Annotated in this window: 59 protein-coding genes, 2 pseudogenes and 1 riboswitch (2 of these 62 only partly in view); of the genes and pseudogenes, 42 read left to right on the top strand and 19 right to left on the bottom strand. The window is 71.7% G+C overall.

What is annotated here, in order from left to right:
• From CLT71_RS09210 to nusB, 5 genes are all read left to right on the top strand, one after another.
• Window positions 1–841, top strand: the 3' portion of a protein-coding gene (locus CLT71_RS09210) for a helix-turn-helix transcriptional regulator (protein ID WP_101366741.1). The gene continues 146 nt to the left of window position 1, outside the view; only the last 841 of its 987 coding nucleotides appear in the window; its start codon lies beyond the left edge, outside the window; its stop codon occupies window positions 839–841.
• A gap of 11 nt (window positions 842–852) precedes the next feature.
• Window positions 853–1,929 carry a 3-dehydroquinate synthase gene (gene aroB, locus CLT71_RS09205; protein WP_101366740.1) on the top strand — a complete coding sequence of 359 codons (1,077 nt, stop codon included), beginning with the start codon at window positions 853–855 and terminating at the stop codon, window positions 1,927–1,929.
• Window positions 1,926–2,369 (top strand): type II 3-dehydroquinate dehydratase, encoded by a 444-nt coding sequence (gene aroQ, locus CLT71_RS09200; RefSeq protein WP_101366739.1) that lies wholly within the window; start codon window positions 1,926–1,928, stop codon window positions 2,367–2,369. Before aroB ends, aroQ begins: the two co-directional genes overlap by 4 nt.
• 100 nt (window positions 2,370–2,469) lie before the next feature.
• On the top strand, window positions 2,470–3,027 hold the full coding sequence (gene efp, locus CLT71_RS09195) for an elongation factor P (protein ID WP_101366738.1): 558 nt from the start codon (window positions 2,470–2,472) through the stop codon (window positions 3,025–3,027).
• A gap of 23 nt (window positions 3,028–3,050) precedes the next feature.
• Window positions 3,051–3,461 carry a transcription antitermination factor NusB gene (gene nusB / locus CLT71_RS09190; protein ID WP_199187882.1) on the top strand — a complete coding sequence of 137 codons (411 nt, stop codon included), beginning with the start codon at window positions 3,051–3,053 and terminating at the stop codon, window positions 3,459–3,461.
• A 482-nt stretch (window positions 3,462–3,943) separates the two neighbouring features.
• On the opposite strand, the gene bldD is transcribed toward nusB, so the two are convergent.
• Window positions 3,944–4,432, bottom strand: coding sequence for a transcriptional regulator BldD (gene bldD / locus CLT71_RS09185; RefSeq protein ID WP_101366736.1), 489 nt, complete (start codon window positions 4,430–4,432; stop codon window positions 3,944–3,946).
• A gap of 284 nt (window positions 4,433–4,716) precedes the next feature.
• Between bldD and pyrR the strand changes: the two genes are divergently transcribed.
• The 25 genes from pyrR (at window position 4,717) to ribH (ending at window position 33,852) form a co-directional block, all read left to right on the top strand.
• Window positions 4,717–5,298, top strand: a complete 582-nt coding sequence (pyrR, locus tag CLT71_RS09180; protein WP_101366735.1) for a bifunctional pyr operon transcriptional regulator/uracil phosphoribosyltransferase PyrR — start codon at window positions 4,717–4,719, stop codon at window positions 5,296–5,298.
• A complete protein-coding gene (locus CLT71_RS09175) occupies window positions 5,298–6,221 on the top strand; it encodes an aspartate carbamoyltransferase catalytic subunit (RefSeq protein ID WP_101366734.1) in 924 nt (307 codons plus the stop codon). The genes pyrR and CLT71_RS09175 overlap by 1 nt, the downstream gene beginning before the upstream one ends.
• Window positions 6,221–7,582, top strand: coding sequence for a dihydroorotase (locus CLT71_RS09170; protein WP_101366733.1), 1,362 nt, complete (start codon window positions 6,221–6,223; stop codon window positions 7,580–7,582). The genes CLT71_RS09175 and CLT71_RS09170 overlap by 1 nt, the downstream gene beginning before the upstream one ends.
• 52 nt (window positions 7,583–7,634) lie before the next feature.
• Window positions 7,635–8,789 (top strand): glutamine-hydrolyzing carbamoyl-phosphate synthase small subunit, encoded by a 1,155-nt coding sequence (gene carA, locus CLT71_RS09165; RefSeq protein ID WP_101366732.1) that lies wholly within the window; start codon window positions 7,635–7,637, stop codon window positions 8,787–8,789.
• Window positions 8,789–12,157, top strand: a complete 3,369-nt coding sequence (gene carB, locus CLT71_RS09160; RefSeq protein ID WP_101366731.1) for a carbamoyl-phosphate synthase large subunit — start codon at window positions 8,789–8,791, stop codon at window positions 12,155–12,157. Before carA ends, carB begins: the two co-directional genes overlap by 1 nt.
• A complete protein-coding gene (locus CLT71_RS09155; protein WP_101366730.1) occupies window positions 12,154–13,218 on the top strand; it encodes a quinone-dependent dihydroorotate dehydrogenase in 1,065 nt (354 codons plus the stop codon). Before carB ends, CLT71_RS09155 begins: the two co-directional genes overlap by 4 nt.
• A gap of 40 nt (window positions 13,219–13,258) precedes the next feature.
• The gene (locus tag CLT71_RS09150) at window positions 13,259–14,533 is read left to right on the top strand and encodes an adenosylmethionine--8-amino-7-oxononanoate transaminase (RefSeq protein ID WP_101366729.1); all 1,275 of its coding nucleotides are present in this window, start codon (window positions 13,259–13,261) and stop codon (window positions 14,531–14,533) included.
• Between the two features lie 120 nt (window positions 14,534–14,653).
• Window positions 14,654–15,496 (top strand): orotidine-5'-phosphate decarboxylase, encoded by an 843-nt coding sequence (pyrF, locus tag CLT71_RS09145; protein WP_101366728.1) that lies wholly within the window; start codon window positions 14,654–14,656, stop codon window positions 15,494–15,496.
• Window positions 15,497–15,667: 171 nt separating this feature from the next.
• The gene (gene mihF / locus CLT71_RS09140; RefSeq protein ID WP_101366727.1) at window positions 15,668–15,985 is read left to right on the top strand and encodes an integration host factor, actinobacterial type; all 318 of its coding nucleotides are present in this window, start codon (window positions 15,668–15,670) and stop codon (window positions 15,983–15,985) included.
• A gap of 26 nt (window positions 15,986–16,011) precedes the next feature.
• Entirely contained in the window at window positions 16,012–16,524 is a 513-nt protein-coding gene (locus tag CLT71_RS09135; protein WP_101366726.1) for a nucleoside/nucleotide kinase family protein, read from the top strand.
• Window positions 16,525–16,687: 163 nt separating this feature from the next.
• On the top strand, window positions 16,688–16,951 hold the full coding sequence (rpoZ, locus tag CLT71_RS09130) for a DNA-directed RNA polymerase subunit omega (protein ID WP_101366725.1): 264 nt from the start codon (window positions 16,688–16,690) through the stop codon (window positions 16,949–16,951).
• 19 nt (window positions 16,952–16,970) lie between these two features.
• Window positions 16,971–18,176, top strand: coding sequence for a bifunctional phosphopantothenoylcysteine decarboxylase/phosphopantothenate--cysteine ligase CoaBC (coaBC, locus tag CLT71_RS09125; protein WP_101366724.1), 1,206 nt, complete (start codon window positions 16,971–16,973; stop codon window positions 18,174–18,176).
• A gap of 90 nt (window positions 18,177–18,266) precedes the next feature.
• Window positions 18,267–19,460 carry a methionine adenosyltransferase gene (gene metK / locus CLT71_RS09120; protein WP_101366723.1) on the top strand — a complete coding sequence of 398 codons (1,194 nt, stop codon included), beginning with the start codon at window positions 18,267–18,269 and terminating at the stop codon, window positions 19,458–19,460.
• Complete coding sequence (locus CLT71_RS09115; RefSeq protein ID WP_101371281.1) at window positions 19,457–21,439, top strand: primosomal protein N'; 1,983 nt, start codon at window positions 19,457–19,459, stop codon at window positions 21,437–21,439. The genes metK and CLT71_RS09115 overlap by 4 nt, the downstream gene beginning before the upstream one ends.
• Window positions 21,440–21,679: 240 nt before the next feature.
• Window positions 21,680–22,663: an AAA family ATPase gene (locus tag CLT71_RS09110; RefSeq protein ID WP_101366722.1), complete on the top strand. Its 984-nt coding sequence runs from the start codon at window positions 21,680–21,682 to the stop codon at window positions 22,661–22,663.
• Between the two features lie 206 nt (window positions 22,664–22,869).
• A complete protein-coding gene (def, locus tag CLT71_RS09105; protein WP_101366721.1) occupies window positions 22,870–23,490 on the top strand; it encodes a peptide deformylase in 621 nt (206 codons plus the stop codon).
• Window positions 23,491–23,498: 8 nt separating this feature from the next.
• The gene (gene fmt / locus CLT71_RS09100) at window positions 23,499–24,425 is read left to right on the top strand and encodes a methionyl-tRNA formyltransferase (RefSeq protein WP_101371280.1); all 927 of its coding nucleotides are present in this window, start codon (window positions 23,499–23,501) and stop codon (window positions 24,423–24,425) included.
• On the top strand, window positions 24,422–25,960 hold the full coding sequence (locus CLT71_RS09095; RefSeq protein ID WP_101366720.1) for a transcription antitermination factor NusB: 1,539 nt from the start codon (window positions 24,422–24,424) through the stop codon (window positions 25,958–25,960). Before fmt ends, CLT71_RS09095 begins: the two co-directional genes overlap by 4 nt.
• Window positions 25,961–26,060: 100 nt before the next feature.
• Window positions 26,061–28,181 (top strand): xanthine dehydrogenase family protein molybdopterin-binding subunit, encoded by a 2,121-nt coding sequence (locus CLT71_RS09090; RefSeq protein ID WP_199187559.1) that lies wholly within the window; start codon window positions 26,061–26,063, stop codon window positions 28,179–28,181.
• Window positions 28,182–28,219: 38 nt separating this feature from the next.
• Window positions 28,220–28,900, top strand: coding sequence for a ribulose-phosphate 3-epimerase (gene rpe, locus CLT71_RS09085; RefSeq protein ID WP_101366719.1), 681 nt, complete (start codon window positions 28,220–28,222; stop codon window positions 28,898–28,900).
• Window positions 28,897–29,904, top strand: a complete 1,008-nt coding sequence (locus CLT71_RS09080) for a response regulator (protein WP_101366718.1) — start codon at window positions 28,897–28,899, stop codon at window positions 29,902–29,904. Before rpe ends, CLT71_RS09080 begins: the two co-directional genes overlap by 4 nt.
• An 81-nt stretch (window positions 29,905–29,985) precedes the next feature.
• A riboswitch (FMN riboswitch) is annotated at window positions 29,986–30,158 on the top strand.
• Between the two features lie 169 nt (window positions 30,159–30,327).
• Window positions 30,328–31,389 carry a bifunctional diaminohydroxyphosphoribosylaminopyrimidine deaminase/5-amino-6-(5-phosphoribosylamino)uracil reductase RibD gene (gene ribD, locus CLT71_RS09075; RefSeq protein WP_101366717.1) on the top strand — a complete coding sequence of 354 codons (1,062 nt, stop codon included), beginning with the start codon at window positions 30,328–30,330 and terminating at the stop codon, window positions 31,387–31,389.
• 2 nt (window positions 31,390–31,391) lie between these two features.
• Complete coding sequence (locus CLT71_RS09070; RefSeq protein WP_101366716.1) at window positions 31,392–32,102, top strand: riboflavin synthase; 711 nt, start codon at window positions 31,392–31,394, stop codon at window positions 32,100–32,102.
• Complete coding sequence (locus CLT71_RS09065; protein ID WP_101366715.1) at window positions 32,099–33,370, top strand: bifunctional 3,4-dihydroxy-2-butanone-4-phosphate synthase/GTP cyclohydrolase II; 1,272 nt, start codon at window positions 32,099–32,101, stop codon at window positions 33,368–33,370. The genes CLT71_RS09070 and CLT71_RS09065 overlap by 4 nt, the downstream gene beginning before the upstream one ends.
• Window positions 33,371–33,372: 2 nt before the next feature.
• Window positions 33,373–33,852 carry a 6,7-dimethyl-8-ribityllumazine synthase gene (gene ribH, locus CLT71_RS09060; RefSeq protein WP_101366714.1) on the top strand — a complete coding sequence of 160 codons (480 nt, stop codon included), beginning with the start codon at window positions 33,373–33,375 and terminating at the stop codon, window positions 33,850–33,852.
• A 415-nt stretch (window positions 33,853–34,267) separates the two neighbouring features.
• On the opposite strand, the gene CLT71_RS09055 is transcribed toward ribH, so the two are convergent.
• From CLT71_RS09055 to CLT71_RS09045, 3 genes are read right to left on the bottom strand one after another with little or no spacing between them, the layout of a single operon-like run.
• Window positions 34,268–35,026 carry an amino acid ABC transporter ATP-binding protein gene (locus tag CLT71_RS09055; protein WP_486483156.1) on the bottom strand — a complete coding sequence of 253 codons (759 nt, stop codon included), beginning with the start codon at window positions 35,024–35,026 and terminating at the stop codon, window positions 34,268–34,270.
• Entirely contained in the window at window positions 35,023–35,862 is an 840-nt protein-coding gene (locus tag CLT71_RS09050) for an amino acid ABC transporter permease (RefSeq protein ID WP_101371277.1), read from the bottom strand. Before CLT71_RS09050 ends, CLT71_RS09055 begins: the two co-directional genes overlap by 4 nt.
• Window positions 35,863–35,864: 2 nt before the next feature.
• Window positions 35,865–36,722, bottom strand: coding sequence for an ABC transporter substrate-binding protein (locus CLT71_RS09045; RefSeq protein WP_101371276.1), 858 nt, complete (start codon window positions 36,720–36,722; stop codon window positions 35,865–35,867).
• Between the two features lie 187 nt (window positions 36,723–36,909).
• Between CLT71_RS09045 and CLT71_RS09040 the strand changes: the two genes are divergently transcribed.
• The 4 genes from CLT71_RS09040 (at window position 36,910) to hisG (ending at window position 39,912) form a co-directional block, all read left to right on the top strand.
• Window positions 36,910–37,431 (top strand): SigE family RNA polymerase sigma factor, encoded by a 522-nt coding sequence (locus CLT71_RS09040; protein WP_101371275.1) that lies wholly within the window; start codon window positions 36,910–36,912, stop codon window positions 37,429–37,431.
• Window positions 37,428–38,573, top strand: a complete 1,146-nt coding sequence (locus CLT71_RS09035) for a GerMN domain-containing protein (protein WP_101366713.1) — start codon at window positions 37,428–37,430, stop codon at window positions 38,571–38,573. The genes CLT71_RS09040 and CLT71_RS09035 overlap by 4 nt, the downstream gene beginning before the upstream one ends.
• Before the next feature lie 148 nt (window positions 38,574–38,721).
• Entirely contained in the window at window positions 38,722–38,985 is a 264-nt protein-coding gene (locus CLT71_RS09030; RefSeq protein ID WP_101366712.1) for a phosphoribosyl-ATP diphosphatase, read from the top strand.
• Window positions 38,986–39,066: 81 nt separating this feature from the next.
• A complete protein-coding gene (gene hisG / locus CLT71_RS09025) occupies window positions 39,067–39,912 on the top strand; it encodes an ATP phosphoribosyltransferase (RefSeq protein WP_101366711.1) in 846 nt (281 codons plus the stop codon).
• Window positions 39,913–40,220: 308 nt separating this feature from the next.
• On the opposite strand, the gene CLT71_RS09020 is transcribed toward hisG, so the two are convergent.
• The gene (locus CLT71_RS09020) at window positions 40,221–41,792 is read right to left on the bottom strand and encodes a helix-turn-helix domain-containing protein (protein ID WP_101366710.1); all 1,572 of its coding nucleotides are present in this window, start codon (window positions 41,790–41,792) and stop codon (window positions 40,221–40,223) included.
• Window positions 41,793–41,940: 148 nt separating this feature from the next.
• Between CLT71_RS09020 and CLT71_RS09015 the strand changes: the two genes are divergently transcribed.
• Window positions 41,941–42,342: a VOC family protein gene (locus CLT71_RS09015; RefSeq protein ID WP_101366709.1), complete on the top strand. Its 402-nt coding sequence runs from the start codon at window positions 41,941–41,943 to the stop codon at window positions 42,340–42,342.
• Here CLT71_RS09015 and CLT71_RS09010 read toward each other — a convergent pair.
• A complete protein-coding gene (locus tag CLT71_RS09010) occupies window positions 42,339–42,818 on the bottom strand; it encodes a TM2 domain-containing protein (RefSeq protein ID WP_101366708.1) in 480 nt (159 codons plus the stop codon). The two genes, CLT71_RS09015 and CLT71_RS09010, sit on opposite strands and share 4 nt — an antisense overlap.
• Before the next feature lie 410 nt (window positions 42,819–43,228).
• Here CLT71_RS09010 and CLT71_RS09005 point away from each other — a divergent pair, with 410 nt between their 5' ends.
• Window positions 43,229–43,963 (top strand): class I SAM-dependent methyltransferase, encoded by a 735-nt coding sequence (locus CLT71_RS09005; protein WP_101366707.1) that lies wholly within the window; start codon window positions 43,229–43,231, stop codon window positions 43,961–43,963.
• Window positions 43,964–44,577: 614 nt separating this feature from the next.
• On the opposite strand, the gene CLT71_RS09000 is transcribed toward CLT71_RS09005, so the two are convergent.
• From CLT71_RS09000 to CLT71_RS08980, 5 genes and pseudogenes are all read right to left on the bottom strand, one after another.
• Window positions 44,578–44,919, bottom strand: coding sequence for a cupin domain-containing protein (locus CLT71_RS09000; RefSeq protein ID WP_101366706.1), 342 nt, complete (start codon window positions 44,917–44,919; stop codon window positions 44,578–44,580).
• A gap of 26 nt (window positions 44,920–44,945) precedes the next feature.
• On the bottom strand, window positions 44,946–45,380 hold the full coding sequence (locus tag CLT71_RS08995) for a hypothetical protein (protein ID WP_101366705.1): 435 nt from the start codon (window positions 45,378–45,380) through the stop codon (window positions 44,946–44,948).
• The gene (locus tag CLT71_RS08990; RefSeq protein WP_101366704.1) at window positions 45,377–46,120 is read right to left on the bottom strand and encodes a helix-turn-helix domain-containing protein; all 744 of its coding nucleotides are present in this window, start codon (window positions 46,118–46,120) and stop codon (window positions 45,377–45,379) included. The genes CLT71_RS08995 and CLT71_RS08990 overlap by 4 nt, the downstream gene beginning before the upstream one ends.
• Window positions 46,121–46,173: 53 nt before the next feature.
• Window positions 46,174–46,272 (bottom strand): annotated as a pseudogene (locus tag CLT71_RS08985) (ferredoxin family protein); the annotation flags it as partial.
• A 301-nt stretch (window positions 46,273–46,573) separates the two neighbouring features.
• Window positions 46,574–47,569, bottom strand: coding sequence for an aldo/keto reductase (locus CLT71_RS08980; RefSeq protein WP_486483155.1), 996 nt, complete (start codon window positions 47,567–47,569; stop codon window positions 46,574–46,576).
• A 57-nt stretch (window positions 47,570–47,626) separates the two neighbouring features.
• On the opposite strand from CLT71_RS08980, the gene CLT71_RS08975 reads away from it, so the two are divergent.
• Window positions 47,627–47,989 (top strand): MerR family transcriptional regulator, encoded by a 363-nt coding sequence (locus tag CLT71_RS08975; RefSeq protein WP_101366702.1) that lies wholly within the window; start codon window positions 47,627–47,629, stop codon window positions 47,987–47,989.
• Between the two features lie 52 nt (window positions 47,990–48,041).
• Here CLT71_RS08975 and CLT71_RS08970 read toward each other — a convergent pair whose 3' ends face one another.
• The 3 genes from CLT71_RS08970 to CLT71_RS08960 form a co-directional block, all read right to left on the bottom strand.
• Entirely contained in the window at window positions 48,042–48,407 is a 366-nt protein-coding gene (locus CLT71_RS08970; RefSeq protein WP_101366701.1) for a GntR family transcriptional regulator, read from the bottom strand.
• Window positions 48,404–49,198 carry a hypothetical protein gene (locus CLT71_RS08965; protein WP_101366700.1) on the bottom strand — a complete coding sequence of 265 codons (795 nt, stop codon included), beginning with the start codon at window positions 49,196–49,198 and terminating at the stop codon, window positions 48,404–48,406. Before CLT71_RS08965 ends, CLT71_RS08970 begins: the two co-directional genes overlap by 4 nt.
• 222 nt (window positions 49,199–49,420) lie before the next feature.
• A complete protein-coding gene (locus CLT71_RS08960) occupies window positions 49,421–49,657 on the bottom strand; it encodes a GntR family transcriptional regulator (RefSeq protein ID WP_101366699.1) in 237 nt (78 codons plus the stop codon).
• Window positions 49,658–50,229: 572 nt separating this feature from the next.
• Between CLT71_RS08960 and CLT71_RS08955 the strand changes: the two genes are divergently transcribed.
• Window positions 50,230–50,772, top strand: coding sequence for a hypothetical protein (locus tag CLT71_RS08955; RefSeq protein WP_143743419.1), 543 nt, complete (start codon window positions 50,230–50,232; stop codon window positions 50,770–50,772).
• 188 nt (window positions 50,773–50,960) lie between these two features.
• Window positions 50,961–51,242 carry a DivIVA domain-containing protein gene (locus tag CLT71_RS37415; RefSeq protein ID WP_199187558.1) on the top strand — a complete coding sequence of 94 codons (282 nt, stop codon included), beginning with the start codon at window positions 50,961–50,963 and terminating at the stop codon, window positions 51,240–51,242.
• Between the two features lie 7 nt (window positions 51,243–51,249).
• Here the strand turns inward: CLT71_RS37415 and CLT71_RS08945 are convergent, their stop codons facing one another.
• Genes CLT71_RS08945 through CLT71_RS08935 form a run of 3 tightly spaced genes read right to left on the bottom strand, consistent with a single transcriptional unit; the run spans window position 51,250 to window position 52,319 of the window.
• Window positions 51,250–51,531 (bottom strand): hypothetical protein, encoded by a 282-nt coding sequence (locus CLT71_RS08945; protein WP_101366697.1) that lies wholly within the window; start codon window positions 51,529–51,531, stop codon window positions 51,250–51,252.
• A complete protein-coding gene (locus CLT71_RS08940; RefSeq protein WP_101366696.1) occupies window positions 51,528–51,869 on the bottom strand; it encodes a hypothetical protein in 342 nt (113 codons plus the stop codon). The genes CLT71_RS08945 and CLT71_RS08940 overlap by 4 nt, the downstream gene beginning before the upstream one ends.
• Window positions 51,870–51,878: 9 nt before the next feature.
• On the bottom strand, window positions 51,879–52,319 hold the full coding sequence (locus tag CLT71_RS08935) for a hypothetical protein (RefSeq protein ID WP_143743418.1): 441 nt from the start codon (window positions 52,317–52,319) through the stop codon (window positions 51,879–51,881).
• Between the two features lie 42 nt (window positions 52,320–52,361).
• Here CLT71_RS08935 and CLT71_RS08930 point away from each other — a divergent pair, with 42 nt between their 5' ends.
• On the top strand, window positions 52,362–52,916 hold the full coding sequence (locus tag CLT71_RS08930) for a hypothetical protein (protein ID WP_486483154.1): 555 nt from the start codon (window positions 52,362–52,364) through the stop codon (window positions 52,914–52,916).
• 657 nt (window positions 52,917–53,573) lie between these two features.
• Here CLT71_RS08930 and CLT71_RS37895 read toward each other — a convergent pair.
• Window positions 53,574–53,787, bottom strand: a pseudogene (locus CLT71_RS37895) (transposase); the annotation flags it as partial.
• A 156-nt stretch (window positions 53,788–53,943) separates the two neighbouring features.
• Here CLT71_RS37895 and CLT71_RS08915 point away from each other — a divergent pair.
• Window positions 53,944–54,375 (top strand): DUF4259 domain-containing protein, encoded by a 432-nt coding sequence (locus CLT71_RS08915; RefSeq protein ID WP_101366694.1) that lies wholly within the window; start codon window positions 53,944–53,946, stop codon window positions 54,373–54,375.
• A 166-nt stretch (window positions 54,376–54,541) separates the two neighbouring features.
• Here the strand turns inward: CLT71_RS08915 and eno are convergent, their stop codons facing one another.
• Window positions 54,542–55,849, bottom strand: coding sequence for a phosphopyruvate hydratase (eno, locus tag CLT71_RS08910; RefSeq protein WP_101366693.1), 1,308 nt, complete (start codon window positions 55,847–55,849; stop codon window positions 54,542–54,544).
• A 149-nt stretch (window positions 55,850–55,998) separates the two neighbouring features.
• Here eno and CLT71_RS08905 point away from each other — a divergent pair, with 149 nt between their 5' ends.
• Window positions 55,999–56,201, top strand: the start of a protein-coding gene (locus CLT71_RS08905) for a MarR family transcriptional regulator (protein WP_101366692.1). 220 nt of this gene lie beyond the right edge of the window; the window shows 203 of its 423 coding nt (coding positions 1–203); its start codon is at window positions 55,999–56,001; its stop codon lies beyond the right edge, outside the window.

Genomic DNA, 56,201 nt, shown 5'->3' with positions numbered 1-56,201 from the left:
CCCGGTGACCGCCGCCCGGGGCCGGTACGGCGGCTACCGGCTCCAGCCCGGTTACCGGCTGCCGCCACTGATGCTCACCGACGACGAGGCGGTGGCGGTACTGCTCGGACTGGTCGCCGCCGAACAGCTCGGACTCGGTACCGCCGCGCCCGCGAACGGGCTCGCCCAGGCGAAGATCCGCCGGGTGCTGCCCGGACCGATCGCCGACCGGCTCGACGCGGTGACCCGCAGCCTCGGGTTCAGCCTCCGACGGCCGGCCGCCGCGCCCCGCCCGGCCACCGCGACCCTGCTGGCGCTCGGCGCGGCGACCCGCTCCCGGCACCGGGTCACCATCGGCTACCGCTCCTGGCGCGACGAGCCGTCGGTGCGCGACCTCGACCCGTACGGGCTGGTCTTCCACGCCGGTCGCTGGTACGTCACCGGCCACGATCACCGGCGCGACGAGATCCGCACCTTCCGGCTCGACCGGATCGCCTCGGTCTCCACCGGCACCGGGACCTTCACTGTGCCGGAGGGCTTCGATCCGGTCGGGCACGTCGCCCGGTCACTGGCCGCCGTGCCGTACCGCTGGGAGGTCGAGGTGCTGCTGGAGACCGATCTGGAACAGGCCCGGCGCCGGGTGCCGCCCAGCGCGGCCGAGCTGACCGCCACCGCCGACGGCATCCTGTTGCGGGCCCGGGTCGAGGACCTGACCGGGATGGCCCAGCTCCTCGCCGGGCTGGGCTGGCCGTTCACAGTGCTCCGCCCGGACGAGCTGCGTACCGCCGTCAGCGGCTACGCGGGCACGCTCGCCGGGTACGCGGCTCGCCGGCCACCACTGGCCGGGGACCCGATCCTCTAGGCTCTGACCCGATGGACGAGCTGACCCGAATTCCGGTCGGCGGTGACCGGCCGTACGACGTCCTCGTCGGCCGGGACCTGCTGGCCGCGCTGCCGCCCCTGCTGGATCGCGCCGAGCGCGTCGCCGTGCTGCACGCTCCGCCGCTGAAGGCGCAGGCCGACGAGCTTGCCGAGCGGCTCCGCGCCGCCGGGGCCGAGCCGCTGACCGTGCCGGTGCCGGACGCCGAGGCGGGCAAGGACATCGAGGTCGCCGCGGGCTGCTGGGCGCGGCTGGGCGCGGCGGGCTTCACCCGTACCGATGCGGTGGTCGGGGTCGGCGGCGGCGCCGTCACCGACCTGGCCGGCTTCGTCGCCGCCTGCTGGCTGCGCGGCGTGCGCTGGGTGCCGGTGTCGACCTCGCTGCTTGGCATGGTCGACGCGGCGGTGGGCGGCAAGACCGGAATCAACACCGCCGCCGGCAAGAACCTGGTCGGTGCCTTCCACCCGCCGGTCGGGGTGCTCTGCGACCTGGCGATGCTGGACTCGCTGCCGGCGGTCGACCTCGCCGCCGGGCTGGCCGAGGTGGTGAAGTGCGGCTTCATCGCCGATCCGGCCATCCTCGAACTGATCGAGTCCGACCCGACCGCCGCGACGGACCCGACCGGGCAACTGGTCCGCGAGCTGGTCGAGCGGGCGATCCGGGTCAAGGCGGACGTGGTCTCCGGCGACCTGCGGGAGGCGGGCCGGCGGGAGATCCTCAACTACGGCCACACCCTCGGGCACGCGATCGAGAAGGCCGAGGGCTACCGCTGGCGGCACGGGCACGCGATCTCCGTCGGCCTGGTCTACGCCGCCGGGCTCGCCTGGCGGGCCGGCCGGCTCGACGAACCGACCGCTGCCCGGCACCGGACGGTGCTCACCGCGCTCGGGCTGCCGACGAGCTATCGGGCCGACGCCTGGCCGGAGCTGCTGGCCGCGATGCGGGTGGACAAGAAGGCCCGGGGCAGCCGGCTGCGGTTCGTGGTGCTGGACGGGTTGGCCGAGCCCGGCATCCTGGAGGGTCCCGACGACGAGCTGCTCTTCGACGCGTACGCCGAGGTGGCCGGATGAGGGTTCACGTGCTCAACGGCCCCAACCTGGGGCGGCTCGGCATCCGGCAGCCCGAGGTGTACGGCGCCACCAGCTACGCCGACCTGGTGGCGAGCTGCGAGGCGACCGGCAGGGAACTGGGGCTGGACGTGCGGGTCCGGCAGACCGACGCCGAGGCGGAGTTGCTCGGCTGGCTGCACGAGGCGGCCGACGAGGAGGCGGCGGTGGTACTCAACCCGGCCGCCTGGTCGCACTACTCCTACGCGGTCCGGGACGCCTGCGCGATGTTGCGGGGCCCGCTGGTCGAGGTGCACATCTCCAACATCCACGCCCGGGAGGAGTTCCGGCACCACTCGGTGGTCTCGGCCGTGGCGACGGGGGTGATCTGCGGCCTCGGCGTCGACGGCTACCGGCTCGCCCTGCTCCACCTGGCCGCGCTGCGGGACCGGTCCGGCGGCTGACCGGCCGTCCCAGGGATCGAAACGGGCTGGTCCTGATCAACTGGACGCCCCTAGTAGACTTGCCGGGTCTGTCCGCCCGAATTAAAGATCAAGGCAGGAAATGGCCACCACCAACGACCTGAAGAACGGTCTGGTCCTCAACCTCGACGGCGAACTCTGGGCTGTCGTGGAGTTCCAGCACGTCAAGCCCGGCAAGGGCGGTGCCTTTGTCCGCACCACGCTCAAGAACGTGCTCTCCGGCAAGGTGGTCGACAAGACGTTCAACGCGGGTACCAAGGTCGAGACGGCCACCGTCGACAAGCGCACCATGCAGTACCTCTACGCCGACGGCGAGGACTACGTCTTCATGGATCTGGAGACGTACGACCAGATTCCGGTGCCCGGCGGCACGGTCGGCGAGGCGGCGAACTACCTGCTGCCCGAGGCGGAGGCGATCGTCGCCACCCACGAGGGTGTACCGCTCTACGTCGAGCTGCCGACCAGCGTCGTACTCGAGATCACCTACACCGAGCCCGGGTTGCAGGGCGACCGCTCCACCGGCGGCAACAAGCCGGCGACGGTCGAGACCGGCGCCACCGTCCAGGTGCCGCTCTTCATCACCACCGGCGAGAAGATCAAGGTCGACACCCGCGACGGCCGCTATCTCGGCCGAGCCTGATGGCGGAGGGCCCCAAGCAGCAGATGCCCGCCCGCCGCAAGGCACGCAAGCGGGCCCTTGACGTCCTCTACGAGGCGGACCTGCGGACCAAACCCGCCGCCGAGGTGCTGGTCGGCTATCTGCGCCGGCTGGAGCAGCCGCGTCCGGAGCACCTGGACTACGCGATCGGCCTGATCGAGGGCGTGGCGGAGCACCAGGCCCGGATCGACGAGCTGCTCGGCAGCTACGCCGAGGGCTGGACACTGGACCGGATGCCGGTGGTCGACCGCAACCTCGCCCGGATCGCCGTCTACGAGCTGCTCTATCTCGACGAGATCGACGACGCGGTGGCGATCAGCGAGGCGGTCGAGTTGGCCCGGCAGATGTCGACCGACGACTCGCCCCGGTTCCTCAACGGCCTCCTGGGCCGGATCGCCGAGTACGCGACGCGCTGAGCCCGTCGGTCGGGCCGGCGCCGTCGCGGTGCCGGCTGTTGGCTGGCGGGCAGCGGCCGGCTGCCGGGCAGTGTCTCTGCGCGAGACTGTAGAGCTGCCCCGTTTGTGCGCCCACCGGAGCCTGCTGTCGCCCCGGGGCGATCTCGTCCGAGAAGGTCGGTTTCCGGAGCGGCGCCGATGCGCATTGTGACCGGCAACTCGGCGGCGGGGCTCGACCGGAAAGCGGCTCCTGGCTGCCTGCGCCCGTCGAACCAGGAAAATTCCGGTGTCGGAGGCCTTCCGGCGTTCCGGCTTGGAGGTCTTCCGGGGCGGGAGGCCCTCCGGCAGGTCTTCCGCGGCGGGAGCACAGGCGGGGCAGCTCGACAGTCTCGCAAACCGGCTCGTCCTGGTCGGCTGCCGTGCTGCGGTGACCGGCGGCCCGGGTTCAGAAACGGCTCGCGGGGCCCGCGCCCGGTGGGCACGGACCCCGCGAGTCGGGGGGATCAGGACGCGAAGAGCGCCCGGGGGTCGGCGACGAGCACACCGTGCTCGGTGAGCCGCTCGATCAGCCCGGAGGGGGAGGAGTCGTAGACGATCGCGAGCGCCCGCAGGTCGTCCGCACGAATCGACAGCACCCGTCCGTTGTAGTCACCGCGCTGCTGCTGGATGGCTCGGGCATAGCGGGCGACGTAGGCGAGGTCCTCGGAGGCCTCGTCGTACAGCCGCTCGAGGTCGAGCACGATCTTGTTCGTCGGCTCGTGACGGACGCCACTGCCGTCCGGCAGTAGTTCCGAGACGGGCACCCGGTAGAAGTCCGCGAGTTCGGCGAGACGGGAGACCGTCACCGCCCGGTCGCCCCGCTCGTACGAGCCGACCACGACGGCTTTCCACCGTCCGTTTGACTTCTCCTCCACCCCCTGCAGGGACAGTCCCTGCTGCTGACGGATAGAGCGCAGGCGCGCGCCCAACGACTTGGCGTATTCAGAGGGCATTCGGCACTCCCAGTGCTGGTCGGGGATCTCCCCAGCGATCGCTACGGAGCGTGACGGTACGGGGATTACGACACGTGGTCAAGTGCTAGTTACCTACCTATTACAAAGATCGTGTTCGGCCGGGCGGTTTGGACTCGCTGATCCGACGGTCAGCGGGCCGCCAGAGCTGGCCCCGTGGCCAGTGGTAACGTGGCTAGAGCCCCGGCCCGGGCCCTCGTCAGGCAAGCGCCGGAATCCGACGTCCTTTAACGACCCGTCCCGTGAGGCGGGGAAGGGGGTCCGCCGTGGCGTACCCGCAGGCTGCTCAGCCGCAGCCGGTCTCACCACCGTCCGTGAAGGTCATCCTGACCAGTGCCGAACTGGCCCGGGTGGTGGACCGAATCGCACACCAGATCCTGGAGAAGACCCAGGGCGCGGCCGGTACCGTGCTGCTCGGTATCCCCACCCGGGGCGCTCCGCTGGCCCGCCGGCTGGCGGCCCGGATCAACGCCTTCGAAGACATCGACGTACCGGTCGGTGTGCTGGATATCACTCTCTACCGTGACGATCTCCGTCGACACGCGGTACGCGCGATCGGCCCCACCCAGGTTCCTCCGGAGGGCATCGACGGCAAGCGGGTGATCCTGGTCGACGACGTTCTCTTCTCCGGCCGAACCGTCCGGGCCGCCCTCGACGCGCTGAGTGACCTCGGCCGGCCGAGTTCGGTACAGCTCGCCGTGCTTGTCGACCGGGGCCACCGGGAGCTGCCGATCCGGGCCGACTACGTGGGCAAGAACATTCCGACGGCGCTCGCCGAGAGCGTCAAGGTGACTCTCGCGGAGACTGACGGCGCCGACGAGGTCAAGCTGATCGGAGGGGCGGCATAGTGCTCAAGCACCTACTTTCCGGAGCGGATCTCGACGCGGCCACCGCGACGCTGATCCTGGACACCGCGGCCGAGATGGCAACGGTGGCCGGCCGCGAGGTGAAGAAGCTGCCCGCGCTGCGTGGTCGTACCGTGGTCAACCTCTTCTACGAGGACTCCACCCGGACCCGGATCTCCTTCGAGGCGGCGGCGAAGCGGCTCTCCGCCGACGTGATCAACTTCTCGGCCAAGGGCTCCAGCGTCTCAAAGGGCGAGAGCCTGAAGGACACCGCGCTGACCCTCCAGGCGATGGGGGCCGACGCGGTGGTGATCCGGCACCCCGCCTCCGGCGCGCCGCACCGGCTCGCCAACTGGGTCGAGGGCTCGGTGCTCAACGCCGGGGACGGCACCCACGAGCACCCGACCCAGGCACTGCTGGACGCGTACACGATGCGGTCCCGGCTGGGACGGATCGCCGGGCTCTCGGTCGCGGTAGTCGGTGACGTGCTGCACAGCCGGGTCGCCCGCTCCAACGTGCTGCTGCTGGCCACCCTGGGCGCCAAGGTGACCCTGGTCGGCCCGCCGACGCTGATCCCGGTCGACATCGGTACCGCGCTCGCGCCCGGTACCGAGGTCTCCTACGACCTCGACGCGGTGCTGCCCACCTCGGACGTGGTGATGATGCTGCGGGTGCAGCGGGAGCGGATGGCCGACTCGTTCTTCCCGTCCGCCCGGGAGTACGCCCGGCGGTACGGGCTCGACGGGCCCCGGATGGCCCGGCTGCCGGACCACGCCATCGTGATGCACCCGGGTCCGATGAACCGCGGGATGGAGATCGCGCCCGAGGTGGCCGACTCGTCCCGCTCCACGATCGTCGAACAGGTCACCAACGGCGTCTCCGTCCGGATGGCCGTCCTGTACCTGCTGCTGGGGGGAATGAAGTGATGACCGAGTACACCGCCGGAGGTGATCCGGGAGCCGCGTACCTGATCCGGGGCGTGCGGGTGGTCGGCGCCGAGCCGACCGACCTGCTGCTCACCGGCGGCGTGGTGGCCGAGACGGGCCGGGGCCTGGCCGCCCGTGGGGCGCGGGTGGTCGACGGCGACGGGCTGGTCGCGCTGCCCGGCCTGGTCGACCTGCACACGCACCTGCGCGAACCGGGCCGGGAGGACGCCGAGACCGTCGAGTCCGGTTCGCGGGCGGCGGCGCTGGGCGGCTACACCGCCGTCTGCGCGATGGCGAACACCTCGCCGGTCGCCGACACCGCCGGCGTGGTCGAGCAGGTCTGGCGGCTCGGCCGCGAGGCCGGACTGGTCGACGTGCAGCCGATCGGCGCCGTCACCGTCGGGCTGGCCGGCGAGCACCTGGCCGAGCTGGGCGCGATGGCCGACTCCGCAGCCCGGGTGCGGATCTTCTCCGACGACGGGCACTGCGTCGCCGACCCCCGGCTGATGCGCCGGGCACTGGAGTACGTCAAGGCGTTCGACGGGGTGATCGCGCAGCACGCCGAGGAGCCCCGGCTGACCGAGGGCGCCCAGATGCACGAGGGCGAGGTCTCCACCCGGCTCGGCCTGACCGGCTGGCCGGCGGTCGCCGAGGAGGCGATCATCGCCCGGGACGTGCTGCTTGCCGAACACGTCGGCAGCCGGCTGCACGTCTGCCACCTCTCCACCGCGGGCAGCGTCGAGGTGCTCCGGCACGCCAAGAAGCGCGGGGTACGGGTCACCGCCGAGGTCACCCCGCACCACCTGTTCTTCACCGACGAGGTCGTGAGCGGGAGGAGTGAGCTTGCGAGCCCCGCACTCGCGAACAGTGGAAGGACAGGGGCCAGCTACGACCCGGTGTTCAAGGTCAACCCGCCGCTGCGTACCGCCGCCGACGTCACCGCGCTGCGCGAGGCGCTGGTCGAGGGGATCGTCGACATCGTCGCCACCGACCACGCCCCGCACGCGCTGGAGGACAAGGAGTGCGAGTGGGCGTACGCCCGGCCGGGGATGCTCGGGCTGGAGACGGCGCTCTCGGTGCTGCTCGACGTACTCGGCGAACGGTGGGACCTGATCGCCGAGCGGATGTCCCGGACCCCGGCCCGGATCGCCGGGCTGACCGAGCACGGCCGTGACCCGGCACCCGGGGTACCGGCCAACCTGACCCTGGTGGATCCGGCGGCCCGCCGCACCATCGACCCGGGCGAGCAGGCCAGCCGCAGCCGCAACACCCCGTACGCCGGGCTCACCCTGCCGGGCCGGATCGTCGCGACCTTCCTGCGCGGCGAGCCGACGGTACTGGACGGAAAGGCCGTGCGGTGATCCGAGCGAGGAGTGAGCTGGCGAGCCCCGCAGTCCGGATCGGAGGTCGGGCATGAGCAACCGGAGAAGATCCGCGATCCTGGTCCTGGAGGACGGCCGGACCTTCCGGGGCGAGGCGTACGGCAGCGTGGGGGAGACCTTCGGCGAGGCCGTCTTCAACACCGGGATGACCGGCTACCAGGAGACGCTCACCGACCCGTCGTACCACCGCCAGGTGGTGGTGCAGACCGCGCCGCACATCGGCAACACCGGGGTGAACCCCGAGGACGACGAGTCGGGCCGGATCTGGGTGGCCGGGTACGTCGTCCGGGACCCGGCCCGGATCGGCTCCAACTGGCGGGCCACCGGCGCGCTGGAGGACCGGCTCGCCACCGAGGGCGTGGTCGGGATCGCCGGGGTGGACACCCGGGCGCTCACCCGGCACCTGCGGGAGCGCGGCGCGATGCGGGTCGGGGTCTCCAGCCTGACCGAGGACCCGAAGGAACTGCTGGCCCGGGTCCGCGAGGCGCCCCGGATGGAGGGGGCCGACCTCTCCGCCCAGGTGACCACGGCCCGGCCGTACGTCGTGCCGGCCGAGGGGGAGCACCGGTTCACCGTCGCCGCCCTCGACCTGGGGATCAAGCGGAACGTGCCGCGCCGGCTCGCCGCGCGCGGGGTCACCACGCACGTGCTGCCGGCCTCGTCCAGCATCGAGGACCTGCTGGCCACCGGTGCCGACGCGGTCTTCTTCTCGCCCGGTCCGGGCGACCCGGCCACCGCCGACCATCCGGCCGGGCTGGCCCGTGAGGTGATGCGCCGGCAGATCCCGCTCTTCGGCATCTGCTTCGGCAGCCAGATCCTCGGCCGGGCGCTCGGCTTCGGCACCTACAAGCTGGGATACGGGCACCGGGGCATCAACCAGCCGGTGCTGGACCAGTCCACCGGCAAGGTCGAGGTGACCAGCCACAACCACGGGTTCGCGGTCGACGCGCCGCTGAACCAGGTGATCGACACCGACTTCGGCGGGGTCGAGGTCAGCCATGTCTGCCTGAACGACAACGTGGTCGAGGGGCTGCGGGCCAGGGACGTGCCCGCGTTCACCGTGCAGTACCACCCGGAGGCGGCGGCCGGCCCGCACGACGCGGACTACCTCTTCGACCGCTTCGCGGAACTTGTGGAGCGAAAAGGCAAGAGCGGCGCCGAGCTCATCGAGAAGAAGGGCTCCTGATGCCCAGGCGGACAGACCTCAAGCACGTAATGGTGATCGGCTCCGGGCCGATCGTGATCGGCCAGGCCTGCGAGTTCGACTACTCCGGTACCCAGGCCTGCCGGGTGCTGCGCGCGGAGGGGCTGCGGGTCAGCCTGGTCAACTCCAACCCGGCGACCATCATGACCGACCCGGAGTTCGCCGACGCCACCTACGTCGAGCCGATCACCCCGGAGTTCGTCGAGCTGGTCATCGCCAAGGAACGCCCGGACGCCCTGCTGCCCACCCTGGGCGGCCAGACCGCGCTGAACACCGCAGTGGCGCTGCACGAGTCCGGGGTACTCGCCAAGTACGGCGTCGAGCTGATCGGCGCCGACATCGACGCGATCCGGCGCGGCGAGGACCGGCAGCTCTTCAAGGAGATCGTCGCCAAGGCCGGCGGCGAGACCCCGCGCAGCCGGGTCTGCCACTCGATGGAGGAGGTCCGGGCCACAGTCGGTGAACTGGGCCTGCCGGTGGTGATCCGGCCGTCGTTCACGATGGGCGGCCTCGGCTCCGGGATGGCGCACACCGACGAGGACCTGGAGCGGATCGCCGGGGCGGGACTCGCCGAAAGCCCTGTGCACGAGGTACTCATCGAGGAGAGCGTGCTCGGCTGGAAGGAGTACGAACTCGAACTGATGCGGGACCGCAACGACAACGTCGTGGTGGTCTGCTCGATCGAGAACGTCGACCCGATGGGTGTGCACACCGGGGACAGCGTCACCGTCGCACCGGCGATGACCCTGACCGACCGCGAGTACCAGCGGCTGCGTGACCTCGGCATCGCGGTGCTCCGCGAGGTCGGGGTGGACACCGGCGGCTGCAACATCCAGTTCGCGGTCAACCCGCGCGACGGCCGGCTGGTCGTGATCGAGATGAACCCGCGGGTCTCCCGCTCGTCGGCGCTGGCCTCGAAGGCGACCGGTTTCCCGATCGCCAAGATCGCCGCGAAGCTGGCCGTCGGCTACACCCTGGACGAGATCCCGAACGACATCACCCTGAAGACCCCTGCCGCCTTCGAGCCGGCCCTCGACTACGTGGTGGTGAAGATCCCCCGGTTCGCCTTCGAGAAGTTCCCGGCCGCCGACCGCGAACTCACCACCACCATGAAGTCGGTGGGCGAGGCGATGAGCCTGGGCCGGAACTTCCCCGAGGCGCTGAACAAGGCGATGCGCTCGATGGAGACGAAGGAGGCCGGCTTCTGGACCGTGCCGGACCCGGAGGGCGCGACCCTGGAGTCGACGCTCGCGGCGCTGCGGATGCCGCACGACGGGCGGCTCTACACCGTCGAGCGGGCGCTTCGGCTCGGCGCCTCGGTGGCGCAGGTGTCGGAGGCGTCCGGCGGGATCGACCCGTGGTTCCTGGACCAGATCGCCGGGCTCGTCGAGCTGCGCGCCGAGATCGTCGGTGCCGCCGTACTCGACGAGGAGCTGTTGCGCCGGGCCAAGCGGGCCGGCATCTCCGACCGGCAGCTCGCCGCGCTCCGCCCGGAGCTGGCCGCCGAGGACGGGGTACGCACCCTCCGGCACCGGCTCGGGGTACGCCCGGTCTACAAGACCGTCGACACCTGCGCCGCCGAGTTCGCCGCCGGTACCCCGTACCACTACAGCAGTTACGAGGAAGAGACCGAGGTGACCGGATCGGACCGGCCCAAGGTGCTGATCCTCGGCTCCGGGCCGAACCGGATCGGCCAGGGCATCGAGTTCGACTACTCCTGCGTGCACGCGGTCATGGCGCTGCGCAGCGCGCCGCTGGGTTCGGCCGCTGCGTCAGGTTCCGGCGCCGAGGGCGCGGGCTACGAGACGGTGATGGTCAACTGCAACCCGGAGACGGTCTCCACCGACTACGACACCGCCGACCGGCTCTACTTCGAGCCGCTGACCTTCGAGGACGTGCTGGAGGTCTGGCACTCCGAGGACACCTCCGGTAAGGCGGCCGGCGGGCCGGGTGTGGTCGGCGTGATCGTGCAGCTCGGCGGGCAGACCCCGCTGGGCCTGGCGCAGCGGCTCAAGGACGCGGGCGTGCCGATCGTCGGTACCAGCCCGGAGTCGATCCACCTGGCCGAGGAGCGGGGCGCGTTCGGTGCGCTGCTGGACCGGGCCGGGTTGCGGTCGCCGGCACACGGCACCGCCACCGCGTACGACGAGGCGCACGCGATCGCCGCCGAGATCGGCTATCCGGTGCTGGTCCGGCCCTCGTACGTGCTCGGCGGGCGGGGCATGGAGATCGTCTACGACGACGAGACGCTGCGCGGGTACATCGCCCGGGCCACCGACATCTCGCCGGACCATCCGGTGCTGGTGGACCGCTTCCTCGACGACGCGATCGAGATCGACGTGGACGCGCTCTGCGACGCCGACGGCGAGGTCTACGTCGGCGGGGTGATGGAGCACATCGAGGAGGCCGGGATCCACTCCGGCGACTCGTCCTGCGCACTGCCGCCGATCACGCTGGCCAGCTCGCACCTGGCGGCGGTACGCCACTACACCGTGCAGATCGCCCGGGGGATCGGGGTACGCGGCCTGCTCAACGTGCAGTACGCGCTGAAGGACGACACCCTCTACGTGCTGGAGGCGAACCCCCGGGCGTCCCGTACCGTGCCGTTCGTCTCCAAGGCCACGGCGGTGCCGCTGGCCAAGGCGGCGGCCCGGATCATGCTCGGCGCCACGATCGCCGAACTGCGCGCCGAGCGGCTGCTCCCGCCGACCGGCGACGGCACCACCACCCCGGCCGACGCGCCGGTGGCGGTGAAGGAGGCGGTGCTGCCGTTCAAGCGGTTCCGCACCCCGACCGGCAAGGGCATCGACTCGCTGCTCGGCCCGGAGATGAAGTCCACTGGCGAGGTGATGGGCATCGACACCGCCTTCGGGCACGCCTTCGCCAAGTCGCAGGCGGCGGCGTACGGCTCGCTGCCGGTCCGGGGCAGGGTCTTCGTCTCGGTGGCCAACCGGGACAAGCGCGGCATGATCTTCCCGGTCAAGCGCCTCGCCGACCTCGGCTTCGAGATCGTCGCCACCACCGGCACCGGTGAGGTGCTGCGCCGGCACGGCATCTCCTGCACGCTGATCCGCAAGCACTACGAGGAGGGCGCCGACTCGCCGGACGCGGTCTCGCTGATCGCGGCCGGCGAGGTGGACCTGGTGATCAACACGCCGCAGGGTTCCGGGGCGAGCGCCCGCTCCGACGGGTACGAGATCCGCAGTGCGGCGGTCGGCGCGGACACCCCGTGCATCACCACGGTGCCCGGCGCGGCGGCGGCGGTGATGGGGATCGAGGCGTTGATCCGCGGCGACATGTCGGTCCGGCCGTTGCAGGAGCTGCACGCGGCGCTGCGGGCCGGCGAGTGAGCGCGTCGACGACGACGGAACCGGGCCGGGGTACGGCGGGCGGGGGAGCGGTCTTCGACCGGGTCGTCCGGCCGGCGCTGTTCCGGCTCGGCGGCGGTGACGCCGAGACCGCGCACGAGTGGACGCTGCGCCGGCTGGCCAGGCTGTCCCGCAGCCCGGCCGCGCTGGCCCTGCTGCGGGCCCGGTACGCCGTCTCCGCCCCGCGCACCGTCTTCGGGATCGACTTCCCCAACCCGGTCGGGTTGGCCGCCGGGATGGACAAGGACGGTGCCGCGCTGCCGGCCTGGCCGGCGCTCGGCTTCGGCTTCGTCGAGGTCGGCACCGTCACCGCGCACCCGCAGCCGGGCAACCCCCGGCCGAGGCTGTTCCGGCTGCCGGAGAGCGCGGCGGTGATCAACCGGATGGGCTTCAACAACGCCGGTGCCGGGGCGCTGGCCGCCCGGCTGGCCGCGCTGCGCCGGCCGTTGGGTGTGCCGCTCGGCATCTCGCTCGGCAAGTCCAAGGTCACCCCGTTGGACGACGCCGTCGCCGACTACCTCGCCTCCTACCGGGCGCTGGCGCCGTACGGCGACTACTTCGCGGTCAACGTCTCCTCGCCGAACACCCCGGGACTGCGGGCGTTGCAGGACCGGGCGCACCTCGACACGCTGCTGACCGCGCTGGTCGGGGAGAAGCCGATCCTGGTCAAGTTCGCCCCGGACCTGACCGAGCCGGCCATCGCCGACCTGCTGGCGGTCTGCCTGGACCGGGGCGCCGCCGGGGTGATCGCCACCAACACCACGCTGGGCCGGGACGGGATCGCCCCGGCCGACGCGCACCGGGCCGGCGAGGCGGGCGGGCTCTCCGGGCGGCCGCTGACCGCGCGTACCCGGAAGGTGGTCTCCTTCGTGCACCGCGAGACCGGCGGCGCGCTGCCGGTGGTCGGGGTGGGCGGCATCCTCGACCCGGCGGACGGCACCGCGCTGCTGGACGCCGGAGCCAGCCTGGTGCAGCTCTACACCGGCTTCGTCTACGGCGGGCCGGGACTGGTCCGCGCGGTGGCCCGGGCGAGCCGGCGGTGAACACCGGGGAGGTCGCCACAGCCGGAGCGGGGGAGCGGCGGTGACCCCGGAGGAGATCCTCGCGGCCGACCGGGCACACGTCTGGCACCCGTACGCCCCGATGCCGGCCAGCACCGACCCCTTCGTGGTCTCCGGCGCCGAGGGGGTACGGCTGCACCTGGCCGACGGCCGGGAACTGGTCGACGGCATGTCGTCGTGGTGGGCGGCGATCCACGGGTACCGGCATCCGGTGCTGGACGCCGCCGTCACCGACCAGCTCGGCCGGATGAGCCACGTGATGTTCGGCGGGTTGACCCACGAGCCCGCCGTCCGGTTGGCCGGCACCCTCGTCGAGATCACCCCACCCGGCCTGGAACACGTCTTCCTCTGCGACTCCGGCTCGGTCTCGGTCGAGGTGGCCGTCAAGATGGCGTTGCAGTACCAGCGCGGCCGGGGGCGGCCCCAGCGGCACCGGCTGGCCACCTGGCGGGGCGGATACCACGGGGACACCTTCCATCCGATGAGCGTCTGCGACCCGGTCGGCGGGATGCACTCGCTCTGGACCGGCGTACTGCCCCGGCAGGTCTTCGCCGACGTGCCGCCGGCCGGCTTCGCCACCCCGATCGACCCGGCGTACGCGAGCGCGCTCGCCGACGCGCTGCACAGGCATGCCGGCGAACTCGCGGCGGTGATCGTCGAGCCGGTGGTGCAGGGGGCCGGGGGGATGCGCTTCCACAACCCGCACTATCTCCGGCTGCTCCGCGAGGTCTGCACCGAGCACGACATCGTGCTGATCTTCGACGAGATCGCCACCGGCTTCGGCCGGACCGGCGCGCTCTTCGCGGCGGAGCACGCGGGGGTGACCCCGGACGTGATGTGTCTGGGCAAGGCGCTCACCGGCGGCTACCTGAGCCTGGCCGCCACGCTCTGCACCCCGGGGGTCGCCGAGGGCATCTCCGGCACCGGAGTGTTGGCGCACGGCCCGACCTTCATGGGGAACCCGCTTGCCTGTGCGGTCGCAAACGCCTCTGTCGGGCTCCTGGAGGCCGGAAACTGGGCGGCGGACGTCGAGAGGATCTCCGCCGGGCTGTCGGCCGGCCTGGCGCCGTTACGGGGCGCCGCAGGGGTGGCCGACGTCCGGGTGCTGGGCGCGATCGGGGTGGTGCAACTCGACCACGACGTGAAGATGTCGGCGGCGACCGAGGCCGCGGCGGCGTACGGGGTGTGGCTGCGCCCGTTCCGGGACCTGATCTACACGATGCCGCCGTACGTCACCGGGGAGGACGACCTGGCCCTGATCTGTGCGGCGATCGGGGCGGCCGCCGAGGCCGGCTGACCCGACGGGGTCGACCCCGGATCCGCCACCCGGTCCGGGCGGATGCGGCCGGAACAGAACGTGACGGTTAGTCCCGGCGACATGACAGATGGTCACGTCGCCGACGGAGAGGAGAGGCGAATGGAGACCTTCGGCAGCCGGCTGCACCGGGCGATGGCGGAGCGCGGGCCGCTCTGCGTCGGCATCGACCCCCATCCGGCCCTGCTGTCTCGGTGGGGGCTCAGCGACGACGTCGACGGGCTCGCCCGGTTCGGCGGGACGGTGGTCGAGGCGCTCGGCGACCGGGTCGCTGTCGTCAAGCCGCAGTCGGCGTTTTTCGAGCGGTTCGGGTCGCGCGGGGTCGGCGTACTTGAGTCAATTATCCGACAGTTGCGGGGCGCCGGCGCGCTCGTTCTGCTTGACGTCAAGCGCGGCGACATCGGCTCCACGGTCGCCGCGTACGCCGACGCGTACCTGGATCCATCCAGCCCGATGTATGTCGACGCGATCACCGCGAGCCCCTTCCTGGGGGTCGGCTCGCTCGCCCCGATGTTCGACACGGCGCGCAAGTACGGCGGCGGCGTCTTCGTGCTGGCGCTCACCTCCAACCCCGAGGGCGCCAGCGTGCAGCGGGCCGTCGGTGCGGACGGGCGCACGGTCGCCCAAACGATCATTGAAGAGATTTCGCAGCTCAACGCGGGTGCGGAACCGCTGGGCAGCTTCGGGCTGGTGGTCGGCGCCACCATCGGCGAGACCGGGCACGACCTCTCCGGGGTGGGCGGACCACTGCTCGCCCCGGGGCTCGGCGCGCAGGGCGGGCGCGCCGACGACCTGCGTACGGTCTTCGGGAACGGGCTGTCGTCGGTGCTCCCGTCGTACTCCCGGGAGGTGCTCGGGGCGGGTCCCGACCCCGCCGCGTTGCGGGCCGCCGCGGAGCGGGCGCTCGCCGATTGCCGGGCCGCGCTGGCCGGCGGCAGTCAGTGATCTCGCGGTTACGCTGACATGATCATGGCGTGCCCACGTTGCCGAAACCTCCGCAGGCCGCTAGTTTTCCCCGCGCTGGGAACCACATACCCCTTTGGTTCCCAGGCACACCACGTTTCACAGATGCGACGGCGCGTCCCGCCCGTCGCGATAGGGACCTGAGGAGAACTGGTGCCGCTCCCCCAACTGAGCCCCGAACAGCGCGCAGCCGCGCTGGAGAAGGCCGCGGAGATCCGCAAGGCTCGGGCGAAGCTCAAGGAAGAGCTCAAGCAGGGCAAGACCAACCTCGCCGCCGTCCTCGACCGTGCGGAGTCGGACGACGTCGTCGGCAAGCTGAAGGTATCGGCCGTACTTCAGGCCATGCCTGGAATCGGCAAGATCCGGGCCACCCAGATCATGGAGAAGCTCAAGATCGCCGACAGCCGTCGCCTCCGTGGCCTCGGTGAGCAGCAGCGCAAGGCACTGCTTGGAGAATTCTCGGCGAACTAGTTCCACCCGCCGTGTAGAAACAAGCAGTGAGTACGCATGACGATGTCCGCCCAGCGGCTCGTCTCACGGTCCTTGCCGGTCCCTCCGGGGCCGGCAAGGACAGCGTGACCCGACTTGTCCGGGCCCGGTCGCCCCGGTTGTGGCTGCCGGTTCCGGTGACCACCCGCCCCCGTCGGCGGTACGAGGCCGACGGCGTGCACTACCGCTTCCTGGACCGGGCCGAATTCGGCCGGCTCCTCGACGGCGGACAGTTGCTGGAGTGGTCGGAAATTGGCGTCCACCTGTACGGGACGCCCCGCGAACCGGTGCTGATCCGGTTGTCGGCCGGCCAACCGGTGTTGCTCCCGATCGATCTGCGCGGCGCACACCAGGTGCGGTCGGCGATGCCGCAGGCCCGGCTGGTCTACCTGGCCCCGAGCCGGTCCGACGCCGACGCGGCGGGCCGAGAATTCGACGCGACGGTCGTCAACGACGTGCTCGGGCGCGCTGCGGACGAACTGGTAAGCTTGCTCGGTTCGTCCTTTCTGACGCCGACCTGAGGCACGCCGACGCGGGCAACCCATCCGGGCCAACCACCCATCTGGGCCACCACGGCGAGCGCTGCCGGCGAGGTCGCCGCGGATGCGAGGCGGACGCAGACCTGAGCCAACTCCGACCTGACCGCCGCGCCCGGCGGTCGAGAAGACACCGAGGTTTATCCCCGTGGGATCCATCGCCAGTCCCGAAGGCATCACCAACCCGCCGATCGACGAGCTGCTCGAGAAGACCACCTCGAAGTACGCTCTGGTGATCTTCGCCGCCAAGCGCGCCCGTCAGGTGAACGCCTACTACAGCCAGCTCGGCGAGGGCCTGCTGGAATACGTCGGCCCGCTGGTCGAGACCACCCCGCAGGAGAAGCCGCTCTCGATCGCGATGCGGGAGATCAACGCCGGTCTGCTCACCGCTGAGCCGACCGACCAGCCGTAGGGTCGTCCGGGCGTCGGCGATGACCGCGGTCGTACTCGGTGTGGGTGGTGGCATCGCCGCCTACAAGGCATGTGAGCTGCTCCGGCTCTTCACGGAGTCGGGGCACCGGGTCCGGGTCGTGCCGACCGCCTCCGCGCTGCGCTTCGTCGGCGCGCCGACCTGGGAGGCGTTGAGCGGCCAGCCGGTCGCCGACGAGGTCTGGGCCGACGTGCACGAGGTGCCGCACGTCCGCCTCGGTCAGACCGCCGATCTGGTCGTCGTCGCCCCGGCAACCGCCGACCTGCTGGCCAGGGCCGCGCACGGGCTCGCCGACGACCTGCTCACCAACACCCTGCTGACCGCCCGCTGCCCGGTGGTGCTCGCCCCGGCGATGCACACCGAGATGTGGGAGCACCCGGCCACCGTGGAGAACGTCGCCACGCTGCGCCGTCGGGGTGTGCTGGTGATCGAGCCGGCCAGTGGCCGGCTGACCGGGGTCGACACCGGCAAGGGCCGGCTGCCCGAGCCGGCCGAGATCTTCGCGGTGGCCCGCCGGGTGCTCGCCCGGGGCGTCGCCGAACCCCGGGACCTGGTCGGCCGCCGGGTGGTGGTCACGGCCGGCGGCACCCGTGAGCCGCTGGACCCGGTGCGGTTCCTCGGCAACCGGTCGTCGGGCAAGCAGGGCTACGCCTTCGCCCGGACGGCGGTGGCCCGGGGTGCCCAGGTGACGGTGGTCGCCGCGAACGTGGCGCTGCCGGATCCGGCCGGGGCGGACGTGGTCCGGGTCTCCACCACCGAGGAGTTGCGCAAGGCCACCCTGGAGGCGGCCGAGACGGCCGACGCCGTGGTGATGGCGGCGGCACCCGCGGACTTCCGGCCGGCGACGTACGCGACAGACAAAATCAAGAAGTCGGACCGTGCCGACCCGCTCACCGTCGAGCTGGTGGCCAACCCCGACATCGCCGCCGAGCTGGGCCAGCGCCGACGGCCGGAGCAGGTGCTGGTGGCCTTCGCCGCCGAGACCAGCGACGCCGAGACGAATGCCCGGGCCAAGCTGGTCCGCAAGCGGGCCGACCTCATCGTCGTCAACGAGGTCGGTCCGAACAAGGTCTTCGGTGCCGATCGCAACACCGCCGTCGTGCTCGGCGCTGACGGGTCGACGACAGCGTTTCCGGAGCAATCCAAGGAAGATCTCGCCGATGGCGTCTGGGATCTGGTAGTAACGCGCTTAACCGGCCTGTCATGACCGGGCAGCAGGCTTACCGGGCAGGGTCAGGGAACCATGCGGCCGTGACTACACTGCCGCGTCAACTGAATTCGAGATCTTAGGAGCACCGTGGTACGTCGCTTGTTCACCTCGGAGTCGGTCACGGAAGGCCACCCGGACAAGATCGCTGACCAGATCAGCGACGGCATCCTCGACGCGCTGCTGGACCAGGATCCGCGTAGCCGGGTCGCGGTCGAAACTCTCATCACGACCGGCCAGGTGCACGTCGCGGGCGAGGTGACCACGAAGGCGTACGCCGACATTCCGGCGATCGTCCGCGAGACGATCCTGAACATCGGCTACGACTCGTCCAAGAAGGGCTTCGACGGCGCCTCCTGCGGCGTCAGCGTGTCGATCGGTTCGCAGTCGCCGGACATCGCCCAGGGTGTGGACAGCGCCATCGAGCTGCGCTCCGGCTCCTCGGAGAGCGCGCTGGACGCCCAGGGCGCCGGTGACCAGGGCATGATGTTCGGCTTCGCCTGCTCCGAGACGCCCGAGCTGATGCCGCTGCCGATCGCGCTGGCGCACCGGCTGGCCCGGCGGCTCTCCGCCACCCGCAAGGACGGGACCATTCCCTACCTGCGGCCGGACGGCAAGACCCAGGTGACGATCGAATACGACGGGCTGCGCCCGGTCCGGCTCGACACGGTCGTCGTCTCCAGCCAGCACGCCGCCGACATCTCGCTGGAGTCGCTGCTGACCCCGGACATCCGCGAGCACGTCATCGCGCCGGAGCTGGAGGAGCTGGGCCTCGACATCGACGGGTACCGGCTGCTGGTCAACCCCACCGGCCGGTTCGAGATCGGCGGGCCGATGGGTGACGCCGGACTGACCGGGCGCAAGATCATCGTCGACACCTACGGCGGGTACGCCCGGCACGGCGGTGGGGCGTTCTCCGGCAAGGACCCGTCCAAGGTCGACCGCTCCGCCGCGTACGCGACCCGTTGGGTGGCGAAGAACGTGGTGGCCGCCGGGCTGGCCGAGCGCTGCGAGGTCCAGGTGGCGTACGCGATCGGCAAGGCGCACCCGGTGAGCCTCTTCATCGAGACCTTCGGCACCGAGACCGTGCCGGTGGACCGGATCGAGCGGGCGGTCGGCGAGGTCTTCGACCTCCGTCCGGCAGCCATCATCCGGGACCTGCACCTGCTCCGCCCGATCTACCGGCAGACCGCCGCCTACGGCCACTTCGGCCGCGAGCTGCCCGATCTGACCTGGGAGAACACGGACCGCGCCGCCGACCTCAAGTCGGCCGCGGGAGCCTGACCACCAGCAAGCGCAGCGACCGGCAGCCCGCACCTGGGCTGCCGGTCGCTCGCGTCTGCGTGGACGTGCCGCTGGCGCACCTGGACCGGCCCTTCGACTACCTGGTCCCGGCGGATCTCACCGACCAGGCCCGGCCGGGCACCCGGGTGCGGGTGCGCTTCGCCGGCCAGCTCGTCGACGGCTGGTTGCTGGACCGGGCCGAACTCTCCGCCCACGAGGGCCGGCTCAGTTACCTGGAGCGGGTGGTCTCGCCCGAGCAGGTGCTGACAGCGGAGGTGGCCCGGCTGGCCCGGGCGGTCGCCGACCGGTACGCCGGCAACCTCGCCGACGTGCTGCGGCTGGCCGTACCGCCCCGGCACGCCCGGGTCGAGCGCGAAGCCGCCCCGCCCACTGCGCCGGTGGCCGGTGCGGTCGACGCCGACGGTGCCGTCGAGGCGGGCTGGCGGGACTACCCGGCCGGACCCGGGTTCCTGCGGGCGCTGGCCGCCGGCCGGGCGCCCCGGGCCGTCTGGTCGGCGCTGCCCGGCGAGGACTGGGCGACCCGGTTCGCCGAGGCGGCGGCGGCGACCCTGCGCGGTGGCCGGGGCGTGGTGGCGGTGGTGGCCGACGCCCGGGACCTGGAACGGCTCGACGCCGCGCTGACCGGGCTGCTCGGCGAGGACCGGCACGTGGCGCTCTCCGCGGCGCTCGGGCCGGCGCGGCGGTACCGGGCGTTCCTGGCCGCCTGCCGGGGCCGGGTGCCGGTGGTGATCGGTACCCGGGCCGCGATGTTCGCCCCGGTCACCGACCTCGGGCTGGTGGCGATCTGGGACGACGGGGACGACCTGCACGCCGAGCCCCGGGCGCCGTACCCGCACGCCAGGGAGGTGCTGCTCACCCGAGCGCGGCTCGGTGACGCCGCGGTGCTGGTCGGCGGGTACGCCCGTACCGCCGAGTCGCGGCTGCTGGTCGAGACGGGTTGGGCGCGGGAGATCGTGGCGGACCGGTCGACGCTGCGGGCGCGTACCCCGAGGATCACGCCGACCGGCGATGACCCGCAGTTGGCCCGCGATCCCGCCGCCGCCTCGGCCCGGCTGCCGAGCCTGGCCTGGGACGCGGCCCGGACGGCGTTGAAGGCCGACGCGCCGGTACTGGTCCAGGTGCCCCGGCGCGGTTACCTGCCGGCGGTGGCCTGCGCGCAGTGCCGGGAGCCGGCCCGCTGCCCGCACTGCTCCGGTCCGCTCGCCCTGCGCTCGGCCAGCGCCATCCCGGCCTGCCGGTGGTGCGCCCGGGTGACCGCCGGCTACGCCTGCCCGCAGTGCGGCGGGCACCGGCTCCGGGCGGCGGTGGTGGGTGCCCGGCGTACCGCCGAGGAGCTGGGCCGGGCGTTTCCGGGCGTGCCGGTGCGCACCTCGGGTCGGGAGGAGGTGCTGCGTTCGGTGCCCGGCGACGCGGGGCTGGTGATCGCGACACCCGGCGCGGAGCCGGTGGCCGACGGCGGTTACGGCGCGGTGCTGCTGCTGGACTCCTGGGCGCTGCTGACCCGGGCAGACCTGCGGGCCGGGGAGGAGGCGCTGCGGCGCTGGCTGGCGGCGGCGGCGCTGGCCCGGCCCGGTGCGGCCGGCGGCCGGGTGGTGGTGGTCGCGGACGGGTCGCTGGCGCCGGTGCAGGCGCTGCTGCGCTGGGATCCGGGCTGGTTCGCCGGTCGGGAGCTGGCCGAGCGGCGGGAGCTGGGCTTTCCGCCGGCTGCCCGGATGGCCAGCCTGACCGGGGTGGCGGCGGCGGTGGCGGAGCTGCTCGACGAGGCCCGGCTGCCGCCGACCGCCGAGGTGCTCGGCCCGGTGCCGGCGGCGCAGGGGCAGGAGCGGATGCTGGTCCGGGTGCCCCGGTCCCAGGCCGCCGCGCTGGCCGCCGCGCTGCACGAGGCGGCCGCGCTGCGTACGGCCCGCAAGGCCGGGCAGCCGGTCCGGATCCAGGTCGACCCGCAGGACATCTTCTGACGGGTACCGACGACTTCTGACCGGGTACCGACCGAGAACCCGACACGGAGGGTTGTTTCGACTACCGTCCGCAGTGGGTATCCGGAGCAGGCGCACTAAGAGTCCGACCTGTGGTCGGGGATTCGGGTGATACCATCGCCCCCTCATGCTCCACGCGAGAGGCGTGACGGAGAGTGACCGCGCCGGTTCGGCGTTCAAACTATTGATCTTGAGCAACCTGGGATCAGGGGTGGGTAGGTCGTGACCGGTCGGCAGTCGATCGTCCTGAACGGTGACCTTGGTAGCGGTAAGAGCACCGTCTCCATCGAGCTGGCCAAACGACTCGGGTTGCGCCGGGTCAGCGTCGGCGACCTCTATCGGGAGATGGCCCAGCAGCGCAAGATGACCGCGCTCCAGCTCAACCTGCACGCCGAGCTGGACCAGGCCGTCGACGGCTATGTCGACCAGCTCCAGCAGGACATCGCCGACTCCGGTGAGCAGCTCATCGTCGACAGCCGGCTCGCCTGGCACTTCTTCAAGGACGCGCTCAAGATCCACATGATCACCGAGCCGACCGAGGCGGCCCGCCGGGTGCTCGCCCGGCCGTCCGGGCCGGCGGAGAGCTACACCTCGATCGAGGAGGCCCGGGCCAAGCTGCACGAGCGCAGCGAGAGCGAGCGGAACCGCTTTCTGGTCCGGTACGGCGTCGACAAGGCGAAACTGCGCAACTACGACCTGATCTGCGACACCACCAAGGCGTCCGCGAACGAGGTGGTCGAGCACGTCATCGCCGCCTACGAGGGCTCCTTCGGCCGGGAGATCCTCCGGGACTCCCCGCCGCTGCTGCTGCTCGACCCGGCCCGGATCTACCCCACCCAGGAGATCCAGGGGCTGCGCGGCCTCTGGGAGACGGACTTCGTCGCCCAGATCGGGCAGGCCGGGGAGGAGGCCCTGGAGCCGCTGCGGATCGGCTACACCGGCGAGAAGTTCTTCGTGGTCGACGGGCACCGCCGGCTCAGCGCCGCGCTGCGCAACGGCTTCAAGCTGGTGCCGGGGCAACTCGTCGCCGAGTGCGACGAACAGGTGGTCGGCGGGCTCAGCGCGATCGAGTACTTCCGGGCCGAGGTCGGGCTCAGCGTGATCTACGACTGGGACGCCGCACACGGTACGCAGCTGCCGCTTCCCGAGCACATCCTGGAGCGCACCGACGCCGTACTGGCCGGCGAGCCGGGCACCCAACCCTGACCCGTCGCCGCAGCACCTCGGCACCGCCGCGTCCCACTTCTGCGGCCCGATCCGCCCCCCGTGACCGACGTCACGGCGGCTGCACACCGAACCGGCCCGCGCACCCGCCGACCCCGGGGCGGGGCCGGCGCACCGCCTCGGCACCCCGGCCCGCCCGTAGACTGGGCACGGCACCACCGATCCCATCCGTGAAGGAGCCGTCCCGCGTGACCGTCCAGCCCATCCGTCTCTTCGGGGACCCGGTGCTGCGCACCCCGGCCGAACCGGTCGTCGACTTCGACGCCGAGCTGCGCAAACTGGTCGCCGACCTGACCGACACGATGCGGGAGCAGAACGGTGCCGGCCTCGCCGCGCCGCAGCTCGGCGTGGGCCTGCGGGTGTTCGCCTTCGACGTCGACGACGTGCTCGGACACCTGGTCAACCCGGTGCTGGAGTTCCCCGACTCCGACGAGCAGGACGGCCCGGAGGGCTGCCTCTCCATCCCCGGGCTCTACTTCGACACCAAGCGCCGGCTCAACGTGGTCGCCAAGGGCTACAACGAGTACGGCGACCCGATGCAGATCGTCGGCACCGGCCTGATGGCCCGGTGCATCCAGCACGAGACCGACCATCTCGACGGGGTGCTCTTCCTCGACCGACTCGACGCCGAGGGGCGCAAGGAGGCGATGAAGGCGATCCGGCAGGCCGACTGGTACGACCAGGACGCCCCGCCGGTGGTCAAGGTCAGCCCGCACGACCCGCCGGCCAACCGGCGCCAGGGCCTCGCCGCCAAGCTCGGACTGGGCGGTTCGGAGCGCTCCGCCAGCCCGTTCGGCCTGGGTCGGTGACCCGGCCGGTGCGTCTGATCTTCGCCGGTACCCCGGCCGTCGCCCTGCCCAGCCTGGACGCCATCGCCGCCTCCGGGCACGAACTGCTGGCCGTGGTGACCCGCCCCGACGCCCCGGCGGGTCGGGGCAGGGGAGTGACCCGGTCACCCGTCGGCGCCTGGGCCGACGAGCGGGGCATCGAGGTGCTGACCCCGGCCCGGCCCCGGGAGCCGGAGTTCCTCGACCGGCTGCGTCAACTCGCCCCGGACTGCGTACCGGTGGTCGCCTACGGTGCGCTGGTGCCGCCGGAGGCGCTGGAGATCCCGGCGTACGGCTGGGTCAACCTGCACTTCTCGCTGCTGCCCGCCTGGCGCGGTGCCGCACCCGTGCAGCACGCGGTGCTGCACGGCGACCAGGTCACCGGCGCCAGCGTCTTCCAACTGGAGGCCGGGCTGGACACCGGGCCGGTCTTCGGCACCGTGACCGAGGAGGTCCGCCCCACCGACACCTCCGGCGACCTGCTGGAGCGGCTCGCGCACAGCGGCTCCGGGCTGCTGGTGCAGGTGCTCGACGCGATCGGCCAGGGCACCGCGCGGGCGGTGCCGCAACCCGCCGACGGTGTCTCGCTGGCGCCGAAGCTGACCGTCGCCGACGGTGAGGTCCGCTGGTCGGAGCCGTCCTTCGCGGTGGACCGGCGGATCCGGGCCGCCACCCCGGCACCGGGCGCCTGGACCCAGTTCCGGGGCGACCGGGTCAAGCTCGGCCCGGTGCGGCCGGTCGGCAACGCACCGGAACTCAAGCCCGGCGAGTTGCTTGTCGAGCGCGGCCGGGTGCTGGCCGGTACCGCCACCACTCCGGTGGAGTTGGGCGAGGTACGCGCGGCGGGCAAGCGCGCGATGCCGGCGCCGGACTGGGCCCGGGGCGTACGGGTCGCCGGTGGGGAGCACTTCGGGTGAGCGAACGTACCGGACAGGTCGGCGGTACCGCACGGGCCGGAGCCGACCGGGATCGCGACGACCGTACCCAGCGTGGCGCCGACCGGCGACGCGACGACCGGGGCGGCGACCGTGGCCGTCCGCGCGACGGTGCCGGCCGGCGGGACCGGGACGGGCGTCCGCCCCGGGCCGGACGGCCGGCGGTCGACCTGCCACGGCAGGCGGCGTACGAGGCGATCGAGGCGGTGCACCGGGACGACGCGTACGCGAACCTCGTGCTGCCGGGCATCCTGCGTGACCGGCGGTTGCACGGCCGGGACGCGGCCTTCGCCACCGAGCTGACCTACGGCACGCTGCGGGTCCGGGGCACCCTGGACGCGATCCTCACCGCCGCCGCCGGCCGGGACGTGGCGCGGATCGACCCGCAGCCCCGGGACGCGCTGCGGCTCGGCGCCTACCAGATCCTCTACACCCGGGTCCCGGCGCACGCCGCCGTCTCCTCCACGGTCGACCTGGTCCGTTCGCTCGCTCCGGGCGCGGGCGGCTTCGCCAACGCCGTGCTGCGGGAGGTCTCCGGCAAGGACCTCGACACCTGGCTGGCCGAGCTGGCCCCGCCGGCCGAGACCGACCCGATCGGGCACCTGGCGCTGCGCTACAGCCATCCGGAGTGGATCGTCCGGGCCTTCTCCGAGGCGCTCGGCGCAGACCTGGGGGAGACCACCCGGCTGCTGATCGAGGACAACCAGCCGCCGCCGGTGCACCTCTGCGTCCGCCCGGGCCGGGCGGACGCGGTCGAGGTCGCCGACGAGGTGGGGGGTGCGCCGGGCGCCTTCTCGCCGTACGCCGTCTACCTGGCCGGGGGTGCGCCGGGCGAGCTGGCGGCGGTCGCCGACGGCCGGGCGCACGTGCAGGACGAGGGCTCCCAACTGGTGGCCGCCGCGCTCACCGCCGCCGAGATCGACGGTACCGACGAACGCTGGCTCGACCTCTGTGCCGGTCCGGGCGGCAAGTCCGGGCTGCTCGGCGCGCTCGCCGCCCAGCGGGGTGCCGCGCTTACCGCGGTCGAGGTGGCCGAGCACCGGGCCCGGCTGGTCTCCCAGGCGGTACGCGGGCTGCCGGTGACTGTGCTGACCGCCGACGGGCGTACCGTCGGGCGCGACCCGGACCTGCCGGAGGACTCCTTCGACCGGGTACTCGTCGACGCGCCCTGCACCGGCCTCGGCTCGCTGCGGCGGCGTCCGGAGTCCCGCTGGCGCCGCCAGCCATCCGACCTGCCGGCGCTCACCCGGTTGCAGCGGGAGCTGCTCGGTGCCGCGCTCCGGGCGGTCCGGCCGGGCGGGGTGGTGGCGTACGTGACCTGCTCGCCGCACGTGGTGGAGACGCACGTCTCGGTCACCGAGGCGGCCCGGCGCTCCGGGGTGTCCGTCGACTTCGTCGACGCCCGCCCGCTGCTCCCGGCCGGGATGCCCGGTCTCGGCGACGGCCCGACGGTGCAGCTCTGGCCGCACCGGCACGGCACCGACGCCATGTTCCTGGCGGTCTTGCGCCGGGGCTGACCGGCACCGGTGCGGCGGTGCGCCCGACACCGGCCGGCGCCCGGCGGCGAGTTCCACCGAAGCGGGTGGGTGGGGACACTTCCGCACATACATTGCAGGTGTGGACGGGAAGACACCGCAGGTCCGGGCCATCGGCACTCCGCTGGACAGGTTCGACGGGCCGGCGAAGGTCACCGGAACCGCCCGGTACGCCTTCGAGCACCCCGTCGACCGGCCGGTCTCTCTCTTCCCGGTGCAGGCCACCGTGGCGGTGGGCCGGGTCGCCGCCGTGACGACCGAGCCGGCGCTTGCCGAGCCGGGCGTGCTGGCCGTGCTGACGCACGAGAACGCGACCCGGGTCGCCTCGTTCGACGATCCCGAGGTGACGATCCTGCAGACGCCCGAAGTGGCGTACCGGGGGCAGTTCGTCGCCGGGGTGGTGGCGGAGACCTCGGAGGCGGCTCGCCGGGCCGCCGGCCTGGTCCGGGTCGACTACCAGGCCGGCCCGCACGACGTGACGCTGCGGGGCGACCATCCCGACCGGTACGCCCCGGAGGTTATGAACGGCGGGTTCGCCACCGAAAGCGTGCTCGGTGACCCGGAGAAGGCGCTGGCCGAGGCGGCGGTACGCCTGGACGCCACCTACACCACCCCGTGGTACCAGCACGCCCAGTTGGAGCCGCACGCCACGATCGCGCACTGGGCCGACGACCGGCTCACCCTGCACGTCGGCAGCCAGGGCGTGCACGGGCTGCGCAGGTCGCTGGCGACGCTCTTCGGGCTCGACCCGGAGCGGATCCGGATCATCTCGCCACACGTCGGCGGCGCGTTCGGCGGCAAGCTGCACATCCATCCGGACGTCGTGCTCGCCGTACTGGCCGCGTTCGCCGTACCCGGTCGTCCGGTGCGGTTCGCGCTCACCCGGCAGCAGATGTTCTCCCAGGTCGGCTACCGCACCCCGTCGGTGCAGCGGATCCGGCTCGGCGCCGGCCCGGACGGCCGGCTGGTGGCGATCGGCCACGAGGTGGTGCAGCAGACCGCCCGGCACAAGGAGTTCGCCGAGCAGACCGCCACGCCGACCCGGGTGATGTACGCGGCGCCGCACCGGAGCACCACCCACCGGATGGTCCGGCTCGACGTGCCGGTACCGACGATCATGCGCGCCCCGGGCAAGGCCCCCGGGATGTACGCGCTGGAGTCGGCGATGGACGAGATGGCGATCGCCTGCGGGCAGGATCCGGTCGACTTCCGGATCGCCAACGAACCGCCGCGCGATCCCGAGCTGGACCGGCCGTTCTCCACCCGCAACCTGGTGGCCTGCCTGCGCGAGGGTGCCCGCCGGTTCGGCTGGGCCGGCCGGGACCCGACTCCCGGGGTCCGGCGGGCCGCCGGTGGCTGGCTGGTCGGCACCGGGGTGGCCTCCTCGATGTACCCGGTCTACCAACTGCCCGGCTCGTCGGCGACGATCCGGCGGGAGCCGGACGGCAGGTACCTCGTCTCGATCGGCGCCGCCGACCTCGGCACCGGCACCTGGACCTCGCTGAGCCAGATCGCCGCCGACGCGCTGGACGTACCGGTGGACCGGGTCGAGCTGCGCATCGGCGACACGGACCTGCCGCCGGCGATGGCGGCCGGCGGCTCGTCCGGGATGACCTCGTGGGGCAGCACGGTGGTCGAGGCCGCCCGCCGGCTCCGGGCCCGGCTGGCCGAGCACCCCGACACGCCGGCCGAGGGCATCGAGGCCAGCGCCGACATGCCGGCGAATCCGGACCGGGAGCGTTTCTCGATGTACGCCTTCGGCGCCCAGTTCGTCGAGGCCCGGGTGCACGAGGCGACCGGCGAGGTACGGGTGCCCCGGATGCTCGGCGTCTTCGCCGCCGGCCGGATCATCAACCCGAAGACGGCCCGTTCCCAACTGCTCGGCGGGATGACGATGGGCCTGTCGATGGCCCTGCACGAGCAGTGTGTGGTCGATCCCCGCTTCGGTCACGTGGTCAACCACGACCTCGCCGAGTACCACATCGCGACGAACGCCGACGTCGGCTGCGTGGAGGTGCACACGCTCGTCGAGGAGGACCCGTACGTCAACCCGATGGGCTCGAAGGGGATCGGTGAGCTGGGCATCGTCGGTACCGCCGCGGCGATCGCGAACGCCGTGCAGCACGCCACCGGGGTACGCGTGCGCGATCTGCCGATCACACCGGACCGGTTCTTCTCGGGTGCCGCCGCGACCAGAGGGTGACGGGACGCCGGGGTGACCGGCATTCGTACACTGGCGCGGTGACCGTACCAGCGCCGATCGTCGCGCCCAGCATCCTCGCCGCAGACTTCGCCCGGCTCGCCGACGAGGTGCAGGCGGTGGAGTCCACGGCGGACTGGCTGCACGTCGATGTGATGGACAACCACTTCGTGCCGAACCTGACCATCGGGCTGCCGGTGGTGCAGAGCCTGCTGGCCGTGACCGCGCTGCCGTTCGACGTACACCTGATGATCGACGATCCGCGGCGCTGGGCGCCCAGCTACGCCGACGCCGGTGCCTACAACGTGACGTTCCACGCCGAGGCCTGTGACAACCCGGTCTCGCTGGCCAAGGACCTCCGCTCGGCGGGGGCGAAGGCCGGGCTGGCGATCGACCGGGACACTCCGATCGAGCCGTACCTTGACCTGCTGCCCAGCTTCGATACATTGCTGATCATGACTATCAAGGCGGGCTTCGGGGGGCAGCGGTTCATCCCCGAACTGCTCGACAAGGTCCGGACCGCCCGCCGGCACGCCGACGCCGGCCACCTCGAACTGCGGATCGAGGTCGACGGAGGCATCGCGGCCGACACCATCGAGCAGGCGGCGGCGGCCGGCGCGGACGCCTTCGTCGCCGGCACCGCCGTCTACGGCGCGGCCGACCCGGCCGCGGCGGTCACCCAGCTACGGCGGCTCGCCGAGCGCGCCGTCGCCGCGTCGTGACCGTCGACGGGGTCGCCGAGGAGCGGCCCGACCTGATCCTGGTGGTCGACGACGACGAGGACATCGTCCGGTTCGTCTCGTTCAACCTCAAGCTGCACGGTTTCGACGTGGTGCAGGCCCGGGACGGTCAGGAGGCGCTCGACGTGATCGAGCGGCGCCGGCCCGACCTGGCCGTGGTCGACCTGCGGATGCCCCGGATCGACGGGCTGGAGCTGACCCGGCGGCTGCGGGCCAACCCGATGACCTCGGCGCTGCCGGTGATCATGCTCACCGCCAAGGGCCTGACCGTGGACAAGGTGCACGGGCTCACCGCCGGTGCCGACGACTATCTGGTCAAGCCCTTCGACACCGCCGAACTCATCGCCCGGATCAGTTCCACGCTGCGCCGAAACAAGGAGTTCCGCGAGGTCTCCCCGCTGACCGGGCTGCCCGGCAACACCCGGGTCCGCCGGGAGATCGGCGACCGGGTACGCAGCGGCGTCGACTACGCGGTCGGCTACGTCGACATCGACCGGTTCAAGAGCGTCAACGACCGGTACGGCTTCGTCCGCGGCGACGAGTTCATCAGCGCGCTGGCCCGCAGCCTGCACCGGGCGGTGGTCTCGGTCGGGCTGCCGCCGGCCTTCCTCGGGCACATCGGCGGCGACGACTTCGTGATCGTCTGCGCCCCCGAGCAGGTCCGGCCGCTCACCGAACGGGCCGTGATCGACTTCGAGAAGACCGCCGACGAGCTCTACGACCCGCAGGACGCCAAGCGCGGTTACGTCGAGTTGAAGGACCGGCGCGGCAACATCCAGCGGGCCCACCTGGTCACCCTCTCCATCGGGGTGTCGCTGTCGGTGCCGGAGCGCCGGTTCACCGACCCGCTCGAGGTGATCGCCGCCGCCTCCGAGATGAAGACGGTGGCCAAGAGCCAGCCCGGCTCGTACGTGGCGATGGACCGGCGGCGTACCCCGGGGACACCCGCGGCCGAGGCGGGCGAGCGGCGCCGCGGAGCCAAGTGACGGCTGTCACGTTGTTGTGAGGTGGGTCGCCTCACTGGCCCGAGTGCCCCGGTTCCGTGCAACACTCGATCCGTACCCACCACGCGCTGGCGGGACTCGGTGTAATTCCGAACCGGCGGTGATCCGGGCGTAAGCCCGGTAAGCCCGCGACCCGGTCGGCTTCGGCCGCCCGGTGGACCTGGTGAGAACCCAGGGCCGACGGTTGGGGGCGGGCAGTTTCCGCGCCCAGACAGTCCGGATGGGAGACAGCGCGCGGGACGGATGGGTCCATTGGCCGGCGCCTGCGCGCCGACCCGTGGTCCCCCGGGGTCGGCGCCTGCCGTCGTCCCCCTGCTCCGCCGCCGCACGCCCGGCCACCTGTGCCGGAGCCCCTCCCGCCGCCCGCCCGCGCGCTACGACGACGGGCGAGGAAGAGGGAACGGCATGGGGGGCGTCTCCGCCGACGAGGCGATGCGCCGGGCGATCGCGCTGGCGGCCCGCGGCCTTGGCACGACGAGTCCCAATCCCCTGGTCGGCTGCGTGCTGCTCGATCCGAGTGGCGAGATCGTCGGCGAGGGCTTCCACGCGTACGCCGGTGGGCCGCACGCCGAGATCGTCGCGCTGGCCCAGGCCGGCGAGCGGGCCCGGGGCGGTACCGCCGTGGTGACCCTGGAACCCTGCGACCACATCGGGCGTACCGGGCCGTGCAGCGGGGCGCTGATCTCCGCCGGGGTCCGCCGGGTGGTGATCGGCGTCCCCGACCCGAACCCGATCGCCACGGGCGGGATCGAACGGCTGCGGGCGGCCGGGGTCGAGGTCGAGGTCGGGGTACGCGCCGCCGAGGCGGAGGCCGGCAACCTGGCCTGGCTGACCGCGGTACGCCGGAGGAGGCCGTACCTGATCTGGAAGTACGCGGCGACCCTGGACGGCCGGATCGCGGCGGCGGACGGCACCAGTATGTGGATCACCTCCGAGGCGGCCCGGATCGACGTGCACGCGCTGCGCGGCACCGTCGACGCGGTGATCGCCGGGGTCGGCACCGTGCTCGCCGACGACCCGAGACTGACCGCCCGGAACCTGCGCGACGGCACCCTGGCGATCCGGCAGCCGCTGCGGGTGGTGGTGGACAGCGCGGGGCGTACCCCGCTCGACGCCCGGGTCCGGGACGGCGCCGCACCCACCTGGGTGGCGACCGCGAAGGAACTCGGCACCGGCCCGGACGGCCGCGTCGACCTGGCCCGGCTGCTCGCCGAGCTCTACCGGCGTGGGGTCCGGGCGGCGCTGCTGGAGGGCGGCCCGACCCTGGCCGGCGCGTTCCTCGCCGCCGGCCTGGTCGACAAGGTGGTCGGCTACCTGGCACCGAAGCTGCTCGGCGCCGGCCCGGCCGCGCTCGGCGACGCGGGCGCGCGTTCCATCTCCGAGGTCATCGACCTGGAGTTCACCGATGTGACCCCGGTAGGCCCCGATCTGCGGGTCACCGCGTTTCCCCGGAAGACGGAGGGCTGACGATGTTCACCGGCATCGTGGAAGAGTTGGGCGAACTGGTCCGGCGGGACGACACCGGCGGTGACTCGGCGCTGGTCGCGATCCGCGGCCCGGTGGTCACCTCGGACGCCCGGCACGGCGACTCGATCTCCGTCAACGGGGTCTGTCTGACCGTGGTGACCATCGACGGCGACACGTTCACCGCCGACGTGATGGGCGAGACGTTCCGGCGTACCGCGCTGGGGGCGCTGCGCCCGGGTGACCCGGTGAACCTGGAGCGGGCCGCCACCCTCGGCAGCCGGCTCGGCGGGCATCTGGTGCAGGGGCACGTCGACGGGGTCGCCGAGATCGTCGGGCGGGAGCCGGCCGAGCAGTGGGAGACGGTCACCTTCAGCCTCCCCGCCGACCTCGCCCGGTACGTCGTGGAGAAGGGCTCGATCACCGTCGACGGTGTCTCACTCACCGTCGCCGCGCTGACCCCGCAGACGTTCTCGGTCGGGCTGATCCCGACCACGCTGGCCACCACCACGCTGGGCCGCAAGGGTGTCGGTGAGCCGGTCAACCTCGAGGTTGACGTCCTCGCCAAGTACGTCGAACGACTGCTGACGACCGGCGGGCGACTGCCGGTGGACGGACTGGAGGCTGTGGAAGTGAGCGAGTCTAGCGAGCGAATCAGTCAGTTCAGTGCTGATGTGCCTCATGGCGGCACGGAGCGAAGCGGAGTGCCGGCATGAGCACCGATTTCGGCACCATCGAGGCGGCGCTGGCCGAGATCGCGGCCGGCCGGCCGGTCGTCGTGGTCGACGACGAGGACCGGGAGAACGAGGGCGATCTGATCTTCGCCGCCGACCGGGCCACCCCGGAACTGGTCGCGTTCATGGTCCGCTACACCTCCGGCTACATCTGCGCGCCGCTGACCGAGGAGGACTGCGACCGCCTCGAACTGCCGCCGATGTACCACACCAACCAGGACAAGCGGGGTACGGCGTACACGGTGACCGTCGACGCGCGGGAGGGGGTCAGCACCGGTATCTCCGCCGCCGACCGGGCACACACGATCAGGCTGCTCGCCGACCCGTCGACCGACGCCACCGACCTGAGCCGGCCGGGGCACGTGGTGCCGCTGCGGGCCAAGGTCGGCGGCGTACTGCGTCGTCCCGGGCACACCGAGGCGGCAGTCGACCTGGCCCGGCTCGCCGGGCTCCGTCCCGCCGGGGTGCTCTGCGAGCTGGTCAACGACGACGGCACCATGATGCGCCTGCCCGACCTGGAGAAGTTCGCCGCCGAGCACGGCATCACGCTGATCACCATCGCCGACCTGATCGCCTACCGGCGGCGTACCGAGACCGACGTCGAGCAGGTCGTCGAGACCCGACTGCCGCTGCCGTACGGGCCGTTCCGGGCGGTCGGTTACCGGGCCCGGCAGGACGGTGCCGAGCACATCGCGCTGGTCTACGGCGATATCGGCGACGGCCAGGACGTGCTGGTACGCGTGCACTCGGAGTGCCTGACCGGGGACGTCTTCGGCTCGCTGCGTTGCGACTGCGGCCCGCAGCTGCACGCCGCACTGGGCCGGGTCGCGGCCGAGGGGCGGGGCGTGGTGCTCTACATGCGCGGGCACGAGGGGCGCGGGATCGGGCTGCTGCACAAGCTCCAGGCGTACCAGTTGCAGGACCTCGGCCGGGACACCGTCGACGCCAACCTGGACCTCGGCCTGCCCGCCGACGCCCGGGATTACGGCACCGGCGCGCAGATCCTCTATGACCTCGGGGTCCGCTCGATGCGGCTGCTGACGAACAACCCGGCGAAGCGGGCCGGGCTGGAGGGGTACGGGCTGACCGTGGTGGGCCGGGAGGCGATGCCGGTCCGGGCCACCCCGGAGAACGTCCGTTACCTGCGGACCAAGCGGGACCGGATGGGGCACCTGCTGGACGGGTTGGAGTCTCCGGCCGACGCCGGGAAACTGACGGGACTCGCGGAGATGACGGAAAGGTTGGCGTGACGATGGCGGGGTTCGGAGAGCCGGGACTGTCGACGGTGGAGGCGTCCGGGCTGACCGTGGGGGTGGTGGCCGCGCGCTGGCACGGTGAACTCACCGACCACATGGTCGACCGGGCGGTGACCGCGGCGAAGGCGTGCGGTGTCGACGACGTGATCGTGGTCCGGGTGGCCGGGTCGGTGGAGCTGCCGGTGGTGGCCCAGGCGCTGGCCCGGCGGTGCGACGCCGTGGTCGCCCTCGGCGTGGTGATCAGGGGCGCCACCGCCCACTTCGACTACGTCTGCCAGTCGGTGACCGAAGGGCTGACCCGGGTCGCGCTGGACAGCGGGAAGCCGGTCGCGCACGGGGTGCTGACGGTGAACAACCTGGAGCAGGCCCGGGACCGGGCCGGGCTGCCGGACTCGGTCGAGGACAAGGGCTGGGCGGCCACCACGGCGGCCCTGGAGGCCGCCGTCGCGATCCGGGACATCGCCGCCCGCCCGTAGCCCGTAGCCCGCCGCCCGCCCGTAGCCCGTAGCCGCCCGCCCGTCCGTGGCCTGCCGTCCAGCCGCCGGCCGGGATGGTGGGCGCGGCCCGTCTCGCGCGCGGACGGCTGCGTATCCGCCAGGAGACGGTACCTGCTCGCGACACTGTCGAGCTGGGTGCATGGACGGGGCACTGCCTTCGGCCGTGCTTCCGGCCTGTGGGTGTGGTGGCGGCCCGCCGTATCGGCAGCGAGCCTGACCCTGATGGCGAAGTCTCCGCGCAACGGCGCCGGCTCGGCCTCGTGCCGTGGCCGCAGGGCGTCGACGGCGATCCGTTGCGGCGGCCTGCCATCCGGGTGCGCAGGCGGGGCAGCTCGACAGCCTCCCGGACGGAGGGACGCCAGGCGCGGCCTCGGCCGCCGGCCGCGACCCGTGCTCAGCCGACCTGGAGCCGGCCCGCCTCGATGATCCGGCGGAGGAACTGCCGGGTACGCGGCTGGGTCGGCTCGCCGAGCACCTGCTCCGGCGGCCCCTGCTCGATCACCCGCCCGCCGTCGAGGAAGCAGACCCGGTCGGCGACCTCGCGGGCGAAGCTCATCTCGTGGGTGGCCAGCACCATCGTCATGCCCTCGGCCTTCAGGTCCCGGATCATCGTCAGCACCTCGCCGACGAGTTCCGGGTCCAGCGCCGAGGTCACCTCGTCGAGCAGCAGGAGGCGGGGCGAGTTGACAAGCGCCCGGACGATCGCCACCCGCTGCTGCTGGCCGCCGGAGAGCCGGTCGGGATAGTCGGCCGCCTTCCCGGCCAGCCCGACCCGGCCGAGCAGCTCCCGGGCCTGCGCCTCGGCCTCGGCACGGTCCCGCCGGTGCACCCGGACCGGCGCCAGCGTGATGTTGTCCAGCACCCGCAGGTGCGGGAAGAGGTTGTACGCCTGGAAGACGATGCCGATCCGCCGGCGTACCCGGTCGGGGTCGACGCGCGGGTCGGTGATGTGTTCGCCGTCCAGTGCGATGGTGCCGTCGTCGATCTCGTCCAGCAGGTTCACGCAGCGCAGCAGGGTGGACTTGCCGGAGCCGGAGGCACCGATCAGTGCCACCACCTCGTGCTCGGCGACGTCCAGGTCGAGATCGTCGAGCACCACCTGCCCGCCGAAGACCTTGCGCAGCCCCCGGCAGCTCAGCACCTGTGTGTTCACCGCGCGGCCTGCCGGCGGGCGGCGCGCAGGGTCACCCAGTCGGTGACCGCGATCAGTGGTACGGCGAGCAGCACGAAAAGCACCCCCGCGACAATGTACGGCGTGAAGTTGAACGTCTCGGCGGTGGCGATCTGGGCGGCCCGTACCGCGTCGATCGGCCCGGCCAGCGAGACCAGCCCGACGTCCTTCTGGAGCGCGACCACGTCGTTGAGCAGTGGCGGGGCGACCCGGCGGACCGCCTGCGGCAGCACCACGTGCCGCATCGTCTGCCGGTAGGTGAGCCCGAGCGACCGGGCGGCGGCGAGCTGGCTCGGATGGATCGACTCGATCCCGGCCCGGAACACCTCGGCAAGATAGCCACCGTAGGTGAGCACCAGGGCGATCCCGCCGAGCACCAGCACCGGCGGCATCCCCTGCAACCGCAGTCCCGGAACGCCGAGGGTGAGCACGTAGATCACGATGATCAGGGGCAGCCCGCGGAACGTGTAGGTGTAGCCGGCGGCCAGTGCCCGTACCGGGAAGAAGACCGGCCCGCGCAGGGTACGCAGCACCGCCACCAGCAGGCCGAGGGCGAGCGCGCCGAGTGCGCAGCAGACGAGCAGCCGGACGTTGAGCCAGAGTCCGGTGAGGACCTCCGGCAGGGCGTCCCGGCCGATGCGCGGGTCGAGGAAGGACTCGCGTACCCGCTTCCAGCCGGGTGAACCGGTCACCGCGACCACCAGCAGGGTGCCGAGTACCCCGGTGGAGGCGGCGGCGACCAGCACCGAGCGGACCGTCTGCCGTTTCCGGTAGGCGGTCCGCTCGCGGGCGATCGGTGACGGGTGGTGGTCGGTCAGGGTCACGTGATGTCGGCTACGCCGGCCACTTCGGAGAGCCAGGTCCGCTCCAGGTTGCCGAGCGTGCCGTTGGCGCGCAGCGCGTCGACCGCCCCGCTCACGCAGCCGGTAAGCGGCGAGTCCTTGTCGAGCAGCAGGCCGAACGCCTCCGGCAGCCCGACCTGTGGCAACTGCCCGACGATTGTGGCGTCCTTGACCTCGGCCGAGGTGATGTAGAAGGCGGTGGGCAGGTCCACCACGACGCCGTCGAGCTGGCCGTTCTGCAGCGCCTTCTTCGCGTCGTCGTTGGTGTTGTAGACCTGCGGCTTGACCGTCGGCTTGATCACGTCGGTGATCGCCTGGTAGCTGGTGGTGCCCACCTGCGCGCCGAGCTTGGCGTCACGCAGGTCGGCCAGCCCGGTCTTCCCGGTGATCTTCGAGCCCTTCCCGGCGACCACCGCCTGCCGGACGAGGTAGTACGGCGAGGTGAAGTCGACCGCCTGTTTGCGCTCGTCGGTGATCGAGAACTGGTTGATGTCGAAGTCGAACTCCTTCGGCCCCGGCGCGATGGCGGTGTCGAACTTGACCCGTACCCACTGCACGTCGATCCGGGCGAAGCCGAGATGCTTGGCGACCTCGTACGCGACCGCGGACTCGAAGCCCTTGCCGTTGCCGGGCAGGTTGTCGGCGAACCAGGGCGCGTACGCCGGGTCGTCGGTGGCGACTGTCAACTTGCCCGGCGTACGCGTCTTCAGCTCGGCCTTGGTGCAGGAGGCCTGCGCCGGATTCGGTACGGGTTGGTTCTGGGGCGCGCAGCCGACGAGGGCCGCGAGAACAAGCGTGGCGGTCGTGAGCGCGACCGGCAGGGATCGGCGAGCCATGGCCGACAGCATAGGCACACGTTGACGAAGATCCATAGACATTCTCATCGATCACGTGGGCATCTCGGCCCGTCACCGGCCTGTCGAGTGGTGCCGGTCGGCCGCGCCCGGTAAACCGGAACAGGGGGTCGCGCGTCATGCAACCGTGACGACCCAACTGGTCTCCGACCCGCCCGGCGGGAGGACCATGAAACGAGCGGGACCACCACAGTGGTCGGCGGACGAGGCGGTCAGCAGCCTCTTCGCCGCCCACTACCGGCCGCTGGTACGACTCGCCACGCTGCTCCTGCACGACCAGGGTGCGGCGGAGGAGATCGTCCAGGACGGCTACGTCGCGTTGCACGGGCACTGGTCCCGGCTGCGTGACGCCGACCGCGCCCTCGGCTACCTGCGGACCAGCGTGCTGAACCGGTGCCGGTCGGCGCTGCGGCACCGACGGGTGGTGACCGCCTACCTGGCCGGCGCCGCGCCGGTGGCGGACGCGCCGAGCGCGGAGAGCGGCGCGCTCGACCTGCTCCAGCACGACGCGGTGATGGCGGCGCTGCGTACCCTGCCGACCCGGCAGCGGGAGGCGCTGGTGCTGCGCTACTACCTCGACCTCTCCGAGGCCGAGACCGCCGACCTGATGGGGGTCAGCCGGGGTGCGGTGAAGAGCCACACCTCCCGGGGACTGGCCGCGTTGAAGCAGAGCCTGGGGGCGGACCGATGAACGAGGAGATGCTGCGCCGGGTACTCGCGGACGAGGCCGACCGGATCGAGCCGGGACCGGGCGCGCTGCCCGAGATCCAGCGGCGGATCGGGGCCGGCGACCGGGGCGGCGCGTGGCGCCGCTGGCGCCGGCCGGCGTGGTCACCACCCCGGTTCGCCCGTGCCCGGTGGGGCGGCTGGTCGCCGCTGGCGGCCGGTGCGGTGACGGTCGCCACGCTGAGCGTGGCGGCGGTGGTGGTCGGGCTGGCCAGCACGGTCGTGCCGACACCGTCCGACCGGGTCGAACCACCGCCCGGAGCGGTCGGCACGCAGCGTTCGGCGGACCCGACCCCGGACGAGGTGCGGCCCGGGCCGACCCCGTCGGACGGCGCGGTCGCCCCGTCGGCCGGCACCGGTTCGGGTACGCCGACAGCCGGCCCCGGTACGAGCACCGCCGCCCTGCCGGTCTACTACCTCGGTGGCGATCCGGGCCGACCCCGGCTCTACCGGGAGTTCCACCGGCTGTGGCTGCACGACGGCTCGGCCCGGGACCGGGTCACCGTCGCGCTGCGGAACCTGCTGGACGGGCCGGTCGGGATGGATCCGGACTACCGCAACCCATGGCCGGTCGGAACCGACCTGCGGGACGTGACGGTCCGCGACGGCGTCGCCACTGTCGATCTCGCCGGGGCGGCCCGCAACGATGTCGACGAGATCACGGCGCGGCTGGCCGTGCAGCAACTGGTCTGGACCGTCACCGCCGTACCCGGGGTCTCCGGGCTGCGGCTGCGGCTCGACGGGGCACCGGTCGACCGGCTCTGGGGTCGGGTCGACACCTCCGGGGTGCTGCGCCGGGCGCCGGCGGCGGATGTGCTCGCCCCGGTCTGGTTGATCTCGCCACAGCACGCCGACACGGTGCGCCGGAGCTTCCAGGTGCACGTCGCCGGGATCCTGCCCGAGGCGACCGCCCAGCTCCGGATCCAGCGGGGCTCCCGTACGATACGTGATCAATTCGTCACGCTCTCCATTGCCGGGCCGGCCCAGGGGGAGGCGAAGATCGACATCACCCTGCCGCCGGGCCGCTACACGCTTACCGCGTACGCCATCTCGCTGGCCGACGGGACCGAACAGTTCCTCGACAACCACACCATCACCGTGCGCTAACCCCCCGCCTGAGGTGTAAGGAGGGGGCCCTTCTACAACAGAAAACGATAAGAAGGGGCCCTTCCTTTCCGGCCGGCGGTCCACCTGGTGGGCCGGCGGCCGACCCGGCGACCGGGTGGGTGCCGGTCGGCTGCGAGAATCGGATTCCGTGAAGACGTTCGAGGAGCTGTTCGCCGAGCTGCAGGCCAAGGCCGCGGCCGGCACTCCCGGCTCGGCGACGGTGGCCGCGCTGGAGCGCGGCGTGCACGCGATCGGCAAGAAGGTCGTCGAGGAGGCGGCCGAGGCGTGGATGGCCGCCGAGCACGAGGGTCCGGAACGGGCCGCCGAGGAGATCTCCCAGTTGCTCTACCAGGCGCAGGTGCTGATGCTCGCCACCGGTCTGGAACTCAAGGACGTCTACCGACATCTGTAGTGCCCCTGCCGCGTCCCGCCGACCACGCCGAGACGCGTCCGTCAGCCCGATTCCGATCCCTGACCGCGAGGAGCACTTCCGATGCTGCGCATCGCCATTCCCAACAAGGGCACCCTCTCCGGGCCGGCCTCCCAGATGCTGCGCGAGGCGGGCTACCGCCAGCGCGGCGACGACCGCGACCTGATCTGCCGGGACGAGGCCAACGACGTCGAGTTCTTCTACCTGCGCCCCAAGGACATCGCCACCTACGTCGGCTCCGGTGACCTCGACCTCGGCATCACCGGCCGGGACCTGCTCGTCGACTCGGCCAGCCCGGCCGAGGAGATCCTCGACCTGGACTTCGGCGGCTCGATCTTCCGGTTCGCCGCCCGGCCGGAAACCGTCTCGACGGTCGAGGAGATCGCCGGCCGGCGCATCGCCACCGCCTATCCCGGGGTGGTCGAGGGCTACCTGGCCGACAACGGGATCACCGCCACGGTGATCCGGCTCGACGGCGCGGTCGAGAACGCCGTACGCCTCGGCGTGGCCGACGTGGTGGCGGACGTCGTCTCCACCGGCGCGACACTCCGTCAGGCCGGACTGGTGATCATCGGTGAGCCGATCCTGCGCTCGTCGGCGGTGCTCGTGCGGCGTACCGGTGCACCGGCGAACGGGCAGGTGGACCAGCTCGTACGGCGCATGCAGGGGGTACTGGTCGCCCGCCGGTACGTGATGCTCGCCTACGACGTCCGGGCCGACCTGCTGGAGAAGGCCAGCGCGCTCACCCCGGGGATCGAGTCCCCGACCATCTCCCCGTTGCACCGGGAGGGCTGGGTGGCGGTGCAGGCGATGGTGCTGCGCCGGGACGTACACCGGATCATGGACGAGCTGTACGACGTCGGCGCCCGGGCGATCCTGGTCACCGACATCCACGCCTGCCGGCTGTAGCCCGCTCGGGCGTACCGAAGCCCGCTCGCATGACCGGCCCGCTCGGGCGGACCGAGTCGCTCGCGCGACCGTCGGTGTCGGGCCAAGGCCACCGTCCGGCTGCCCTTCGCCCTCGTGGCAGAACCCGAAGGGTCACCGGACGGTGGCCGTCCCCCACCCAGGCCCCCGACACCGAGACCGTACGACGTCGAGCAGCCGGTTGCGAGGGACCGATCCGCACAGCGACCGCGCTGCCGGTGCCACAGTGCACAGCGAGCGACGGTGCCAGTGCCGATGCGGATACCGGTGCTGGTGCTTCCTGCTCCTGGTCAGCCCTCGGCCAGTTGGAGCGCACGTAGGGCGAGCCAGAGTTCGTGCCGGGCGTCGGGCGCGTGCAGCAGTGAACGCCCGAGCGCCTGCTCAGCCCGGGAGAGCCGTTTGCGGGTGGCCGACACCGAGATGCCGAGTACGGCCGATGTGGCGGCGAGATTGGTGTCGGCGGACAGCCAGGCCCGTACGGTCTCGAATGCGGTCGACCGGTCGGCCGGTCGCAGCGGCCCGAGCCGGATCCGGGCCCACGCCGTCACGGCCGGGGCGGCGAGCAGTTGATCGAGGGTGACCTCGCGGTGCTGTGGCCCTGCCGTGTTGTGGTTCGGTGGTGGTGCCGTGTCGCGGAGCCGCAGCGCCAGCCAGGCGGCGGAGCGGTCCGGGACCCGGAGGAGATCCAGTCCGAGCAGCGCGTTGAGCAGCCGCAACCGACCGGTCAGGGTGTTGCGGTGGATCTTGAGGTGTCGGCTGGCCGCACTGTCGAAGGCCAGCCACGAGCTGAGCGTGCCGAGCAACTCCACCGCCCCCGGGTCGGCCCGACGGGCCGGCGTGTGACCGAGGCAGGGTTGCAGCAGCCGCTGGGCCCAGGCGTACCCGTCGGGGCCGGTGAGCGGCGCCAGGTCGTGCTGCCGGTCGAACCGGGCGTACCCGGTCGTGGCCCGGGCCACCGCCAGCGCGTGGAAGGCCTGCTCGTACCCGCTGGCGGTCTCCGCCAACGCCACAGGCTCGCTCATCCCGAGCCGGCACTGCCGGACCCGTGCGGTGAGCAGCCGTCCGAGCCGGTCTGCCGGATCCGGCTGCCCGGCGCTCCGCTGGGCGGTCTCCCGGCCCGACGCCGGGATATCGCCGGTGGACGACTCGGCCGGGACGAGTGCGATCAGATGGTTCGAGCGGACCGGACAGGGCACGATCCAGGCCCGGCCGGCAAGTGACCTGTCGAGCTCGGCGGCGATCTCGTACCGTTGCCGGCCGACACACTCGATCACACAGACCCGGAGCGTGCCGGGCAACCGTGGCCGCAGCGCCGAGGCGATCCGCCGGGCGGGCGGCACGTCGCCGATCATCAACAGGTGCAGTACCGCCTCCCGGCCGTGCGCGTCGGCGGCGGCGATCCGGCGGCGGGCCCGGTCCGCCTCCTCGACCCGCCAGCAGAGCGACAGCGTCCGCGCGGCGTCGGCGAGGAGTTCGCCGAGATGCGGCTCGGGGGTGGCGACCACCACGAGGTACCCGGATTGTTCCTCGGCCCGAGCGACCAGCGCGGCGGCGGACCAGTCCGGTGCGCTGCCGCCCAGCCGCAGCAGGTGCACCCTGGCCGGCCCGGCCGTGTCGACCACGCCGGCGCTCGACCCGCGCCGGGACAGGTCCGCGACGGCGGCGCCGACGGCCCGGGACAGGGGAGTGCCGGGTCCGAGCCGGTCGGCGGGTCCGGCGAGTACCTTCCGGTCGGCCCCGACCAGCAGGGCCAGGCCACCGGTACGCTGCCCGAGCCAGTCCAGGATGGCGCGCACCGCGTCCCGCCCGACCGAGAGGCGGGCGAGGGTCAGCAGATCGTCATCACGACTCGGCGCGGCCACGTCCTCTGCTTCCCGGCTCGTCGGGTGCTGATTCCTCGGTACATCCTCCCTCGACGGCGAACTGCGATGCCGATGCCGATGCCGATGCCGGTGCTGATGCCGGTGCCGGTGCCGGTCCGTGTCACGTGGCCTGGTTACCCTCGGTCGGGTGCGGATCGACCTGGTGACAATCGTGGTGCGGGAGTACGACCCGGCGATCGAGTTCTTCACCGGAGTGCTCGGCTTCGATCTGGTCGAGGACTCGCCGTCGCTGGCGAATGACGGTCGCCCGAAACGGTGGGTCGTGGTCCGGCCACCCGGCGCCGAGACGGGCATCCTGCTCGCCCGCGCCGACGGTGAACGGCAGGCTGCCGTGGTCGGCGAGCAGGTGGCCGGCCGGGTCGGGTTCTTCCTCCGGGTCGACGACTTCGACGCCGCGTACGGGCGGCTGGTGGCGGCCGGTGTCGAGTTCGTACGCCCACCGAGGACCGAGCCGTACGGTCGGGTGGCGGTGTTCCGGGACGTCGCCGGCAACCGCTGGGACCTGCTCGGCCCGCCTACCCGCCGTTAGAAGGTCGGGTGCCAGGCGAGCGCCCGCGCGTTGTGGCGTTCGACGCTCCGGGCGGCGAGGAGTGGAGCAAGCACGAGGTAGCCCAACCAGGTCAACGGCATTGTCACCAAGCCGATCACCACGATCATCAGGAACAGGTTGACCCAGAACATCGCCCAGAACGACAGCATCAGGATCACACCGGTGGCCGTACTGCCGGCATAGAGGTTGCCGACGCCGAAGATGCCGAGCAGGCCGAGGACCAGTTCGAGGGCGATAGCGGCGCCTGCCGACTTCTGCGGCACGGGAACCGCCATCGGTGTTGGTACCGGGACCGGTAGCGGCAGTACCGGCAGGGCGGCCGGCTGCGGGGGGAGCGGGGGCAGCGGCATCGACAGCGTGGGTGGCAGTGGTGTGGGCGTACGGCCGTCGGTCAGGCTCAACTGACGGTCGGGTGTGCTGGCCTGCCAGTCGTACGGCGAGTCCGGAATCGTCACGGCGCACAGTGTCGTGCCGTGCTCCGGGCTGACGTCACCCTTCGTTCGGTCAGGATGACCTGCCGTAGGTTCGCCGATCGCGGGGCAACGGCCGGATGGCGAGGGCGGCCCGGTTGGCCTGGACGGCCGGAAATGCGATTCGGGTGCGGTAATGCGGTTGCCGAAAGATCCGGACCTCTGTTGTCCTGTGCTCTGGCCCCACCGACCGAAGGGAGACGACCATGCGACCCGCCGCAGGCTCCGACCAGCAGGAACGTGTTGTCCACCCAAGAGATGTGAGGTCTCATGATTACGGTGGTTTCGGAAACCACATCGCAGGCGTCTTTTTGTAGTACACGACCGGTCGGCCATGCCGTGCCGGCCGTGAAGGCCGTGCCGCTCGTGCCCGGCTGTCGTGAGGAGGGTGAGTGATGTCCATCCTCGACGATCCCGGTCTCTTCGGCCGGCTCTGGGCCACCGGCTACGACAAGGGCTCCAACCCGGATCCGGGTCCGGCGGTGGAGTTCCTCGAAGGTCTCGCTGACGGCGGCCGGGTACTGGAACTCGCGATCGGTACCGGCCGGGTCGCGCTGCCGCTGGCCGCCCGTGGTCTCCTCGTGGAGGGCGTCGAGGCGTCCGAGGAGATGGTGGCAGAGCTGCGGGCCAAGCCCGGTGGCGAGCAGCTTCCGGTTGTCATCGGTGACATGGCGGACGTGCCGGTCGACGGGCCGTTCACGCTCGCCTATCTGGTCTACAACACCCTGTTCAACCTGGTCGACGCGAGGCGGCAGGAGGACTGCTTCCGCAACGTCGCGCAGGTACTGGCACCGGGCGGCGCGTTCGTGATCGAGACGTACGTCCCGGATCCGGTCGACATGGACCGGACCGAGCAGCAGGTGCAGGTGTGGGACGTGACGGAGGACTCGGCGACGATCCGGTTGCACCGGTTCGACCGGGCCGCGCAGACGTTCGTCCGGCAGACGATCAGGTTCGACAGCCAGGGTGTGCACCTCAGGCCGTTCGGCATGCGGTACGCCTGGCCCGAGCAGATCGACCAGATGGCGGAGCGGGCCGGTCTCCGGCTCACCGAGCGGTACGCCGACTGGCACCGTGAGCCGTTCGGCCCGGACAGCGGCAGCCACGTCTCCGTCTACCGCCGGGGCTAGTCGAGCCCGGCCGGCGCGACCGGCGAGCGCAGGATCCACTGCCGGTGCGGTGGTGGTGGCGTCGTCGTCGAGCAACGCCAGGCGCTGGGCCGGAGGTGGGCTCGGTCCAAGCTGTATCTCCGGAACTTCCGGTCAACTTCCGGGAGAAAAAATCGGGCACTGTGTGGCACGTCCAGGTCTTGTCTCCAGCGTCTTCGATGGGTATTAATAGTGGTACAGCTTATCGACGGAGCTGATTACCGGAAGTTTTCGGCAACCCCGTCCCGGTCGGCGGTACGCCCATCGTCGGCCCGGCGGCCACCTACGGGCGGCGGGACAACAGCAACAACCCGGCTGGCTCGTTGCCGGGCCGTCGAACCGAATCCGGCATCCACGGCACCGGATCCGGTCCCGGGATCAGGTGCCACCCGCGCTGCCAGTCAACGGCGGCGGCCCACCAGCGCCGCGAGTTGACTCCGGCGGAACCCGGTGCGGAGGGAAGGACGCCCCCTCCGCACCGGGTCGGCGTATCCGGGAACTCGTTGGCGCGGCCGGCCATCCATCGGCGCAGGGCGCCCACCACGGTCCAGACACTCCGTCGCCTTCTTCACTGCGGAACTGACACAACCCGAAGGTCAGGAGGAGGGGAGTGCCGTCGCCACGGTGAGCAGTACGGCCGAGTCGTCGAGCGCGGTCAGGCCGTGCCGTTCGGCCGGGATGACCAGGTGGTCGCCGGAGCTTCCCTCCCAGGTCCCGGTGGCGGTGGTGAGGCGTACCCGGCCGTGCAGGACCTGGAGGGTCGCCTCGCCGGGGTTGTCGTGATCGGCGAGGCTCCGCCCAGCGGCCAGCGCGAGCAGGGTCTGCCGCAGCGCGTGCCCCTGCCCACCATGGACAGTACGGGCACTTCGGCCGCTGCTGCTCTGCCGCGCCGCGGTCAACTGCGCGTCCACCAGGGTGGTCAGGGAGATCGACTGCATCGCACTACCTTCCTCCGACGTGGTAGTCAGGCCGCCAGCAACAGGGTGCCGGTGGTGATCAGGGCGACGACCTTGACCGCCTCCAGGGCGACGTAGCTGTAGTGTGCGGACGACCGTGGCGCCTCCGCGCCGGCCAGGATCCGATCGGAGCGGCGGGTCAGCCGGGGACGTACCACGGCGAGCTGCACCACCAGCACCGCCGCGACGACCCCGGCAGCGACCACGACGGACGTCGCGGGCATCGTGTCGGCGGCGGCGACGACGGCGGCCACCAGTGCCACCCCGAGGACCACCTCCACGGCGTTGAGCGCCCGGAAGACCAGCCGGCCGATGCCGAGCCCGATCCGTATCGTCACCCCGGGGGCCCGGAACTTCAGCGGTGCCTCCAGAAAAGAGATCGCCAGCACCATGCCGAGCCAGCTGAAGGTCACGGCGGTGGCGACCGCCGGAGCCGTACTCATGAATCCCCCGCTGCGCGCCGCCGCGCGGCTGCGGCGGCTGGCCGGTCACGAGGTTCCGCCTCCTCGGCGAGGTGTGCCAGGCACAGGTCGGGTTCGGCGAAGGGTTCGAGCCGCTCGACAGTGGCCGGGGCGCCGGTGGCGGCCATCGCGCCCTGCATCAGCGCCAGATGCACCTGGCAGATGACCTGGGCCTGGGTCTGCACGAGGTCCAGGAAGGGGCAGTGCCGCAACCCGATCTGCCGGCCGGTCGCCGTGGTCCGTCGCTCGGGTGCGAAACCGAGATCGTCGAGCAGTTCCACCAGCCGGTCGATCGCCTGATCACCGGTGGCGGTGGCCGCCTGATCACCAATGGCGGTGGCCGCCTGATCACCGGTGGCGGTGGCGGCAGCCGAAACGGCCGGCGGTGCGGCGAGCGTCCTGCCCCAGGTCCGTCCGGCCTCGGTGGCCCGGTCCAGCGCGTCAGGATCGGTGGCGACGCTGCCGGCCAGGATCCCGGCCAGGAGCCGGTAGTTGCGTGGTCCGGCCGGGTCCATCCCGGGCCGGGCCCGGAACAGCAGTGCCGGTCGACCACGGCGGCCCGGAGCAGCGGGTACCCGTTCCGCCTGTCCCGTGCCGACCAGGGTGTCGAGATGGAACCGCACCGTGTTCGGATGCACGTCGAGCCGCTCGGCGATGTCGGTGATGCTCAACGGCACCGGCGAGGCGCGGAGTGCGGCCAGCACGTCCGCGCGGCGGCCCATGGCTGGCCCGGTCACGGGGTCTGTGGCGGCAGGGCGGCCACCAGCGCGGTGTCGAGGCTGCGCGCGCCCTCGTGGACGCAGTCCACCGGGCATTCCTGCCCGCACGCCCGGTCGAGCACGTCGACACAGGGGTGTGCGATCACGTACGTCACGGGTTGAGTTTACACAAGTGGTACTTGTATAAATAGCGCGCGACGGGAGGCGGCGCCGCTGCCTGATCAGGAACCTGTCCACTTACGCCGCCGCACCCTCGTCCTCGGCGTCGTCACCGTGACAGGCGCCGCCGAGGACTGAGGGGCTTCCGCCACCCGGTGCGGAGGGAAGGACGGCTCTCCACACCGGGTGGCGGATCTCCGGAGGCGGCTCCGGAGGCAGCTCGGGCGGCGGGCCGGGTGGCGGCCGGGAGCCGAATCGGCGATGCCGAAGTCGCGTCCGATGTGCGCTCCGGCGTCTTCAGGCGGTTGCCGTAACGTCGCTCATGATCTTGTCGATCTGGGCCATGTCGGCGGCGGTCAGCGGCCCGAAGGACATCGCGGCGGCGTTCTCCTCCACCTGCTTCACGGTGCGGAATCCAGGGATCGGCACCGTGGCCGGGCTGCGCGCCCACAGCCAGGCCAGCGCACCCTGGGCCAGGGTACGGCCGCCGGAGGTGAGCACCTCGCGAATCGCGTCGATCGCCGCGAGCCACTCGGGCGCGCCCGCACCGTCGCGGAAGTAGCGCATCCACGGCAGGGCCTGGCTGCGTACGTCGTCGCCGGGCACCTGCCGCCCGTCGTGGTACTTGCCCGACAGCAGGCCCATCGCCAGCGGGCCACGGTTGATGCTGGCCTGGTTGAACTTCTCGCAGACCGCGAGCACCTCCGCGGAACCGCTGAGCACCGACAGGTCGTGCTGGATGGCGGTACAGCCGGCTCCGGCCTCGGCGAAGGCAGCGGCTCGGGCGGGGTCGTCCGTGCTCCAGCCGTAGGCCCGGATCTTGCCCTCGGTGACGAGGTCGTCGAGTACGGGGATCATCTCCAGCGCCTGCGGAACGGGCAGGTCCCCCAGGTGCAGCTGGTAGAGGTCGACATAGTCGGTCCGCAACCGACGCAGCGAGCCTTCCAGACAGGCGCGGACGTAGTCGAGGCTGTCGTCGGTGCCGAGGGCGAGACGGCGTTCCTCGTCGAAGGTGAAGCCCCACTTGGTGGCGATGACCACCTGGTCGCGTACCCCGTGGAAGGCCGAGCCGATGAGTGTCTCGCTGTGCCCGGCGCCGTAGCTGCTGGCGGTGTCGAAAAAGGTGATGCCGAGATCGCGGGCCCGGTGCAGTGCGCGGATCGACTCGTCGTCGTCGCGCGAGCCGCCCCACCCGTACTGGTTGTCGGTGTCGGCGTACGGGCCGCCGATCGCCCAGCAGCCCGCGCCCAGTGCACTGATCTCGATGCCACTACGGCCAAGAAGTCGCTTCATGCGCACCACTCTGCTACCTGGAGCGCGCTCCAGGTCAAGCCGGATATCCTGCCGTTCGTGAACACCTATCCACCGTCGGTGGCAGCGCAGCGTACCGGTTTCAGCCTCGACACCCTGCGCTACTACGAGCGGATCGGCCTGCTGAGCGAGATCGGTCGTACCTCGGGCGGTCGCCGGGTCTTCACAGAGGACGACCTCGGCTGGCTGGACGTCCTGCGGTGCCTGCGGGACACCGGCATGCCGATCGCCCAGGTGCGCCGGTACGCCGAACTCGCCCGGCAGGGCGAGATCACCCTGGCGGAACGTATGGCCCTGCTGGAGGAGCACTCCCGGGAGGTCGAGGAGCGGATGGAGCTGCTGCGCCACCAGTACGCCCACCTCCAGGACAAAATCGCCTGGTACCGGGGACAGCTTGACTGACCCGGGGTGTTGCCTGAGGCAGGGTGTCGCGTGAGTCAGGGTGCCGCGTGAGTCAGGGTGTGGCGGGCCGGCCGAGGGCCGCCTCGACGATCCGGATCGCCTCGGCGGGGTCGATGCCGATGCTGGTGATGACCGCCGCGTAGTCGTGGGCGGCGCGGCGGGCCTGTTCGAGTGCCTGCTCGCCGGCGGCCGAGACGAACGAACCGGCCCGGCCGCGGGTCTCGATCAGCCCGGCCTCTTCCAACTCCCGGTATGCCCGCCCGACGGTGTTCACGGCGAGACCGAGGTCGGCCGCGAGCCGGCGGATCGTCGGCAGTCTCGTACCGACGGCGAGCGTGCGATCCTGGATCTGCCTCGCGAGCTGGGCCCGGAGCTGCTCGTATGGCGGTGTCGGCGAGCCCGCGTCGATGACGATCATCCGGTGACCATGGCACGTCGGGCAGCCGTCCCGACACCCGTGCTCCGGAAGTGGAGCAGGCAGTACGCGATGGCGCCCACCACCACGAGTCCGATCGAGGCGACGTTCCACCAGCCGAACGATTCCCCGTACAGGAAAATTGCCGGCAGCGTCCAGACCAGGCTGGGGGTGACGAGGGCGCGGGCGTCCTCGACCCGCATGATGACGTCGGCGGTGAGCGACCCCTCGTCGTCGGCCACGGCTGGGCTCTCCAGCACGTTACGCAGTTGCAGCACGATGCCGACGGCAGCGCCGGTGAGTCCGATCAGGACGACGGTCGCCCCGCGCCGCAGGCCGGAGTCCGGAACCGCCAGCACGCTCACCGCGAGCAGCAGGGCGGCGGTGAAGCTGGCGACAGTGAAGACGGCGTACGGCCGACCCAGTACCGCTGACCAGCCAAGCTGGACCGGGTGGGCGACCCGCCGGGACAGTCGCGCGCCGGCCCGGCGGTCGGCGTGCCGCACCCACCAGCCGAGCAGCCACTGCGCCACCAGCAGCCCGACCACCAACGCCACCAGCAGCAGCATCGGCAGTCGGGAGGAGGTGACGTCGCTGGGCAGCGCCGACACGTGGGTGAGTGCCGCGCCGATGATGAAAGCGGCCAGCAGCAGGCTGTCGGCGACCTTGGCCCGTCGCCGCACCGCCAGCCGAGCCGCGATCAGCGGGGTCGGCTCGACGTCGGCCAGGCCGTGCCGCTCCAACCACACCCCGGCCAGCCACCGCTTTGGATCCGTCTGATCTGGCTGTCGCATGCCCCACCTCCGTACGTCGCAAGCTTTGTCTCATCAGATTGAGTCACAGGATGCGACAATGTCAACCCTGGGTCGGGCGCTACGCCGCCCGTCGTGTCGTGTCGGGTCGGGTCTGGGGGGGACAGTGCAGTGGTGACGGCGAAGCATCGAGGGGTACTGGCCGAGCTGACCGAACTCGGCGTCGCCACGCTGCCTCGACCCCGAAGTGCCATCGGGGTCTTCCTACGAAGGCGGCTGATCCCCTTCGGCTACGAAGACGCCGATGCCCGTGCGTCCGACCAGCTCGTCCCGTTCGATCATCGAGTCCACGGCCCGTCTGACCGTCACGTGGCTTGTCTCATACTGGTCGGCCAGCTCGCGAGTAGAGGGAAGCTTGCTGCCGGGTGGGTAGATACCAGCCCGAATCTTCGCGCGCAGGTCATCCCTGATCTGGCGCCAAAGCGGCTGGGCGTACGGCATGCGATCAGGAAAGCACCCAGATGATCGAACAGTTAAAGCATCCCTCGCCTTGCTTGCCTTGCTTGTAAGGTTTGCTAGGCTGTCGCCAACATGAGCACTGATGGGGAGGCGACATGGCCGGGCGGTGGAGGTGGTTCCCACGACAGCGGCGGGGTGCGGTTGACCTGCCTCGACGGGTGCGACCCGACGACGTACCCGGGCATCGGTGGGCGGGTGCGGACGACGTACCCGAGGGTTGTCGGGACCTCGCGGTGTGACGGGGCGTTCGTCTACGTGCGGCCGGGGGAGCGGCAGACGACGCACGGCGCAACTAATGGGCGGATCGCTGCTCCTCCCATCCAGCGCAACCGGCGGCGGGCGTGCTCTCCGGGCAGCGCACCGGACGCGACGGTCCCCGGCTCACGTTCTTCGAGTCCTTCCCGCCGGCAAGCGGGCGGCGACTCGGCTCCCAGGCTGTACGGCCCGGGAGGTGTCGGGGCGGCCGGTCGCCGCCGCGCGGTGACCCGAACCCGGGTCGGCGGTGCCCGGCTGCCACGACACCAACATCGCACGTTCTACGGAAGGAGACCGGCGTGACAGTGCCGGAGTCGGCGACGACAGAAGAACCGGCGGGTCCGGAAGCCGCGGCGTGGGTTGCGGAGCGGGTGTGCGGCGAGCTGCGTGAGGCGTACCTGTTGGTCGCGGCGGCGGCCGTGCTGCTCGACCGGGCCGGCGACGGCTCGACACATCCGGAGCTGCGTCAGGCGCGCCGCTGCGGCGAGGAGGCCCTCAGTCTGGCCAGCCACGTCGAGCGGCTGCTCGACAGCGGGCTGACGCAGCTCCGGGGCCAGATCGGCGGCGGTGACGTGGCGAGCATCGGCCGGGTGGTCGGCTCGCTGAACGTGTCGCGTACCCGGTTTGCCGTGGCCGCCGAACGCCTCGCCAGGCTCCCCGGGCGACTCCACTATGCCGAACGGCAGCTCCGGGAGGCCGCCGATCCCCGGCTGTGCATCGCGGACGTGACCCGGGACTGGGCGCGGGCGGCCGAACACCTCGGCCTGCTCACCGGGAGTTTGACCGAGGCGGTCGGCGCGCTGACGTCGTACGCCGATCGGGTCACCGGCGCGACCGCCTGACCAGACTCTCCCGGCTGCCATCCGTCCCCCCGGCGGCCGGGAGCCGAGCTGGCCCGGGGCGGGTGCCGGGCTCCGGCCGTCGGCCACCCGGGCGGTCGACGGACGACCCCGCCCGCCTCGGCGCCGCTACCTGCGAAGGGACCCCAGATGGCAGCAACCAGCGCACCGGCACCGACCGGAGGTGCCGGATGATCTATCGCCCCGCACGACGGATCTTCCGGCCGGACAAGGTCCGCGCCAAGCGGTTCGGCTCGCGGTGGCGCGGCCTCGACCCCGCCGAGGTGTACGCCTACCTGCGCGCCCTCGCCGACGAACTGGATAGCGCCGGCCAGGCCGAGTCGGCGGCCCGGATCGAGGCGGAACGGCTCCGCCAGGCGCTGGGGGAGTGGCGCTCCCGGCACGTCCGCTGCTGGTTCGTCGACCCGCCCCAGCGCACCCCGCCCCGTACCCCCAATCAGCGCCGGTGGTGAAACCGTCTCAGACTCCCCGCCGGAGCGCGGCCAGGCCACACGATGCGACATAGCCGAGGAGCACAAGACCGATGCGTAGCCAGGGCACGTCCCGCACAGGCTGTACGCCGATGGAGACGGCTACGACCAGGCTCCCGGCCAGGACCACGCAGATGCTGACTGTCAATACCTGCTCGACGGCTGTCTCCTCCGACCACCAGGTGACCGCGCCGAAGAGCGCCGGCACGAGGATGAGGAGGTTGAGCCCGATGAGCGGGAGGGCGATGCGCCATCGGTTCCAAGCGCTCATCGGTCCTGACCCTCGGGCACGGACACGTCGTTGCCTTCCTGGTCATTGCCAGCCGGGTCACTGAGTAGGGCCTCGTCGGTGTCGCGCAACCGCTGGGCCTGACGCTCGATCTCCGCGCGCGTTTCGGGAGATTGCCGTCGCTGTTCGTCGAGCGCGGCAGCGAACCCGTCGTTGAGTCCCTGGCTGTGCCACGGGTGGGCGGCGGCGTCGCGTAGCGTTGCTTCGCCATTGAGTACCGCATTCGCCAGTGATCCAAGTGGATCATCTGCACGGCGCAGCCGTGCCAACTTGGCGAGCACGGCGCGGGCGAGTGGCTGCTCCATGATGTCGTCCGGCATGACCTGCTCCTAGGCGACGGCGGGGTGCCGGTAGGGCTTCAGATCGGGGAGTCCGGCGACGCCGAGCTTAGCGTCGATGGCGGAGACCAGTCCGGCGATGCCCTTGAACGCGGCCTCCGCGTTGCCGTAGACCGTCGAGATGTCTCTGTAAAGGTCGTGGGCCTGCCAGGCGAAGTATGCCGCGACGCCGTAGCCCGCGATCGCGCCCACCCCCGTTTTGATCGTCGCCGTGCCGACAATGGCCGCCGCGTTGACCACGATGAGCGCGTCGATCAACTTGCCGATCAGGCTGGTCGCCGCCGAGAAGAGATGCTTGGCGGCCTCGGATGCCTGCTTGTAGAGCTCGGCGTACTGGTCGCAGACCGAGTGCATCGCCATCGCGGCGGCACCAAGCGCAAGCTGGTACTCCTGTTCGGCCTCTGCCGCGTTACCTCGCCACACGGTCGGCACGTCGGCCGCACCGGTGATGAGATTCCGGTCCGCGCCGAGGGCGTGGAGTTCGACCGGTACGGGCGGGCAAACCAGGAGCAGCGGATCGTCACCGAGGAACTGGCCCAGTTGATCGGCATGGCGCCGGAGGACCTACCCCGGCCGCGTCCCGGTCGGGACGTTCGGTTCGCCGAGCAGTTGACGGAGCTGCAGAGCGCGGAGGTCGCTGAAGCCACGATCGCCGTGATCGAGGCGTGGACGAGGGTTGGCGGGACGCTTGGCTTCGGCGCGGGCGGGGAGTCCTCCTGCTTCCTCCTCGCCCGTGGCAAGGAGCACGAGCTCGGCAACATCTGGCCAGCGGCGATCTACCCGAGCGGCAAGTTCGAGGTGGTGTTCCAACACCTGAGCATTCGGACGCCGTTCGACGACATAGCCCTGCGAGAGGAGTTCCGGCAGCGGCTCAACAAGGTTCCAGGAGTGGAGATCGCCGCCGCGAAGCTGGCGCTGCGTCCCGGCTTCTCGCTCAGGGTCCTCGTCGACCCCGAGACCCGTAACGCGCTGATCGAGCAGCTCGGCTGGTTCTACGAACAGGCGCAGGTGGACAACTCGGACCGCTGATAGCCCGTCGATCGCGGCCGGTAGGGTGTCACTGGCCGGCTGGAGTTCCGCTGCGTTGCCGTGCTCGGGGTGACCCGAAGGCCGTACCCTTCGCCAAGGAGACCACCCCGGCGGAGGTGGACCGGATCCAGCACGACAGCGACCTGCTCCGAGAGCGTTGTGTGCTCTTCGTCGCCTGCACCCGGGCGCGCGAAGCTCTACACATCTCGTGGAGTGGTGCCGGCAGCCCCTTTCTGCCGGCCCTCCCGTAGTCGGCATTGATCCTGACTGGTAGGAGTGCGTGTTCGACTGGCGCGAGTTGTCGCTGCCGCTGAGGGGAGATGTCCATGGTGAAGGGTCCGCTCCAGCGGAGCTTCCCGGAACTTGACCTGGATACGTTCTGGGACGACAGCGAGTACGCGTTGCGCGCCTATGTTGATGGGCCGCCGTCTGACGGGTTGATCGCATCAGTTGAGGTGGAACTTGGCTTACCGGTTGCCCGCGCTGTACGTGGCCCTTATGCAGTCGCACAACGGCGAGATGCCCCGCAACACCTGCTGTTCAGCGCCGAACAGGACCACATGGGCCAAGGACCATGTCGCCGTGTCCGGGATCATGGCAATTGGGCGGGAGAAGCATTACTCGCTGGCGGGTAGCGCTGGTAGCCGCTTTTGGTTCGACGAGTGGGCCGTCCGGGTCACCGAACCGATCGGCGATCAGCTGCCGCAGGTCGTCACGGACAGCGTCGGCGTCCCACCGCCCGGAACAGCAGCCGCTGCATCGCATCCGGCCGGGCGTGTCCGGCCTGCTCCGCCAACTGCCAGCACGTCTTCACCTCACGATCGGACAGCAGGCCCGTCAGGAATGCCGCTGCCGTCCGACGAGGCTCCATCCGCCCGAACCGGCCTGCGAACGAGTCGAGTACCCCAGCCAGAATCCGCTGCCACCGGTCAGGGTTTACGCTGTGGCGAGCGGCCACCGCACGATCTTCAGTTAGGTCCACAACCGTTGATGATCGGCGGCGGCCGTCTATCGAGGCGAGGGCGATGTGGGCACATTTGGAACCGGACCGTTCAGCAGTGACGGCGCACTGGACTTCCTCGACGAACTCACCGAGCGACCACCACAACAGCGCCCCGAGGCACTACGGCACATGCTCGGGTACGTCCTTGCCAACCGCGACCTCCTCTGGCGGGAGTACTTCCCCGACGAAGTAGTCGCGGCGGCAGCCCTCGTGGCCGCTACCCTTCCCGGCGGCGAGCACCTACAGCACCGCCTTACGCAAGTGTCCGACGAACCAGACCCGGTGATTCTGCCCGAGCCAGTGCCCGACCTTGCCACGTCCGCGCTCGAAGCGCTGCACTTCGTGGCCGGTCCCGGTGGGCCATGGCATCAAGGATGGACCACCGAGACTGACCAGACCGAGGCGCAGCAAACAATCGACGGTCTCACCGCCATCCTCCAAGCAGCACCCTCGTAAAGACGCCCGCTGCTGGTTCATCGACCCGCACCAGCGCATCCCACCCCGTACCCCCAATCAGGGCCGGTGGTGAGACCGGCTCAGCTCGCCCGGCGGAGCGCGGCCACGCCGCACGATGCGACAAAGCCGAGAAACACCCGACAATGCGGCTACCTCTGCTTGCCGTTCACCGCCGACGCAGTGCGGAGCGGCCCGCGTAACGCGCCGAGTCGCCCAACTCCTCTTCGATCCGGATCAGTTGGTTGTACTTCGCCGTCCGGTCGGACCGGGAGAGCGAGCCGGTCTTGATCTGGCCGCAGCCGGTCGCCACCGCCAGATCCGCGATGGTGGTGTCCTCGGTCTCACCCGAGCGGTGCGACATGACCACCGTCCAGCCCGCCTGGTGGGCCGTGGCCACTGCGGCCAGCGCCTCCGTCAGGGTTCCGATCTGATTGACCTTGACCAGGATCGAGTTGCCGACGCCGGTACGGATGCCTTCGCGCAGCAGCGTCTCGTTGGTGCAGAACACGTCGTCGCCGGTGAGCTGGCAGCGGTCGCCGACCCGGGCGGTCAGCTCACGCCAGCCGTCCAGGTCGTTTTCCGCCATCGGGTCCTCGATGGAGAGGACGGGGTAGGCGTCGATGAGCTTGGCCAGGTAGTCGGCGTGCTCGGAGGGGGTACGGCGCACTCCCTCGCCCGCGTAGTCGTACACCCCGTCGCGGAAGAACTCCGACGACGCCGGGTCCATGATTAGGCCGATGTCCTGGCCGGCGCGGTAGCCGGTTCGCTCGATGGCGGTCATCACGAAGTCGAGCGCCTCCTCGGCAGTACGCAGCGCGGGCGCGAAGCCACCCTCGTCGCCGACGCCGGTGGAGTGCCCGGCGGCCAGCAGATCGCGGCGCAGGGTGTGGAAGACCTCGCTGCCCATCCGGACGGCTTCGGCGAAGGTGTCCGCGCCGACGGGCGCGATCATGAACTCCTGGAAGTCCAGCGGATTGTCGGCGTGGGCGCCGCCGTTGACGATGTTCATCATCGGCAGCGGCAGGAGGTGGGCGTCGGTGCCACCGAGGTACCGGTAGAGGGGCTGGCGATGGGCTGCCGCGGCGGCCTTGGCGGTGGCGAGGGAGACGCCGAGGATCGCGTTGGCGCCGAGCCGGGACTTCGTGGCGGTGCCGTCGAGGGCGACCAGCGCGGCGTCGAGACTCGCCTGGTCGGCTGCGTCCCGGCCGTGCACGGCCGCCGCGATTTCCCCGTTGACGTGCGCCACCGCGCGGTCGACGCCCTTGCCGTGCCAGCGCGCGGGGTCTCCGTCGCGCAGTTCCACGGCCTCCCGGGCACCGGTGGAGGCGCCGGAGGGGACAGCCGCGCGCCCGAGGGACCCGTCCGCCAGGACGACGTCGACCTCGACCGTGGGGTTGCCCCGGCTGTCGATGATCCGGCGGGCGGTGACGGTCTCGATGGCGGCGTCTATGGTTCCGACTGCCTTCGCGGACATGGGAGTTCCTTCCCGTTGTCGTGTGTCGTGGCCCCGGCTGCGACAGCGGTGGCGCTGAGCCCGACGACAACAGAACCTACAGCAATGCTGTTCAGTCTTGCTGTGCAGGTCGGCTGCGCGGTTGTGGTGACTCACAGGTAAAGTGCCCTATGCCCAGCTCGGAAGCCGCCGCCATCGCCGCTGAACTGCGCACCGCAATGGGCAAGCTGACCCGACGCGTCAAACACGAGGACCGCATTCCGCTCGGCCAGATCGCCGTGCTCGGTGCCCTCGACCGCGACGGCGCCATGACCACCAGCGACCTCGCCGTCGATCAGCGGGTGCGCCCCCAGTCGATGGCGCGTACGGTCGG

The organism is Plantactinospora sp. CNZ320 (assembly GCF_002846275.1).
The sequence above is the reverse complement of the archived record's forward strand: the minus strand, read 5'-3'. Positions and strand labels throughout refer to the sequence as shown.

Coding starts and splice junctions, on each gene's coding strand:
- aroB (WP_101366740.1), top strand. CDS start 853: ATGGACGAGCTGACCCGAATTCCGGTCGGCGGTGACCGGCCGTACGAC.
- aroQ (WP_101366739.1), top strand. CDS start 1,926: ATGAGGGTTCACGTGCTCAACGGCCCCAACCTGGGGCGGCTCGGCATC.
- efp (WP_101366738.1), top strand. CDS start 2,470: ATGGCCACCACCAACGACCTGAAGAACGGTCTGGTCCTCAACCTCGAC.
- nusB (WP_199187882.1), top strand. CDS start 3,051: ATGCCCGCCCGCCGCAAGGCACGCAAGCGGGCCCTTGACGTCCTCTAC.
- bldD (WP_101366736.1), bottom strand. CDS start 4,432: ATGCCCTCTGAATACGCCAAGTCGTTGGGCGCGCGCCTGCGCTCTATC.
- CLT71_RS09170 (WP_101366733.1), top strand. CDS start 6,221: ATGACCGAGTACACCGCCGGAGGTGATCCGGGAGCCGCGTACCTGATC.
- carA (WP_101366732.1), top strand. CDS start 7,635: ATGAGCAACCGGAGAAGATCCGCGATCCTGGTCCTGGAGGACGGCCGG.
- carB (WP_101366731.1), top strand. CDS start 8,789: ATGCCCAGGCGGACAGACCTCAAGCACGTAATGGTGATCGGCTCCGGG.
- pyrF (WP_101366728.1), top strand. CDS start 14,654: ATGGAGACCTTCGGCAGCCGGCTGCACCGGGCGATGGCGGAGCGCGGG.
- coaBC (WP_101366724.1), top strand. CDS start 16,971: ATGACCGCGGTCGTACTCGGTGTGGGTGGTGGCATCGCCGCCTACAAG.
- ribD (WP_101366717.1), top strand. CDS start 30,328: ATGGGGGGCGTCTCCGCCGACGAGGCGATGCGCCGGGCGATCGCGCTG.
- CLT71_RS09070 (WP_101366716.1), top strand. CDS start 31,392: ATGTTCACCGGCATCGTGGAAGAGTTGGGCGAACTGGTCCGGCGGGAC.
- CLT71_RS09065 (WP_101366715.1), top strand. CDS start 32,099: ATGAGCACCGATTTCGGCACCATCGAGGCGGCGCTGGCCGAGATCGCG.
- ribH (WP_101366714.1), top strand. CDS start 33,373: ATGGCGGGGTTCGGAGAGCCGGGACTGTCGACGGTGGAGGCGTCCGGG.
- CLT71_RS09045 (WP_101371276.1), bottom strand. CDS start 36,722: ATGGCTCGCCGATCCCTGCCGGTCGCGCTCACGACCGCCACGCTTGTT.
- CLT71_RS09040 (WP_101371275.1), top strand. CDS start 36,910: ATGAAACGAGCGGGACCACCACAGTGGTCGGCGGACGAGGCGGTCAGC.
- CLT71_RS09035 (WP_101366713.1), top strand. CDS start 37,428: ATGAACGAGGAGATGCTGCGCCGGGTACTCGCGGACGAGGCCGACCGG.
- hisG (WP_101366711.1), top strand. CDS start 39,067: ATGCTGCGCATCGCCATTCCCAACAAGGGCACCCTCTCCGGGCCGGCC.
- CLT71_RS09005 (WP_101366707.1), top strand. CDS start 43,229: ATGTCCATCCTCGACGATCCCGGTCTCTTCGGCCGGCTCTGGGCCACC.
- CLT71_RS09000 (WP_101366706.1), bottom strand. CDS start 44,919: ATGCAGTCGATCTCCCTGACCACCCTGGTGGACGCGCAGTTGACCGCG.
- CLT71_RS08995 (WP_101366705.1), bottom strand. CDS start 45,380: ATGAGTACGGCTCCGGCGGTCGCCACCGCCGTGACCTTCAGCTGGCTC.
- CLT71_RS08990 (WP_101366704.1), bottom strand. CDS start 46,120: ATGGGCCGCCGCGCGGACGTGCTGGCCGCACTCCGCGCCTCGCCGGTG.
- CLT71_RS08980 (WP_486483155.1), bottom strand. CDS start 47,569: ATGAAGCGACTTCTTGGCCGTAGTGGCATCGAGATCAGTGCACTGGGC.
- CLT71_RS08970 (WP_101366701.1), bottom strand. CDS start 48,407: ATGATCGTCATCGACGCGGGCTCGCCGACACCGCCATACGAGCAGCTC.
- CLT71_RS08965 (WP_101366700.1), bottom strand. CDS start 49,198: ATGCGACAGCCAGATCAGACGGATCCAAAGCGGTGGCTGGCCGGGGTG.
- CLT71_RS08960 (WP_101366699.1), bottom strand. CDS start 49,657: ATGCCGTACGCCCAGCCGCTTTGGCGCCAGATCAGGGATGACCTGCGC.
- CLT71_RS37415 (WP_199187558.1), top strand. CDS start 50,961: ATGATCTATCGCCCCGCACGACGGATCTTCCGGCCGGACAAGGTCCGC.
- CLT71_RS08945 (WP_101366697.1), bottom strand. CDS start 51,531: ATGAGCGCTTGGAACCGATGGCGCATCGCCCTCCCGCTCATCGGGCTC.
- CLT71_RS08940 (WP_101366696.1), bottom strand. CDS start 51,869: ATGCCGGACGACATCATGGAGCAGCCACTCGCCCGCGCCGTGCTCGCC.
- eno (WP_101366693.1), bottom strand. CDS start 55,849: ATGTCCGCGAAGGCAGTCGGAACCATAGACGCCGCCATCGAGACCGTC.